Origin of the sequence: Corynebacterium canis (genome assembly GCF_030408595.1) — a bacterium.
Lineage (GTDB): Bacteria > Actinomycetota > Actinomycetes > Mycobacteriales > Mycobacteriaceae > Corynebacterium > Corynebacterium canis.
In genome coordinates this window covers 1,900,393-1,958,063 of record NZ_CP047080.1, presented here as the reverse complement: position 1 = coordinate 1,958,063, position 57,671 = coordinate 1,900,393, and the positions used below count along the sequence as shown (strand labels likewise).

Sequence of the window (57,671 nt, the reverse complement as noted above, 5' to 3'; positions counted from 1 at the left end):
GCGTTACTATCGGCGGCGTGGATGTGCGCGATATGCAAAGCGCGGAGCTTATGAAGCAAATCTCGATGGTCATGCAAGACGTATACCTGTTCGACTCCACGATTGAGGATAACGTGCGGCTGGGCAAGCCCGACGCCACCGATGAAGAGGTTGCTCAAGCGATCCGCAAGGCGCGGCTCACGGAGGTGGTGGAGCGGCTGCCGCAGGGCCTGCTCACCACGGTCGGCGAGGGCGGGCGTAACCTTTCCGGCGGCGAGCGGCAACGCGTGGCAATCGCACGTGCATTCCTCAAGGATGCCCCGATCTTGCTGCTTGATGAGGTGACATCTTCCCTGGATGGTGCCAATGAAGCGGCCGTCACCCGCGCTATCGCCGAGCTGGCCCAGGGCAGGACGGTGGTGATGATCGCGCACCGGCTTTCCACGGTCACCCGCGCGGATCAGATTGTGGTGCTGGGCAGCGACGGGCGCGTGGAGGACCGCGGTTCCCACGAGGAGTTGCGTCAGCGCAGCGGCACCTATGCGGAATTCTTGGAGGCGCAAGCCGCCGGGGCTGCTTGGAGGGTCACGGAATCTTAGGCGTTGGTGTGCGGATGACTTAGAGTGAAAGCCGAACATATTTCTCACCCAAGGAGTCATCCGCATGCCCCAGGGCAAAGTCGATCCGGCCAATATTCCCGACGATGGCCTTACCACTCGCCAACGCCGCCTGCTGCCCATTACCGCCGTGCACACCGGCCCCGGAAAGGGGAAATCGACGGCGGCGTTTGGGATGGCCATGCGCGCCTGGAATCAGGGCATGAACGTTGGTGTGTTCCAATTTGTAAAGTCCGCAAAGTGGAAGGTGGGGGAGGAATCCGTATTCCGCCGCCTCGGCGAATTGCACGAACAAACGGGCGAAGGCGGCCCGGTGCAATGGCACAAGATGGGGGAGGGCTGGTCCTGGACCAAAAAGCAGGGCAGCGACGAAGACCACGCCCGCGACGCTGCCGACGGCTGGGCGGAGGTGAAGCGCCGCCTGCTGGCTGAGGAACACGATTTCTATGTGCTGGACGAGTTCACATACCCCATAAAGTGGGGCTGGGTGGATATCGACGATGTGGTCGAAAGCCTGCGCACCCGCCCGGGCCGCCAGCACGTGGTGATCACTGGCCGGGACGCCGACCCGAAGCTTATCGAGGTCGCCGACCTTGTCACGGAAATGACCAAGATCAAGCACCCCATGGACGTTGGGCGCAAAGGCCAGAAGGGCATCGAGTGGTAGCCCCCGGGGTGTGCATCGCCGCGACGGGTTCGGGCATGGGGAAGACGACCATCGCCACTGGGCTGATCGCCGCGCTTGCTCGCCGGATGCGGGTGGCGCCGTTTAAGGTCGGCCCGGACTATATTGATCCCGGCTATCACACGCTGGCGGCGCGCAGGCAGGGCCGTAACCTGGATGCGGTGATGTGCGGCACCGCGGCGATCGGCCCGCTGTATGCGCACGGTTGTTCGGGCGCGGAAATCGGCGTCGTGGAGGGCGTCATGGGGCTTTTCGACGGCCGCATCAACGACGGGGCCGGGTCAACCGCCGACGTGGCGGCAGCGCTAGGCATGCCGGTGATTCTGATTGTGGATGTTCGCGGCATGAGCCAATCGGTGGGCGCACTGGTCCGTGGGTTTGCCACCAACCGATCTGACGTGCGGATTTCCGGGGTGATCCTGAACCAGGCGGGCAGTGAGCGCCACGCGCAGGTGTGCAAAGATGCCGTGGAGGCGGCCGGGATCCCCGTGGTGGGGATCGTGCCGCGCATGGAAAAGGTGGAGGTTCCGTCCCGGCACCTTGGTTTGGTTACTGCCGCGGAGCACGGTGGCGCGGCCGTTGAGGCGGTAGAACGTATGGCCGATCTCGTGGCAGAGCATTGCGATTTAGATGCGATCATCGCGCTGGCGGATTGCAGCTACCAAGGCCCGGCGTGGGACCCGCAGCGCGCGGTCGCCTGGGTGGGTTCGGCGCGCGTGGCCATCGCCGCCGGACCGGTGTTTACGTTCTTGTATGCGGAACACGAAGAGCTGCTGCGGGCCTGCGGCGCACAGGTGCTGCGTTTCGATCCTTTGCACGATCCCTTCCCGGAATGCGACGCCCTGCTGATCCCCGGCGGCTTCCCCGAGGAGCATGTGGAGGCGCTTTCGGCCCGCACGGATTTGCAAGCCGCGGTGCGGGAGCACATCGCGCAAGGCAAACCGGTGTACGGCGAATGCGCGGGTTTATTGTGGCTGCTCGATAGCTTGGATGCGCACCCGATGCTGGGTGTGATTGGCACCCATGCGGCGATGGGCAGGCGGCTGTCCTTGGGCTACCGGGACGCGGTGGCGGTATCGGATTCCGTGCTGTTTCGCGCGGGCGAGCGCATCACCGGACATGAGTTCCATCACACGGCGTTGACCAGCCAGAGCGTTCCCGGGTGGGAATCCGCCTGGGGGTGGCGCGGTTGGGATGGCAAGGCCCGCATCGAGGGTTTTGTTTCGGGCACTGTGTTTGCCTCCTATTTGCATATCCACCCGGCCTCGGCCCCGCAGGCGGTGCAGCGTTTTGTGCAGTGCGCCGTCGACCACGCGAATGGGCGGTAACGGCAGCTCAGCGCCGGATTGTGGCACCCCTTTTTCAGGGGTCTACACTATACGGCTATGAACGTAACTCTTGTCGGGGGAGGTCCCGGCGCCTGGGACCTTATCACCGTCCGTGGCATGCGCGCCCTGCAGGACGCCGACGTCATTCTGGCGGACCATCTCGGCCCCACCAGCGAACTCGATCGTCTGTGCGACCTCGAAGGCAAGGAAGTTATCGACGCCTCCAAGCTGCCCTACGGCCGCCAAATGGCCCAAGAAAAAATCAACGAGCTGATGATCGAACATGCGCGCGCCGGTAAGCGCGTCGTTCGGCTCAAGGGCGGCGATTGCTATGTATTCGGACGTGGATTCGAAGAGTTCCAAGCCTGCGCCGAGGCCGGTATCCCCTGCGCGGTAATCCCCGGCGTGAGCAGCGCCATCGCCGTCCCAGGTGCGGTTGGCATCCCGGTCACCCAACGCGGCCTTGTGCATTCGTTCACTGTCATCTCCGGCCACGTCCCGCCCGGACATCCCGCCTCCCTCAACAATTGGGAGGCACTCGCACATACTGGCGGAACGCTAGTGGTTATCATGGGTGTGAAAAACGCGCCCGCCATCATCAACACGCTTATCGACGCCGGCCGCAGCCCCGATACCCCCGCCGCCGTGATTCAGGAAGGCACCACGGAAACCCAACGCGCGTTCCGCTGCACGCTGGGCACCCTCGCCAACACCATGGCGATTAACGACGTCGCGCCCCCCGCCGTATATATCATCGGCGACGTAGCTGCACTCGAGGCAATCCCATAGGCCATAATTGGTGGTTGTGCTGAATCTTTCCGAAAACCTTGACTACCAAGCCCGCTCCGCGCAAACCCGCGTGGCGGGCATGAAACATTTTGGCGGATTCCTTGCCTCCTCTGCCATCGCAGGTGCGTTCGTAGGATTGGGGGTGCTCTTCATGCTGACCGCCGGTGGGCCACTGAAGGCGGCGGGCCATCCCGCGGCGTCGTTAATCGCGGGCAGCGTGTTCGGGGTGGGTTTGGTCCTCGTGGTATTCAGCGGGGTGCAGCTGCTCACCTCCGCAATGATGGTGTTCCCCATCGGGCTGTGGCGGCGCACAATCACCTGGTCAGCGGCCCTGCGCGGGATTGCGTTTATGTACCTGGGCAATCTCCTCGGCAGCGTCGTGCTGGCGGGAGTCATCGTCGGTTCGGGCATGGTGCGGCCCGGCACGCCCGTCGGCGACTATCTCGCGGTGGCCGCGCACCACAAGGTTCATCACACCGCAATCGAACTGTTGTTGCTGGGTGTGCTCTGCAATATTTTCGTATGCTTGGCCGTATGGGGAGCCGCCGCCACTGACAATGCCGCCGCCAAAGTGCTCGTGATCGGCTGGTGCGTGGCCGCCTTCGTCGCCTCCGGAACCGAACACGTGGTGGCAAATATGACCCTGCTTTCCGCCGCGCTCATGCAAGGCGCGGAAGGCGTGACCCTAGGCAATGCGCTGTGGAATCAACTCTGGGTATTCCTAGGCAATGGTATCGGCGGGGCGCTGTTCATTGCCGTGCCGCTGCTGCTTGCCGCACCTACCGCGCAACTACAAGCGTCAGCGAAGTCGGCGACGTAATTCGAACGTCCATTCCGGAAGCCTCGGCGACTTCCTCGATGGTGGTCGGTTGCCGGTCCGCCTGGGCAAGCACGCGGGCTAGCTCCCCCTTATAGTGCTTGTTCCAGTGGCTGACCACCTTGCCCTCCTTGGTTTCCACCCGCACGGTGATGGCCTCCTTGCAGGGGCCCAGCTGCTGGTAGGCGCCACTGCGCAAATCCACAACGAGCTGTTCTTGTGCCGCTAACACTTTCGTGATGGCGTCGCCCCAATACGACTTCATCGTGCCGCTTAGCCTGCTGGATCCGGACAGCCGATAGCGGGGGATCAAATCATCGGCCATCACAAGTCCAAACAACGCCGAACCCACGGCCAGCCTTCCCCACGCAGCCTCCGGTAAAGTCGGTGCGTCCAGCGCATCAAACAGCACGCCCGTGTATCGCAATAACGCCGGGCACGTGGGGGCGGACCGCAATTCAAGATTCGCCTCCGCCTCCGAACGCAATTTCGGTCCGAGCTTTAACGTGGCCATGGCGGTATCGATGTCCAGCGACTCCAGCTCCGAGATCAAAGACTCCCGGACCGGATTCAATTCTGGGAAGCTCAACTCGCTCAAATCAAGCGCGGGGTGCGTGCCGCCAGCGGCCTTCGTTTCGGACGGCGGAAGAACAATCAACATGGTAGTACACCATAGTCCCTATATTGGCCCGTGCCGGGGATGGGTTCCGTCTTGTAGATGTAGCGCGCACGTGTTTGTTGGTGCTGGGCGGGGAAGGGACGGGCAGGTAGGACGGCGTGGGGAAGAAGAAACCACAAGCAATTGTGATGACGATTGCTGGCGCTGGGGGTTTATTCGCGGGCCTTATTTGGGTGGACAAGAATCCCGCCGGTGTTGTGGTGTGCCGCCAAACATAATGGAGCTTTTGGTGGTGGATGGCATCGTCGCCGGGCTGCACACGCTTGAAAAAGGCCGCCGTCAGCCGTTTGATCAACTCACCCGGCGAGAAAACGCTTCCCAATTACCCACCCGCTGCACATTTGCTGTCAGTCGTGTGCAGATGTGCCTGAGGCAGATCCTGCGTGGCCGCGTTTCCCCAGGATAATCCGGCCCGAAAGCAAGGCAGATCCCGCGCGGCAAGGCAGATCCTGCGCGGCAGGGCAGATCGTACAGGGGTTGTTTGGTGCGGACTCCGGCGGTGTACAACCGATGTCGTTTCCAGTGTTTTCCAAGAGCCCGTTACCGATGGCCCGCACCAACCACTCGCCCGGCGCAGTTTTTGGGGCGTGCTTGTTCGCCCAAATAAGTACCGTGAATAAACTCCCGATACCGTTAACAATGGAGTGATTAATAGGTCACGCCTTTTTGTTTTATTTGTTTTATATCCGTGATAACAATTAAGAGTTCAAATTGTCATCGAACCGCACGTCCGGTGGAGCGAGGGAGCTGCCGGGAAACCCGGCACCCTATTCGATTTGAAATTAGTTTAGCGTCCTTCACTCCGTCGATTCAACAGCAAAACTGCCACTACCGACTACGATAACTTGACGGCGTCGCTAATAATATCTACGTGGTACATTTGAGTTTGCATCGGCGAGTGCTTTGCGGCTCGTGCGGCCCCGTACGGTCATATAGGCCAAAACATTATTGTCATGAATCGCAAATCGACAAATCGACGTAGACAAATCGACATCGATGCTGCTTTTAGTCGACGTCAGTAATGGTCAACCATGCGATTATGCTATGGCTAACATCCGGCTTTAGGTCCTCAAGGTAGTCCCTGGCAGTATTTGTTGCAGCTTGAGAGAGTTTAGCCGATGGGAAATTGAACGTGACTTGGCGCGAGACTTCGTTCGAGATTGCTTTAAATTGGTTTTCACATTTCCATTGTTCTCTGAGGTCGTCTGTGATATAGCGTTCCGATTCAGCAATCACCCATGGTTCTTGATAGTTCAAAATGGAAGCAATTTCCTCACTTAATTTTGCTATCTTATCTTCGTTAGCGAAAAAATGGATGCTCAGAGAGAAAGCCGGTGAGCCGTCCTGCTTCATGTGACCTCCAAGGCTGAATAGGAATTATTTCCGATTGCTAGATCATGTCCCATTAGGGATTGCCGCTACCAACTTTAGTAGGCGGTCCTCGCTAGATTTTAACATCGAAAAAACCTCCGTCAATTAAGGTTGGCAAGTTGTGGGGTTTATCACTTGATTTGTTGCTGCAAATATGATTTACGCTGACTCAGGTTCTACGTTTTTTGGAGGCAAGGTTTTGCTAAACGTCGGCAAATACAGCAAAAGCTATACATCGTTGAAGTATAATGAATCTATGCTAAAGCGAAACGAGAAGTTCTTGTGCCGCTTAGGCCAATACGAGTAAGTGTTCCGCCGGTGGGGTCATCACCTTGGCCAACGGCAGCTGGTTAGCGGCACTCCAACGTGATGGATAATTCGTTTTGTTCCCGAGCTGTTTGTGGTGTTGGTGTTGGCACTATTGTGCACCCTGGCTGTTGTTATGTGAACGAGCCGTGTAAGTAAGCCCCCAGTACAGCGCTGTTTTTTCGGGCCTTTTTCTGCGGTTGCGGTGGCATCATACCCTTTTGGCGTGCTGTCCGCCACCTTGTGGCCGCTGGAACCCTGTGTGCCTGTGGATTGTTTCAAGTTATCCACAGGTTGGTGGGGTGTGTTTGGGAAACCCCTAGGATTTGTGCTGTTTTAGGGTTATCACTGGTGCTATGGGTTTGTTTCAGCGTCGCACTAAACTGCTTGACACTTCTTTCGTGAACATCACTCGCCGGCTTGCCATGCCGCGTGGGTATTGCCGTGCTTCCCGGGAGGTGGAGTGGGGTTCGCGGTATCATCCGCAGCGCCTGGGGTTTGCCGCCCCGATTATGCTGCGGGCTCGGGCGCATTTCACCCAAACCCCGAATGTCATTATCGGCGGCTGGGCCGCCGCAGCCTACGCCGGCCTGAAGTACTGGGTGGATGACGCCCACATCACCCTGCACGTGGCCAGTAATTTCCAACGCAGCCACAGCGTGTTCGACGCCACCCGCCGCAGGCTGCGGCCGGGCACCAGGGTGTGGACACCGGATCAGGAACTGCCCGGCATGCAGGTCGTTGCCCCCGAATACGCCCTGGTGGATTGCTTGATTGATCTGCAGCGCGACCGCCACTCCTGGTGGGTCTACCAAGTACCCAACCTTGCTAACTGGGAGGTCCGCGCCATCCAGTTGATTGACGCGCTGCGCGCATGCACCACCTTGAACTTTCAGCTGGTGCGTGACATCGCGCGGAATATTTTCAGCGCCCGCCAGTTGAAAAAACTGTTGAAGCTGTCCCGCACGGGTGCGCAGTCGCCTCCGGAGACTGTGTTGCGGTTGATTGCCGAGCAGCTTCGCCAACACCTGGAGGTGCAAATCCCGATCTATGATTCCGGTGCGCTGGCAGACGATGGCACACCCCTGCTGACCGTGCTTGATTCCGGCTGGCCCGATATCCGCGTTGGTTTGTTCTACGACGGTGCCCACCACCTTCAACGCAGCCAACGTGACTACGATGCCAAAGTGTTGATCCGGCTACGCGAACTCGGCTGGGAACCACTACGTATCACCCACGGGCTACTGCAAAAACCCCGCGAACTGATCACCACCCTGCGCCGCGCCATCCACCGCGCCGAAACCAACACCACACAAAAACCAAAACCCGACGCGAATCCGAACGGCTGAATCCTGACGCCGAACCCTAACAGCCGAAACCGACGGGCCGAATCCTCACGGCCGAATACTCGCGGCACCACCCCAGTACTGCGGCTCGCGCGCCGACCTGTTTCGTTGCTGCGCGCCGCACACCCCACAACCGGCACGGTGAGACCAAACACTGTTCAGTGAGCCCGAAACTCGGCACACCCCGGCCGTTTTTGTGCCCCGCTCCCGCCCCGCCACTTCCGTCTGCCCGCCACACCCCGCAACTGCCCGTAGTTGAAGCGCCTTCGTTTCCCTGGCCACGTTAAATCTGCCTGTTCGCGCTCCGGCTATGTCACATTTGCCTGGCCGCGCGGGATCTGCCTGGTTTTTTGGGCCGAGTTTTCCTGGGGAAATGCAGCCGTGACGAATCTGCCTCAGGCACATCTGTCGCGGGCGGAAATGCAGGCAGATCCTCCACACCACGCCAAGTGATGTGGCGAGTTGGGGGCCGGAATTTTCCGCGCTGAGGGCCGCCGATTTTCCGCGCTCAGGCAGATTCGACACACGGGTCGTCGCGTGGTGGTGTTTCCGCAGGAACGCGAAACCGCCGTGTTACATCTGCCTCAGGCACATCTGCCACGGCAGAAAACCAGGCAGATCCTCCACACCACCCCAACAAAAGGCCGCTGGAGGCTAACGCACTGTTACGCGCAATAGGTCACAGCCGCTGCACCCACGTTGGAACCACATCGATTGTCAACCACCGAACCCGCACTCACCAGCCACGTCAAATCTGCCTGACAGCTGTCCTGCCCCGTCACATCTGCCTGGCCGCGCGGGATCTGCCTGATTTTTGGGCCGAGTTTTCCTGGGGAAATGCGGCCGCGACGAATTTGCCTCAGGCAGATCTGCCACGGCAAGAAACGCAGGCAGATTCTGCGGGTGGGGAATACGGGCGGAGTGTGCGAGTGGGCTTCGAGGGATCGTATGCGGCGTCGACTTCTTTAATGGCGAAGCCGGGGTGTTCGTTGCGGCCGTGGTGGCAAGGATTCTCTAGCGCTTCAAATGTGCGACGTTTTGCTCGACTATATATTCGGCTTCCCCGTGTTGCTTGTTGCACTGGTGTTTGTGCTTGCTCAGGGGTACGTCTTTGCGTCCGCTACCTTGGTAGCCTGTGTCTGCGGTGATGCGTCGTGGGTTGACCGCATTCAGCTGCCCGATGTGTTCCAGTGCAGTGTGATCGCGCATGCTGACAGTTTGTGGTGGCGAAAGCTGCAGAACGGCACCGATGCTGCGGAGGGGCACCCCGCTGCCGCCGAAAGCACGCATGCAACCCACCCCCTCGCCGCGCCCCTAAAGCCGGAGCTCATACCCCCGTTTGGTGGAGGTATGAGTAAACTAACCAACCATGATTACTCGTATGTCTACGCTCTTTTTGCGTACCTTGCGCGAGGACCCGGCTGATGCTGAGGTCCCCAGCCACAAGCTCCTTGTCCGCGCTGGCTATATTCGCCGCGTCGCCCCGGGTGTGTATTCGTGGTTGCCGTTGGGGCTGAAGGTGTTGCGCAATATTGAGCGTGTGGTTCGTGAGGAAATGGATGCTATTGGTGCGCAAGAGATTGCGTTCCCGGCGTTGCTGCCTCGTGAACCCTACGAGGCTACGAATCGGTGGACGGAGTACGGCGCCGGTTTGTTCCGTTTGAAGGATCGCAAGGATGCGGATTATCTCCTCGGCCCCACGCACGAAGAGATGTTCACATTGGCGGTGAAGGATCTGTATTCGTCGTATAAGGATTTCCCCGTCACGCTGTATCAGGTGCAGACGAAGTATCGCGACGAGGAGCGCCCTCGCGCGGGCATTTTGCGGGGCCGGGAGTTCGTGATGAAGGATTCGTATTCCTTCGATATGTCGGACGCGGGTTTGGATGATTCTTACCAGGCGCATCGCCGCGCGTACGAGCGTATTTTCGATCGCCTTGGTGTCGAATATGTGATCTGTAAGGCGACTTCCGGCGCGATGGGCGGTTCGGCTTCGGAGGAATTTTTGGCCGTTTCGCCTTCCGGCGAGGATACCTTTGTGCGCGCCACGGAAGGGGATTACGCCGCGAATGTGGAGGCGGTGGTGACCCCGCCCGCCGCCGAACGTGAGATCGAAGGATTGCCGGAGGCGGTGGTGCATGAGACGCCCGATTCCGAGACGATTGAAACGTTGGTCGCGTGGGCGCGTAGCGCGGGCATTACTATCGACGGCCGCGAGGTACAGGCTTCCGACACGCTCAAGTGTTTGATGCTTAAGCTGACCCAGCCGGGTGGGGAGCCGGAGTTGTTGGGTGTGTTGGTGCCCGGCGACCGTGAGGTGGATATGAAGCGGCTTGAGGCGAATGTGGAGCCCGCCACCGTGGAGCTGTGCTCGGATGAGGACTTTGCTAAGAGTTCGTTCCTGGTCAAGGGCTATGTCGGCCCAGTTGGCTTGGGTGCGAATGGGGTGCGTGTCCTGGCCGATCCGCGGGTGGCTAAGGGTACCGCGTGGATCACGGGTGCCGACGCCCGGCAGCGCCACGTTGTTGGGTTAGTCGCCGGCCGCGATTTCCAGATCGACGGTGTGATCGAAGCCGCAGAGGTGCGGGACGGCGATCCCGCGCCCGACGGGCAAGGGGTGCTGACATTGGAACGCGGCATTGAGATTGGGCATATTTTCCAATTGGGCCGCAAGTACACCGAGGCCTTTGACGTGCAGATTCTGGATGAGCAGGGCAAGCGTTCGGTGCCCACGATGGGTTCCTATGGCATCGGCGTGTCCCGGTTGGTGGCGGTGCTGGCGGAGCAGCGCCACGATGAAAAAGGGCTGAACTGGCCGGTCGAGGTTGCGCCGTTCCAAGTGCATGTTGTGGTGGCCAATAAGGATGCCGCCGCCGCGGAGGCTGCGGAGGCGTTGGCCCAGCAACTGTCCGACGCTGGCGTTGAAGTGCTATTCGATGATCGCCCGAAGGTGAGCCCCGGCGTGAAGTTTAAGGATTCCGAGCTGTTGGGCATGCCCTATGTGGTGGTGCTGGGCCGCTCCTTCCAAGATGGCAAGGTGGAATTCCGCGAGCGGGGCGGCGATACAACCGAAATCGATTTCGAAGGCGCTGCGGAGCGCATCGTGGAGATTTTGCGTTAGCCGCGTTGCGCTTGTTGGCGGCGGACACGTTCGGGCACGCACCATGCCTGGATGATGTCCGCCGCTTCTTGCGCTTCTTTGACCTCTTGGACCTGTCGGCCGCGGCCGATGGCCCAGAACCCCAGTTCGTATTCGGCGGTGATTAACGTTCCAGATTCTTTTACGTGAAATTCGAACACGGGTTTGTTGTCGAAGAGGCCCTGGGTGGCCGCCTGCAGCAGGGCAGGAAGCCCGGCGAAGGACACGCCGGGAAGGGTCCATTCCGGGGTGCTTACCTCCACCCGGAGGTCCTCATCGCCGAACAATAACACGAGGTGGCGGAAGAGATCGAGCAGACCCAATTGGTTTTTTGCCGCGAATTCCAAAAGGAAGGGGAACATCTTTGGGGCGCTCGATTGCGCCACGGTGACCTGAATGCAGCGATCGCCGGTGATGTGCGGGGCGTCGAAAAGCGACACGCCGGGGATGGCGGAAACGCTGGTGGTGAGGTTGCGCAGCACCGCGGTTAGGAATTGGGAGGTGGCCGGGCGGGCATAATAGCGGGCGGCGAGCGGGGTTTCCATAAAGTTTACGGAGCCGAGGGGGTGCTCGGGGTCGGGCTGGAACAGGAGGAAATCGTAGCCGACCTTTTTCCACGGTTGGTTTAGGAAGCGGCGGTCACGCGTCATCCAGAGATCCATAAGCCCGGCGACCCACTTTACATTGGGGACGGGCAGCTGATAATGGCGATCGCGGTGGCCGTTTCTATATTCGATTACCCAGGAGCCGTCGCCGTTCGGGCGGCCTTGAACGTATGTTTCATCGGTGCTGAGATTGCGGATCACCAGGAAATCGTGGTGGTGCTCGCTCAGGTGCGCCTCTGCGTAACGGAGCGTTTCCAATAATCCCGCGCGCGGGGCCACGGCGAGGTACCAGGAACCCGTTTCGGAGGAAAAGGCGGCGGATTCATCGCCAAACATGAGTATGCGCTGGCCCTCAATGTGCGCTAGCCCAAGCTGGTGAATCACGGCGAATTCCACGAGCCCGTCGGTATCGCTGCCGCGCACCCGGATGCAGCGATCGCCGATAAGCTCCGGCTGCAGGCGGGGGCTCATGCTGTAAAACGCTTTCGTGATTTTTCTCCCCGTGGATGGCGGGGCCTGCAATCGCGGCGCTAGCAGACTATCGGGCAAATGCAGCGAGCTGACCTGCACGGATCCATTGGGCGCATGATCTGGTTCAAAGAAAACAAAAGAATCGCTCCGCATTTCCTCGAGTGTAGCTTCACGTGTGAAGTCCACGCCTACGCGGCGAGCGAAACTTCGGCGCGGAAACCGACATTAGGGGTGGCATGGGCCCAGGGCCGCGTGGGGTTCGTGCGGCCTCCGGACCGCGAAACGCCAACGGTGGCACACGCGCCTGGTGTGCCACCTTGACCGGGCCGATTAGAGCAGCGAGGGGGTTGCGGCAAGCAGCGTACGGGTGTACTCCTGTTGCGCATTATTGAAAATGTTTTCGGTGGTGTTTTCCTCGATAATTTCGCCGCGTAGCATCACGCAAATGCGGTCGGACACGTAGCGGACGGTATTAATATCGTGCGAGATAAACACCAGACCCAGGCCGAACTCCTTCTTCAAATCCAAGAGCAGGTTGAGCACCTGGGCGCGCACGGAAACGTCGAGCGCCGAGGTCGGCTCGTCGGCAATAATCAGGTCCGGGTCGAGCGCGAGGGCTCGGGCGATGGCCACGCGCTGCCGCTGGCCGCCGGAGATCTGCCGCGGCAAAACCTCCAGCGCGGATTGCGGCAAGCCCACCAGACTCACCAGGTCGCGCACGCGTTTTTCCTGTTCGGTGGGGGTGCCTACGTGGTGCACGCGCAGCGGATCCAGCAATTGATCGCGCACGCTCATGCGCGGGTTCAGCGAGGTGGCGGGGTCTTGAAACACCACGGAAACAGACTTTCCCAGCTCGCGGCGTTGCGGCCCGCGGTGATGCAGCGGCTTGCCTTTAAACAGGATCGTGCCCTTGGTCAGCGGTTGCAGGCCGACCATGACGCGGGCGAGCGTGGACTTGCCGCAGCCGGATTCGCCGACCAGCCCCACCACTTCGTCGCGGTAGGCGCGGAAATTGATCTCCTTGTTGGCGTGCACCGTGTCCGGTCGAAAGAGTTTTCCGGTGCGCGTTTTGTGCACAACGTTGCCGTCGATGACTTCGATGATGGGGGTGCGCTCGCTCATGACGATTCTCCAAGTACTTGCAGCAGCTCATCGGTGGCGGCATAGGAGTGCGTGGTGCCCTCGATGTGCCGCATTTTCGGTTTCTCGTGCAGGCCAACATTCGGGTGGCTAGAACGGGGGGCAAAGCGGTCGCCGTCGACGAACTCACGCGGCGAGGGCACCGTGCCCGGCACCTGGTACAGCCGATCCACGCCCGCCTCGATGGATAGCACCGAGCCGAGCAGGCCGCGGGTGTATTCGTGGCGCGGGTTCGTCAGCAATTCGGAGGTGGCGCCTTGCTCCACGACCTGGCCCGCGTACATCACCGTAATTTTGTGCGCCAAACGGCCCACCAGTGCGAGATCGTGCGAGACGAAAATCATTGCGAATCCAAGCTTTTCGCGCAGCTCGTTCAGCAGCTCCACCACCTGGTGCTGCACCGTCACGTCGAGCGCTGTGGTGGGTTCGTCGGCGATCAGCAGGCGCGGGTTGCGGGTCAACGCCATGGCGATAAGCACGCGTTGCCGCTGCCCGCCGGACAGCTCGTGCGGGTAGGAACGCAGCGTGCGCTCGGGATCCAAGCCCACCAATTCCAGCAATTCTTCCGCGGTGCGTTTGCCGCCGCGCCGCGTGAGTTGCCGCATCTGTGTACGAATCAGCATTGAGGGGTTGAGCGCGCTCAGCGCGTCCTGGTAGATCATTGCGATCTCGTGCCCGCGCAATGCATTGTGCTCTTCCGGGGTGAGTTTTAGCAGGTCACGCCCGTTATACAGCACCTGTCCGCTCATCATGGCGGTCTTGGGCAGTAGCCCCATAATGGCCATCGCGGTGATGGATTTACCGCAGCCGGATTCGCCGACCAGGCCCATGGTTTCGCCAGGGCGTACGTTAAAGCTGACATTGTCCACGATCTTGACATCGCCGTGCGCATTGGGGAAGGCGATAGAGAAGTCTTTCACCTCGATCAGCGGCTCGGCGGTGTCCGAGTACACCAGCCGACGGTTGCTTTCCGCCTCCGCTTCGGCCAGCGCTGCCAGCGAGGCATTGAGCGAGGCGCGCGCTTGCTCTTCGGAAGTTTGTCCGAGTGTGTTTTCTTCGGTCACGGTTTCGTTTTCGGGTTTCGACGCCGCGCTTGGCTTCACCGCAGGGGCGGCCAACGCGTCCGTAAGCCCCTCCGCCAGGATATTGAGCGCGAGCACCGTGAGCAGGATCATCAGGCCGGGGAAGAACGTGGGCCACCACGCGCCCGAAAGCAGCAGCTGCTTGCCGTCCGCCAGAATATTGCCCCACGATGGGTTCGGCGGCTTCACGCCTGCATTGATAAAGCTTAGCGACGCCTCGAACACAATGGCGTCAGCGACCAGTACCGTGGCGAACACCGCGATGGGGGCCAGGCAGTTTCTGGCCACGTGTTTGATCAGGATGTGCGCGGTGGAGGCACCGATCACGCGGGAGGCGGAGACGTAGTCCTCGCCGAAGGCGCTAATCACATTGGCGCGCACCACGCGGGATAGCTGCGGGACGTAGAGGAAGCCGATGGCCAACACTAGCACCGGCAGGGCGTTGCCCCACACGGCCACGAACACAGCTGCGAGCGCGATGCCGGGGAAGGACATAATGATGTCCAGGATGCGCATAAGCACCTCGGAGACGGCCTTGCCGGCGGTGGCCGCGATGGAGCCTAGGACCGCTGCGACCACGAGGGCGGCGGCGGTGGCGCACAGGCCGATCACCAGGGAGGAGCGGGCGCCGTAGGCCACGCGTGCGAACACGTCGCGGCCGATCGCATCGGTGCCGAACCAATGTTCGCCGCTGGGTGGGACTACCGGCGGGCCGGAGGCCAGGGGATCGTATTGGGCGATCAGTGGGGCAAACACCGCCAACAGCACCACCAGCGAAAGGAAGAACAATGCGATCTTGGAGGCGATGGGCAGCTTGCGCAGCTGGGTAAACCGGCCGCCGGCCTTGCTTTCCAGTTCGGTTGTGAGTTTGCGTCGCATCAGATGCTCCTGATTCTAGGATTGACCAGGACATACAGCATGTCCACGGCAATATTGACGACGATAAAAGCCACGGCAACGGTCAGCGTGACACCCTGTACGAGGAAGACATCGTTGCGGGTCACGCCGTCGAGAATCAATTGGCCCATGGCCTGGATATTAAAGATGATCTCGATAATCACGGCGCCGCCCATGAGGTAACCAACGCGCAACCCCAACACCGTAATCGGGGTGATCAACGCGTTCCGCAACACATTGCGGGAAACCACCTCAGCCTTTGGAATACCTGCGCCAATCGCGGTTCGAACATAGTCTTTGTCCAACTCTTCGACCATGGAGGTGCGCACCACGCGGGCCAGCGAACCGGCCACCGGAACGCCCAAGGCGAGGGCGGGCAGGAAAATATTGTTGGTATAGACGGCGGGGTCCTCGCTAAACGACACCCAGCGGGTGACGATCGCGGGGAACACACCCCAGCCGCCGGGGATGGTGCCTAGCCACTGGATCAGCAAAATCGCGAGCCAGAACGACGGCGTGGCCAGCGCGGCGATGGAGAACACACGAATGATTTGGTCCGGCCAGCGGTCCCGATACAACGCCGCGATTACGCCCAATACCAGTGCGAATGCAACGGCGATAAACAGGCCAAGGAACGTGAGCTGCAAGGTGATGGGGAAGGCGGTTTTCACTTGGTCCGTGACGGGGGTGTTACCGGCGGTGGTGCCCAGATCGCCCTGGAGCATGCCAAGCAGGAACTTTCCGTAGCGCACGAGCAGGGGATCGTTGAGACCGTTTGCTTCCCGGTACGCCGCGAGGGCCTCGGGGGATGCGGATTCGCCAAGAGCCAAGCGCGCGGGGTCGGCGGGGCTGTACGACATCACGAAAAACACTAGAAATGTGACGCCCAAAATCATGATTGGCAGGGCGACAAGCCGCCTACCAATGAGACGAAGAAGGTTAGACATGACGACTTTTCTTGCAAGTTGGAAACAATGACAACACCCGGCGCGAACATGGAATGGCTCAGAAAACTGCAGCGCCATTCGCGGTCGCGCCGGGTGTGGATAGCGGTGCGAACCGCTCGGTGCTACTTAGTAGATCCCACGTCCAGGAAGCTCAACCCGGTCACATCAATCGGCTTGAAATCGCTGAGGGTGGCGGAGTCCCACGCGGTGGGGGTCTTGCGGTGGAACAGCGGGTACAGCGGCACGGTTTCGGAAATGAGATCGAAGAGCTCGTTCCACTTCTTTTGCGCATCCGACTCGTCGCTGGCCATCAGGCCCTCGTCCAGCAGCTTCTGCACCTTGGTGTAGGACTCGGAGCCCTTCCAGTGCATGCGGGTTTCGGTCCAGGTGTCGCCCGCGTACCACCAGCGCATCAACAGGTCGGGGTCCTTGCCGAACACGGACGGGTCGCCGGGGGCAATCACGACGTCGTAAGCCTCGGGCTTGCCGTCGATGGTGTTGTACACGTCGGCGGACTTGCGTTCGGTGAAGTCCACCTCAATGCCTACGCCCTTCAGGGATTCCTGGATCAGCGGGGTGCACTGACGCACCCAGTCATGGTCCGTGCACAGCATGCGCAGCTTCTTCAGGCCGGTCTCCTCGAACAGCTTCTTGGCCTTGTCCTCGTCGTGGGTGTACACGACCTTGGCCTTGTTGTAGTTCGGGTGATTTTCCTGCAGGAAGGAGGTGGTGGCGGAGGCCTGGCCCTTCATGCCGGTTTCCAGCACGCGGTCAATATCGATGGCGTATAGGAACGCCTGCCGGTTCTTTACCTCGGCGAAGGGGTTGGAGGCGTCGTTATTAAACATGGCGAACAGCACGCTGAAGCCTTGCTTGGACTCCACGGCGTGGGTGGCCGCCAGTTGGTCGATATTGAGGTACGGCACGGAGTCGATCGCCTGTGCGCTCTTGGACTGCAGGGAGTTGATGCGGGTGGAGGAGTCCGGGATGATGTTCCACACCATCTTCGCGGCCTTCGCAGGGCGGCTGCCGTTATAGTCCGCGAAGCGCTCGAACTTCACAACCTTGTTCGCGCCGTTTTCCGTCATCTTGTAGGGGCCGGTGCCCACCGGGTTTGCGTCGAACGCCTTGGCATCAGCGGTGACAACCTTCTTGGGCACGATCTTGACCACGGCGAGACGATCCGCCAGCACGCCGGTCGGGTACTCGGTGTTGATGGTGACCGTCATATCGTCCTTCTTGGTCACGCTCTTGATGAACGGGATGAAGGAGGCGTACAGGGACTTGTTCTCCTTATCGAGCACGCGTTCGAAGGAGAAGACGACGTCATCGGCGGTGACTTTATCGCCGTTGTGGAACATCGCACCATCGCGCAGCTTCACATCGACGCTGGTGCTGTCGCCGCTCTTGGGCAGTTCCTGTGCCAGCGCGGCGTAGATTTCACCCGTGGCGGGATCCATCTCGGTCAAACCTTCGAAAGTGTGCCAGTTTACCGCGACGGTGAGTGCGGAAGTGGTGGTCATTGGGTCGTAACCATTGGTGCCAAGCTCGTACGAGATGGCCGCCTCGATCGTGCCGTCGTCTTTGACGGGGCCTTCCGGGGCGCTGCTCTGCATGCCGGAATCGTTGCTGGCGGGAGCGCAGGCGCTAATGGTGGCGGTAAGACCGGCTGCAGCACCCAAGGCTCCGGTGATCCGAAGGAAGCTGCGACGGGTAAAGGTCTTGCTCATCGTGGTCCTTTCCCTAAGGGATATAAAGTTGGGTTCAACGGCGACCGCTGGTTATGACAGCTCGTACAAGAGTTCATATTAGGCGGCTCCTACTGAGACATGTCCCCAATGGTGACAAGCTTGTGTCACAGTGTTCATAGTGAGGTTATCCTGTAAAGTCCGTCTCACTTAAAACATCCTGTGATTAGAATGTACATCAGACGTCTGATGTGAACTACAATGTTGGTAAGAATTTTTCCCCGAATGGCTTTAGGGCGGACAATCAGTGCAGGATGAAAGCACGGTTCTAGGTCAACCCGATGAGTGAGGAGAATGGCACGTGGTACCTCGAGCTCGAAATACTGCGCAGTCTGCGGTGGAAGGTATAGAAGACTATATCCGTCGCCATAACCTGCATGTTGGCGATTTATTGCCATCTGAAAAGGAGTTATGCGAGGAGCTGGGTTGCTCCCGTTCGTCGTTGCGAGAGGCGATGCGCACACTGGTGTCTCTCGATATCGTCCAGGTGTGCCAAGGGCAGGGAACCTATATTTCCAAAATGTCTCTAGCTCCCCTCGTTCGGGGGATGGTGCTGCGGGTGACATTGGATGTGGATCAGTCTTTCGATCACTTGCTTCAGGTGATTGACACTCGAGAGGCGCTCGAACAATCCCTCGCGGACGAGCTGGTTGCCGTGCATGATGAAGACTCCGTCGGATCGTTGGACAGCATCGTGGAAGAGATGCGCGCCCACGTTCGGAAGGGGGAGTCTTTCGGAAAGGTGGATCAGCAATTCCATGTGGTTTTATTGGCACGCACCAAGAACAAGCTCATTCGGGAGCTTTCCGACGCGTTATGGCAGATCCACGCCGAGGTGATTCCGCTGCTGGATCTTCCGATTACTGAAGACGTCCAACGCACCATCGAATCGCACGAGGAGATGGTGGAGGCGTTGCGCACTAAAGACGCGGCAGCTTTCCGCACGGCTGTGCAAGCGCATTACGGTCCGGTGCGCCATGCGATTTCACTGCATCGCCAACATCGCAACATCGAGCCTGTCGGGTAGCTGACCCAGGCACAGCCGATGCGCAGAATCGTTGGTCGAAGATAGGGACGTATATGAGCGCAATCCTCGGATCGCATGCACCGCCAGCGGCGCTGCTTCGGTGCCACCCCGCGTGACACCAAGTTCCGAACACATTTTCTTTTTCGTGAAAGGCCTAAGCTTTCAATGTCTGCAGTTGAAGCATTCGCCGGTGTGATTCCACCGGTGGTATGCCCCCTCAATGATGACTACTCAGTTGACCATGAATCCCTCGCACGTCACGTTGAGCGCCTCATAGCCAATGGGGTGGATGGACTGTTTGCGCTCGGATCCTCATCCGAAGTGGTGTTCCTCACCCGCGATAATCGCCGCGAGTTCCTCAAGACCGTTGTGGCGACGGCGGCGGGCCGCGTCCCGATCATCGCGGGTGTCATCGATACCACGACGTTGCGGGTGGCGGAGCACGTTGCGGACGCCCTCGAGATCGGCGTGCAGGGGCTTGTTGCTACCGCCCCGTTCTACACGCGGACCCATCCGAACGAAATTGCGGAACATTTCCGACGCATCCACGCGCTCGCGCCGGAGCTGCCGCTGTACGCGTACCAGATTCCGATCTGCGTCAATGTCACCCTCGGCGATGAGCTGATGCTTCAGCTTGCGGAGGAGGGCGTGCTGCACGGGATGAAGGATTCCTCCGGCCTCGACGGCGCAACTCGCTCGCTTATTCGAAAGCGCAATGCGCGAGGGTTGCAGCGTTTCAAGGTGCTCACCGGTTCCGAAACCACCGTGGACCTCAACTACTTTTTCGGCGCGGACGGCGTGGTCCCAGGCTTGGGCAATGTCGATCCGGCGGGCTATGTGCGCCTGCAGCGGGCCGCCTTGGCCGGCGATTGGGATGCCGCCCGCGAGGAGCAAGAGCGGCTCATCGAACTGTTCGATATTGTGTTCCAGGGTGATCCCCAACGCATCGGCGGCAATTCCTCCGGCGTGGGCGGGTTCAAGGCGGCATTAGAATACTTGGGCGTGTTCCGTTCTCGCCTTATGGCGCCCCCTGCGCTGCCGTTTGCGCAGGAAGAGCTCGCCCGCATCTACGCGATCGTCGACGCTTCCGGCCTCAAGGATTAGAACACATGCGCACCTGTGTCGTTGCCGTTGACATTGGTGGCACGAAGATCGCTACCGCCTTTATCGACCCCGCGGATCCGACGCGTGTGCATGCGCGCGCGACGCGGCCGACGAAGGCGGTGGAAGGTAGCCGCGCAGTGGTCGCCGAAGTCCTCGCCGCAATCGAAGAGACTATCGACGCCGCGACGGACGCCGACTACGAGCCCCGCGCCGTGGGCATCGGCGCACCGGGGGTCGTGGATCCCGCCACGGGCGTGATCGTCGCCGCTGGAAACACCATGCCCGGGTGGGCGGGAACCGCCCTCGGTCAGGCCGTCGCGGAGGCCACGAACCTGCCCGTCGCCGTTCACAACGATGTTCGCGTCATGGGCCTCGGCGAGGCCATATTCGGTGCCGGGCAAGGCTTTTCCGAGGTTTTGTTTGTGTCCATTGGAACCGGCATTGGTGGCGCTATTATCAGCGGCGGTTCCTTAGAAGATTCCCCTCATTTTAGTAGGGGTGAAATCGCATATCTGTACGGCCCGACGCCCGATGGGGGATGCGATACGATCGAAAATATCGGCGCTGGGCCTTCGCTGACCCGCGCGTATCTGGCCCAAAGCGGCGAATTGGTATCCAAGGTTGACCTCCGCGAAATCATGCGCCGCTACCATTCCGGTGATGAACTCGCCAGGCAGGTTATTACCGGTGGTATGACGGGTGTGGGACGAGGTCTCGCCGCATTCGTCAACGCGTTCGACGTTGAAGCGGTGGTGCTCGGTGGCGGCGTCGGCACGATCGGGCCGGAAATCACGGAGCCGTTTACGGAGGCGCTGCGCGGCGGGTTGCTGACAGCCCTCTCCGATCTAGCCGTATTGCCCGCGGCCTTGGGTACGGATGCGCCGCTGGTCGGGGCCGCATATTTGGGTTCATCAAAGGTATAAGGAAGAGCATGAATCTCGCTGAATTTCGCAACCGTGTCACCGGCACGTTGATCGTTTCCGCGCAGGCGCCGGACGGTCATCCGCTGCGTGATACCACCACCATCGCGCACCTCGCCGCCGCCGCCGTTCAGGGCGGGGCGACCGCGATCCGCTGCGGTGGTTACGGCGGCCTTGAAGATATTCGAGCTGTCGTAGATATGGTCGATGTTCCGGTCATAGGTTTGACCAAGGAGGGCACCACCGGCGTGTATATCACACCGACGGTGGCTTCCGCACGCGCTGTCGCACGGGCCGGGGCGACCGTGGTGGCGGTGGATGCGACGCTGCGCCCGTGCGCCGATGGTTCCAGTTTCGCGGACAAGGTCGCCGCGGTCCATGAGGAAGGCGCGCTGATCATGGCCGATATTGCCACGCTTGAAGAGGCGATCGCCGCGCATCGCGATGGTGCCGATATCATCTCCACCACGCTCGCCGGCTACACCGAACATCGCCCCAAAACCCCCGGCCCCGACCTCGAACTGGTTTCCGAAATCCGCGCCGCGCTTGGGCCGGACGTGTTCCTGACCGCCGAGGGCCGCTACCACACCCCGGAGCTTGCTGCCGAAGGTTTGGCGCGCGGCGCCGACGCGGTCATCATTGGCACCGCGATTACCGACGTCGCGTTCGTCACCGCCCAATTCGCCCACAAGGTTGAAGAGGCCGCACGATGATCAGTTTGCGCGGAGCAGCGGTCACCCCCACGGGTGTCGTGCCCGACGCCATAGTCACGGTGTCGGGGGACCGCATTGCAAGCGTCCGCCCGGCCACCGACGCCGACGCTGCTGCGGGGGAGCGTTTCGCCTGGATTCTGCCTGGTTTCGTGGATATTCACAACCATGGCGGCGCCGGCGGGAGCTTTCCGGATTCGGATCTTGCGGGTTGCCGCACGGCGGCGCGTCACCATCGCGCCCACGGCACCACAACCTTGCTGGCATCGTTGGTGTCCGCGCCCGGCGCCCACCTCGTGCGGCAAACCGCCGTGTTGGCGGATTTGGCGGACGAAGGCGAGATCGATGGCGTGCATCTAGAAGGCCCGTTCGTAAACAAGTGCCGCTGCGGCGCCCAAGACCCGGCCGCGATCATTCCCGGTGATCCCGACCTGCTTGCCCGCGTGGCGGAGGCTGGGCGCGGCTGGTTGCGTTCCGTGACTTTCGCCCCGGAAACCGCACACGCATTGGAACTAGTGAACGTGTGTTCGCACTACGGGATGGTGGCCTCCCTCGGCCATACCGACGCTGATTTTGATACCACCCTTGCCGTCCTCGAGCATGCGGAGCGACTTGGTGTGACTGTCACAGCAACGCATCTGTTTAATGCGATGCCGCCGATCCATCACCGCGTCCCGGGAGCTGCCGCCGCCATGCTCGACGCCGCCGCGCTCGGCCGCATGGTGGTCGAACTGGTGGCCGATGGCGTACACTTGCACGACCGTACCGTGGACCTCGTGTGGGACACGGTAACCCCCACCAATGCGGTGTTTGTTACCGATGCAATGTCCGCCGCGGGCATGGCTGATGGTGCCTACGAGCTGGGCGATCTCCACGTCACCGTTACCGGCGGGATTGCCCGCCTGACCACTACGGATGGCACCCAAGGGTCCATCGCCGGTGGCACTTCGCGGTTGTTGGAGCAGGTGCAGCGCCATATCCGGCGCGGTCGCGATATTGCGCAGGCTGCGGCGATGGCGGCTACCACCGGCGCAAAGGTCCTGGGTTTGGCCGATCGCGGTAGCATCGTCGCGGGCAACCGCGCGGACCTTGTGTGTTTGGATGCCGACCTCAAGTTGGCAAAAGTGTTGTGGCGCGGCGCTGAACCGCCGTCGGCCCAGTAACCCGAAACGCCTGGAAGGAGGCCCTCCCACCATGGAGATCATTATCAAGCCCACCGAGGCTGATGTAGCTAGCCTTGCCGCTGATATTTTTGTTCAATACCTGAATCGGGAGAGCGTGACCCTTGGTTTGGCCACGGGTTCCACGCCGCTGGCGTTGTATCGGGAGCTGATCCGCCGCCACCGCGAGGAGGGGTTGAGCTTTGCCCATGCCCGCGCCTTTTTGCTCGACGAGTATGTGGGGCTGGCGCCGCAGCATCCGCAGAGTTACTACCGCACCATCCGCGACGAGTTTACCGCGCATATTGATATCGACGACGCGGAGGTCAAGAGCCCAGACGGCCTCGCCGCCCACCCCGGGGAGGCCGCCATCGCCTATGACCAAGCGATCGCAGCGGCCGGAGGCATTGATATTCAGCTGTTGGGAATTGGTACCGATGGCCACATCGGTTTCAACGAGCCGGGTTCTTCCCTGGTGTCCCGCACCCGCCTGAAAACCCTGCACCCGCAGACCATTCGCGATAACGCTAGGTTTTTCGAATCCGCCGCTGATGTTCCCATCCATGTGCTGACCCAAGGGCTGGGAACCATCACGGAGGCGGGTCGGCTTGTCCTACTCGCCACCGGCGAAGGGAAGGCCGCCGCGATCGCCGCTATGGTCGAAGGTCCCGTCACCGCTTTTTGCCCCGCTTCGGTATTGCAATTGCACCCGCACGCGACCGTGGTAATCGACGAAGCCGCCGCCAGTAAGCTGCAATTCGCCGAATACTATCACTACGCCTACGACCATAAACCCGCCTGGCAACGCCCTTAACCGCAGTTCCCGATCACGGCACCGGCTCCTCCGGATAGGCTGCACGCAACCCATCGATCTAGGTGGTTGTGTGCAACCTATTGCTGCTGGGGTGACTTGGGGACCGAAATCGGCCAATGGTTTGCTGCGCTCAGACAGATTCGACATGTCGGCCGTCGGTTGGTGGTGTTTCCGCAAGACGCCGAACCCGCCCTGTCAGATCTGCCTGAGGCAGATGTGGCGGGGCCAATGGTTCGGGAACATTTGACCTTCATCGTCTGGGAATCTTCGCCGGCCCCTTTCTGCCGGATAGGTTGTGTGCAGCCGTTGACCTGCGATGGTCCGGAATTTCTTCATTGGGGCGCGCAACGAAGAATAAAAAGACGATTTGCAGCGTTTTTGGCCAAGATTCGTCCGGAATTTCTTCGCTAGACCCCCGAATGAAGAATAGAAAGACCAGCCCAGGTCGACGGTTGTGCACAACCCATCGGCGGCGTGATGTGGAGGGGTTGAAGCGGCTGCCGAGCTCCGCGCTGAGTCCCGCGCTCAGGCAGATTCGACACGTTGGGGTGCGCGGGCCGGTGTTTCCGCAGGAGCGCACAACGGCGGTGTCAGATCTGCCTGAGGCAGATTGGCGGGGCCGATGGTTCGGGAACATTTGACGCTACTCGTCTGGGAATCTCCGCCGGCCCCTGCCTGCCGGATAGGTTGTGTGCAGCCGTTGACCTGCGATCGTCCTGAATTTCTTCATTAGGGAGGTTAACGAAGAATAAAAAGACGATTTGCAGCGTTTTTGGGCAGCGTTTTTGGGCGAGATTCGTCCGGAATTTCTTCGCTAGACCCCCGAATGAAGAATAGAAAGACCAGCCCCAGGTCGGCAGTTGCACACAACCCATCGGAGGTGTGATGTGGAGGGGTTGAAGCGGCTGCCGAGCTCCGCGCTGAGTCCGCGCTCAGGCAGATTCGACACGTTGGGGTGCTCGGGACGGTGTTTCCGCAGGACGCCGAACCCGCCTTGTCAGATCTGCCTGAGGCAGATTGGCGGGGCCGATGGTTCGGGAACATTTGACCCTCATCGTGCGGAAAGGCCTCGTTAGGTCCAGCCGTGCCCATAACCATCAGCCGGCAGCGGAGGTTGCCCATAACCCACAACCCATCAGCCGGCAGCGGAGGTTGCGCATAACCCACAACCCATCAGCCGGCAGCGGAGGTTGCGCATAACCCACAACCCAACGGCACCTCAGGATTTCGGCGGTGCGGTCAGGAGTTGTGCAGGTATTCGGTGTTTGGGTTGAACATGGTGGCGCGCAGGGCGGCGGCGGCAGCCGCGCGCAGGCAGATCAGCCGCCAAGCGTCGGTTTCCGCGGCGGAGGTTTCTGCCAGCCAGAACGCCACGCTGTCTTGTTCGAGCGCGGCGGCGAAGCCCGTCGGGTCTGCGATGGGATCGTCGATTACGTATCCGGGCGCTGGCGCCGGCACTCCGTCCTGCACGAGTTTGCTCAGGTCCTGGGCGTTTTTTCGGTGCTGCTCGACGGTTTCTTCCAGCTTCGCCTCGGTGCCGGCGTTGTCCCGGGCCGCGGCCACTTCTAGCGCGTAGGCGTTGGCGTATTCGTGGTCGATGCCTGCGCGGAGGCGTTCCACATCGTGGGGGGTGGTGAGTTCCGCTTCTTTGGGCAGCTCCGGGCTGGTCAGGGCGAGTGTGGCCAATTCGGCGTAGTGTCGAGCAAGTATGATGACGGATTCGTGCGGGACGTTGTTGATGTCGGCTTCGATGGTGTGCATGGCGTCGGCAAGCACCTTGGCGGAGTCGCGTTCGTCGTTGGCCGCGGCGTCGATAGTCGGGAGCGTGCAATTCGGCGGCGTGGAGCCGTCCTGCAAGGTGCCGCACAGGCGGTAAATTTCCGTCTCCAAGTCTGCCTTGTGGCGCTTGCGGACGTCCGTCACGTTGTCCAAATGGGTGGCTTCGGCGTCATGCGCGGCGGAGCGGTACACGTTGGAGAGCGGCTCGTTAGCGGTGACATTGGCGCCAAAGGAGCAGGCGGTGAGCAGTGCGACGATCAGCGTGATAAAAGCGGGACGTTTCACATCGCCAGAGTCTACCTCGCGCTAAGCTCGTCGCTATGGCTTTTCCTACCCCTGAAACTCTGCGCCCACTCGTCGAACCGATCGTGTCCTCCCGCAATATGGATGTGGAGCGCGTGCGTGTCAATCGGGCCGGTTCCAAGTCCGTTGTCGCCATCGCCGTGGATTCGGACGCGCACCCGGACTTGGACGCGCTGGAGGGCTTGTCGCAGGAAATTGGGGAGGCGTTTGATCGTGCGGAGGAGGCGGGTGTGGTATCGTTCGGCGCTGGGTACACCTTGGAGGTTTCCACTCCTGGCGTTGATCACCCCCTGACCCTGCCGCGTCATTGGCGCCGCAACGTTGGGCGTATGGTAGCGCTTACCGACGCCGCGGGGGCCGTCACCCGAGGCCGCATCGGCGCGCTCAACGCGGACGGGGATCACGTAATCTTGATCACGAGGAATGGGAAGCAGCTTCAGGTTGCCCCGATCGAATTAGCTGCCGTTGCTAAGGCAGTGGTAGAAGTAGAGTTCGCAGAAATCCCAGCGGCTGAACGTCAGCTCGCTGCAGCCACATACGAAGACAGCCTTGCAAGGCGAGAGGACTACAAGTGAACATTGATGTCAATGCACTCCGGGCGATTGAAGAGGAAAAGGGCATCAGTGTCCGAGACCTTTTGACTACGATTGCCAGCGCATTGCTTCACGCGTACCACACGCATCGTGGGAGTGACCCGCACACGCGCGCTCGTGTAGACATCAACCCTGAGGACGGTGCGGTCCGTGTGATCGTGACCGAACTCGACGCCGACGGCAATATCGAATCCGAGTTCGATGACACGCCTCGTAGTTTCGGCAGGATCGGCGCCGCCGCCGTCCGCGATGCAATTGTGAAACGCCTGCGGGAGGCGGAAACCACCAAAGCCTTCGACTCCTATGTCGGCTACGAAGGCAACGTGGTGTCCGGGGTGGTGCAGGCGGATGCCCGCGCCTGGGAGCGCGGCATCGTGGTGGTGCAATTGGGCACCGAATTGGAGGGGCAGGACGGCGTGCTGCTGCCCGCCGAACAGATCCCGGGGGAAAAGTTCAAGCACGGCGATCGCGTGAAAAGCTTCGTCGTTGGGGTGAACAGGGGCCCCCGCAGCCTGCAAATCAACCTGTCCCGCACGCACCCGGAGCTTGTGCGCAAATTGTTCGAGCTGGAGGTGCCGGAGGTTGCCGATGGCTCTGTGGAAATCATGAGCATCGCCCGGGAGGCCGGGCACCGCAGCAAGATCGCCGTGCGGGGAACCGTCAAGGGTTTGAACGCTAAGGGTGCCTGCATCGGTCCGCGCGGACAGCGCGTATCAAATGTTATGCGGGAGCTGAACGGGGAAAAGATCGATATCATCGATTATTCGGACGATCCAGCCACATATGTGGGTAATTCCTTGGCGCCGTCTAAGGTAGTGCGCGTTGAGATTGTGGACGCGGACCAGCAGATTGCCCGGGTGACCGTGCCGGATTACCAATTGTCCCTGGCCATTGGGAAAGAGGGGCAGAATGCGCGCCTCGCGGCACGCCTTACTGGTTGGAAGATCGATATTCACTCGGACGCCGAATAGGTTCCTATTAGCCGTTCGAAGGAATCTGGCGTAGACTCTTATAAGGCCCGAGCTTGGGTTCATTCAGTAATGGTGACGGAGGAGCAGTAACACACGTATGGCATTCAGCCCAGAACATCAGGTAGCTTCTGGCGCGGCCACTCGTATCCGTACATGCATTGCTACTCGGCGGCGTTGTCCTGATAGTGACATGCTGCGCGTGGTCCTTGATCCCGAACAGCCCGGTGTGGTGGTGCCCGATCCGGGGCGTCGCTTGCCGGGGAGGGGTGCTTGGATCACACCAACAATACAAGCTCTGGACTTGGCTGAGGCACGTCGTGCCTTTGGCCGCGCGTTACGGGCAACCACAGCCGTGGATGCCGGACCCGTGCGGGAATTTCTCATGGGTCACACCGAACTAGAAACAAGAAAGACCGAACACTGATGAGCCCACGATGAAGCATCAGCGATGAACGTCAACGCAAACCCGTAGAAGATGAAGGGCCTTCACTTCTGCGGATAAACCCCAAGGAGTAAAGTGCCCGGAAAGCTACGTGTACATGAGCTTGCAAAGAAGCTCGGTGTAACCAGCAAAGAACTCCTCGCCACGCTGAAGGAGCAAGGCGAGTTCGTAAAAACAGCATCTTCCACCATCGAACCTCCCGTGGTGAAGAAGATGGAACATCATTACGCTGCGCAGCAAGGCAGCGTTGTAACTGAAGCAAAGCCGAAAGCCGCCCCGAAGCCTGGCGCCCCGAAGCCGGCGGCACCCAAGCCCGCGGCGCCAAAGCCGGGGCCGAAACCGGCCGCCCCGAAACCGGCAGCGCCGAAGCCCGCGCCGAAGCCTGCGGCTCCTAAGCCTGCCCCGAAACCGGCAGCGCCCAAGCCAGCGGCACCCAAGCCTGCTCCGAAGCCCGCAGCCCCGAAACCGGCGGCCGCGGAGGCTCCCAAGCCGGCCCCGATGCCGCGTCCGATGGCAAAGCCCGGCCCCAAGCCGGGTGGTCGCGTGCCGCGCGTGGCCAATAATCCTTTCTCCACATCCAGCTCTCCCACCCCCGCACCCCGCCCCGGTGGCGGCAGCGGCGGCGGTCCGCGCCCCGGTGGCGGTCCCCGTCCTGGTGGTGGCCCGCGCCCGCAAGGCGGTCAGCGCCCCGGTGGCGGCGGACGCCAACAGGGTGGTTCGAAGACCGGTTCGAGCGGTGGCGGCGGTCGCCGTCCCACCCCGTCCATGATGCCGAACCATCCGAGCCCCGGGCAGATGCCCGCAAAGGCATCCGCATCCGGTGGCGGCGGCGGACGCGGCCGCGGTGGTAACGGCGGCGGTGGCTTCAACCGCGGTAGCGGCCCAGGTGGCGGCACCGGTGGAGCCGGTGGCGGTTCGCGCGGCGGGCGTCGCGGCGGTACCGCAGGTGCATTCGGTCGTCCCGGTGGCGCTCCGCGTAAGGGGCGCAAATCGAAGCGGCAGAAGCGTAACGAGTACGAGGCAATGCAGGCTCCCAATGTTATCGGTGGCGTGCGCTTGCCCGACGGCGGTGGCGCTACCTTGCGCCTGGCGCGCGGGGCGTCGTTATCCGACTTCGCCGAGAAAATCGGCACGGAGGCCGCGGCGCTGGTGCAGGCCCTGTTCAACCTTGGCGAAATGGTCACCGCAACGGCTTCTGTATCCGACGAAACGCTGATGCTGCTCGGCGAGGAAATGAACTACAAGGTAGAGGTCGTTTCCCCCGAGGACGAAGACCGCGAGCTCTTGGAAAGCTTCGACCTGCAATTCGGTGAGGACGAAGGCGACGAAGACGCGCTGGTCAAGCGGCCGCCGGTGGTTACCGTTATGGGTCACGTCGACCACGGTAAAACCCGCCTGCTGGACACCATCCGCAAGACCAATGTCGGCTCCGGCGAGGCCGGCGGCATCACGCAGGGCATCGGCGCCTACCAAGTGCCGGTGACCATCGACGACGAACGCCGCCTGGTGACCTTCCTGGACACCCCCGGCCACGAGGCGTTTACCGCCATGCGTGCCCGCGGCGCCAAGTCCACCGACATCGCCATCCTCGTGGTGGCCGCCGACGACGGTGTCATGCCGCAGACGGTGGAAGCCATCAACCACGCCAAGGCCGCCGAAGTGCCGATCGTGGTGGCGGTAAACAAGATTGATAAGGAAGGTGCCGCGCCGGATAAGATCCGTGGCCAGCTCACCGAATATGGTCTCGTGCCGGAAGAATACGGCGGCGACACCATGTTCGTGGATATCTCCGCCAAGCAGGGCATCAATATTGAGAAGCTGCTCGAAGCCGTGCTGCTGACCGCGGACGCCTCGCTGGAATTGCTGGCCAACCCGGATATGGACGCCCAAGGCGTGGCCATCGAGGCGCACCTGGACCGCGGCCGCGGCCCGGTAGCCACGGTGATCGTGCAGCGCGGTACCCTCCGCGTCGGCGACTCCATCGTGGCCGGTGACGCCCACGGTCGCGTGCGCCGCATGGTGGACGAATACGGCAACGACGTGGAAGAAGCCGGGCCGTCCCGCCCGGTGCAGGTCCAAGGCCTCAACAGCGTGCCCGGTGCAGGCGACAACCTGCTCGTGGTGGAAGACGACCGCGTGGCACGCCAAATCGCCGACAAGCGCAACGCTCGGAAACGCAATGCGCTCGCCGCGAAGAGCCGCAAGCGCGTGTCTCTGGAAGATCTGGATGCGGTGCTGAAGGAAACCAGCACGCTGAACCTGATCCTGAAGGGCGACAACGCCGGTTCCGTGGAAGCCCTGGAAGAGGCATTGCTGAAGATCCAGGTGGACGACGAAGTGGCACTGAACATCATCGACCGTGGCGTCGGTGCCGTCACGCAGACCAACGTGTCGCTGGCAGCCGCCTCCGACGCGGTGATCATCGGCTTCAACGTCCGCTCCGAAGGCAAGGCCACGGAAGAGGCCAACGCCGAGGGCGTGGAAATCCGCTACTATTCTGTGATCTACCGTGCCATCGAGGAAATCGAGTCCGCGCTGCGCGGCATGCTGAAGCCGATCTACGAAGAGCGCGAAGTTGGCCGTGCGGAAATCCGTGCGATCTTCAAGGCGTCCGCAGTGGGCCTTATCGCGGGTTGCTTGGTGGAATCCGGCAAGGTGCGCCGCAACGCCAGCGTCCGCTTGGTGCGCGACGGCAATGTGGTCGTGGAAAAGGCGAACATCGATTCGTTACGCCGCGAAAAGGACGATGTCACCGAGGTGGCGGCCGGTTACGAATGCGGTATGGTGCTGTCCTACCCGGACATCCAAATCGGCGACATCATCGAGGCTTACGAATTGGTTGAGGTGCCGCGCACCTAGGCTGTGTGCTGGGTCTGGGCGGCTGGCTGCGCAGACTGGGGAACCTCGGTTTCGGGCTGCAATTTGGCAGTCCGAGCCGGGGTTTCTTCGGTTTTTCGTTCCAATTGCGTGGTTTTCTCTGCATGCTCCGTCGGCCGCCGCCTGCCTTGATAGGTTGTGTGCAGCCGTTGACCTGCGATCGTCCTGAATTTCTTCTTTAGGGTGGTTAACGAAGAATGGAAAGACGAGCTGCGGCGTTTTTGGCCAAGATTCGTCCGGAATTTCTTCGTAAGGTCCCCGAATGAAGAATAGAAAGACCAGCCCCAGGTCGGCGGTTGTGCACTACCTATCGGAGGCGTGATGTGGAGGGGTTGAAGTGGCTGCCGAGCTTCGCGCTGAGTCTCGCGTTCAGGCAGATTTGACACGCCGGGGTGCTCGGGACGGTATTTCCGCAGGAGCGCACAACGGCGGTGTTAGATGTGCCTGAGGCAGATGTGGCGGGGCCAATGGTTCGGGAACATTCGACCCTCATCGTCTGGAAAGCTCCGCCGGCCCCTGCCTGCCGGTAGGTTGTGTGCAGCCGTTGACCTGCGATCGTCCTGAATTTCTTCATTGGGGTGCTTAACGAAGAATAAAAAGACGATTTGCAGCGTTTTTGGGCGAGATTCGTCCGGAATTTCTTCGTAAGACCCCCGAATGAAGAATAGAAAGACGAGCCCAGGTCAGCGGTAGTGCACTACTAATCGGTTGGGGCGATTTGCGGCCACTGGAGCCGCGTCACTGGAACCGCGCCACTGGAGCTCAGCCGCGGGGCCCAGCCAACAAGCCCAACCAACAACCCCAACCAACAACCCCAACCAACAACCCCAACCAACAAGCAACATTCACTAAGCTTTGCGGTATCACGTAGCCTGTATGAATGATCACTGAGAGGTTGTCTGATGCGACGCGCGCGATTATTGGCGCCGTCGCCGTTCTGATTGCTGTGTTGGTGGGGTGGTTGGTCCGGTGGGATTTGGTGGTCCACGGCGACAATAAGGTCCTGGAGGAATTCATCGAATCGCGCGACCCGGTAACCACGGTGTTTATGCGTTCGATCACGCTGTTATTAAACCCGCTGTATGCCACCGTGTTGGCCGTGTTCCTAGGCGCTCTTGTGTGGTGGCTTACGCGGAGTCGCTGGCTGGGAGGCTATGTGGTGGCGTGTGTGGCCGGGGCGTCGGCAATCACGCATTCGTTGAAGTTGTTGGTGCGCAGGGAACGTCCGCCGTTGATCACGCAGCTGACCACGGAGCAGGATTATAGTTTCCCTTCTGGGCATACGACGGCGGCCGCGGCGTTTGGGGTGTCGTTGATTATTGTGGTGGGGGCGGTGGTGCGTAGTAAACGCCTGTGCGCGCTCACGTGGCTGCTGGGCGCGGCGTTTGTGGCGGCGATTGCGGCTTCGCGCTTGTACCTGGGTGTGCATTGGTTTACGGATGTGGCCAGCGGTTTCCTTATTGGCTCGGGGAGTTCGTTGGCGTTGAGTTGGATGGTTACGCGGGCGGGCGTGGGCGCGGGGGGTTTGCCGCAGGAGGCGCTGGCGCGGCGGGGTGCGCTGGCGCGAACTACCAGCATGTAAGATGGTCGGGGACATCGAGGAAGTATTCTAAGCTGGAGGTTCGTCATGGTTGATCATGCACGTGCGGCGCGTATGGCTAAGCGCATTTTAACGATCGTTGCCAATGCTATCGAGCTGGAGATCAAGGACCGCCGCTTGGAATATGTGACCATTACTGATTGCAAGGTTACCGGCGATCTGCATGACGCTACTGTGTTCTATACCGTGCGTGGGAAGACGGTGGATGCGGAGCCGGATATGCAGGCTGCGGCGGAGGCGTTGAAGCGTGCGCGCGGCCAGTTGCGCAAGATTGTTGGGGATCAATTGGGTGTTCGGTTTACGCCCACGCTTGCGTTTGAGGTTGATACTGTGCCGGAGGCTAGCGCGCATATGGAGGCGTTGTTGGCTAAGGCCCGTGCGCGGGACGAGGAGCTGCGGAAACTTGCCGAACATGCGCAGCCGGCGGGGGAGGCTGATCCGTATAAGCATCCCGAAGAAGAGCTCTGAGTGGCGATGCAGTGGGCTGCGGCGGCCGAACTGATTAGCGATGCGCGGCGGATTGCGGTGGTGGGGCATATCCGCCCCGACGCCGATGCGATTGGCAGTGTGTGCGCGGTGGTGCTGGCGTTGGAGCAGCTGGGCAAACACGCCGTTGGCTTGATCGGTGAACCGAAAAGATTTTCGGAAAATTTATTAACGATTCCAGGGGCGGAGCGCATTGCGCAGGTCACCGAATTGCCGCTTGTCGACGCCGTGATTACCGTCGATTGCGCAACCGTCGACCGCGCCGGTGCTTGCGCGCCCGCCATCGCGACACACGAACGGGTGTTGGTGGTGGATCATCACGCCTCCAATCCGCATTTTGGCAGCGTGAACTTAATTGACTCGGCGGCGGAGTCGACCACGGTGATCCTGGCGGAGTGGTTTTCGTACTTAGGTGTGGAAATCACCCGGGAGATCGCACATGCGTTGTATGCCGGGTTGGCCACCGATACGGGCAGTTTCCGGTGGGGCAGGCCGCAGATGCACGAATTGGCGGCGGAGCTCATGCGCAAGGGGGTGGATGTGCGCCAGGTGGCCATCGACCTGCTGGATGTGCGGCGGGTTCCGGACGTGATCCTGTTGGGCACCGTGCTGTCCCAATTGCAGGTGGAGCCCGCCGGCGATTTTTCCCTGGGCGTGGTGTACGCGGATTACGAAACTATTTGCGATTACCCGGTGAACTCCGTGGAGGGCATCGTCGAGTTTGTGCGCGCCTTGGCCGGGGTGGATATCGGCGTGGTGTTTAAGGAATACACACCCGGCGAATGGGCCGTCTCGTTGCGTTCCATCGCGGTGAATGTTTCCGATATCGCCATCGGCCTGGGCGGCGGCGGCCACGTGCTGGCCGCGGGATACACGGCTTATGGCACCGAGGCTGAGGTGTTTGCCCAGCTGAAACGGTATCTTGAGGCCCTGTAGTACCGTGAATTTTCGTACCGTTTTGGGCCTTGCCTTGCCCGCGCTTGGTGTGCTTGCCGCCACCCCCTTGTACCTGCTATTGGATACCGCCGTGGTGGGTCGCCTTGGTGCGGAGCAGTTGGCGGCGCTGGGCGCGGCGACGACCATCCAGGCCCAAGTGACCACCCAATTGACCTTTTTGTCCTATGGCACCACCGCGCGATCCGCACGCGCATTCGGTGCTGGCGATGCGCCGGGGGCGGTCGCCGAAGGGGTGCAGGCCACGTGGGTGGCGGTGGTGGTCGGCGTGACGCTCGCCGCCGCGATCATGGTGGCGGCCCCGCGATTGTGCTTCTGGCTTTCGGGGGATCCGACGGTGGCCGCCGCGGCCACGCAATGGTTGCGCGTCGCCGCCCTTGGAATCCCGCTGGTGCTCTTGATCATGGCGGGCAATGGGTGGCTTCGCGGCCTGCAAAACACCAGGTTGCCCCTATTATTCACGCTGGCCGGGGTGATCCCCAGCGCGGTGCTGGTGCCTTTCGCCGTGGCGCGCTTTGGTTTGGTCGGCTCCGCATGGGCAAATCTGTGCGGAGAGTGCATTACTTCCGCACTGTTTTTCGGGGCGTTGGTGCGCGCCCATTCCGGTTCGTGGCGGCCGCAGTGGCCGATGATCAAGGCGCAGCTGGCGCTGGGTAGGGACCTGATCGCCAGGTCATTGTCGTTCCAGGTGACCCTGATTTCCGCCGCTGCGGTGGCCGCGCGTTTTGGTGCGGCTTCGCTGGCCGCGCACCAGGTGTTGTTGCAAGTGTGGAACCTGCTCACCATGGTGTTGGATTCCTTGGCCATCGCGGCGCAGACCTTGGTGGGTTCCGCCTTGGGCGGCGCCGTGGGTGCGGCTGGGGTGCGCAGGGTGGCCTCCCGCGTGACCCTGTATTCGGTCATATTGTCGGTTATCCTCGCGGCGATCATGGCCGCCGGCGCCTGGTGGTTACCGAACATATTTACTAATTCAGCGGAGGTTCAGGAAGCGATGTCAGGCCCATGGTGGATCATGGTTGCCATGGTTATTGTGGGCGGCGTGGTGTTCGCGCTGGATGGGGTATTGCTCGGCGCGGCGGACGCCGCATTCTTACGCAAAACCACGATGGCGGCCGTATTGTGCGGCTTTTTGCCAGCCGTGTGGCTTGCGCTGCTTTTCGACGCCGGGGTGTTTGGCGTATGGTGTGGGATTGCGGTTTTCCTGTGCATACGCTTAATTGCGGTGACGTGGAGGTACCGTTCGGACGCCTGGATGGGCATAATGGTTGAGAATGAAAGGGGATCGAGGTGACGCACTCACTGTGGGCCGTGGCCGATTTGCACGCCGCGGTGAAGGCAAATGCGGAAGCCATCGATCGCATTCAACCCGAACGTCCTGGCGATTGGTTGATTGTCGCCGGGGATGTGGCGGAGCGCACCGAACTGGTGCTGGAGGTGCTTACCAAGCTGCGGCGTCGCTTCGCACGGGTGATCTGGGTGCCCGGCAACCACGAGCTGTTTTGCCGCAGCAGCGACCGCTATCAGGGGCGGGATAAGTACGAGGAGCTGGTCACGGGGTGTCGTCGCATCGATGTGCTCACCCCGGAGGATCCGTACCCGGTGTTCGCGGGGTGCACCATCGTGCCGCTGTTTACGTTGTATGACTATTCGTTCCGTGCGCCTGGGTATTCGGTTGAGCAGGCGGTGCAGGCCGCGCACGACCGACAGGTCATGATGACCGACGAGTTTGCCATTGCCCCTTTTGTGGACATTCGGGCGTGGTGTTGGGACCGGTTAGCTTATTCTGTAAAGCGGTTAAGCAAAGTCACCGGGCCCACAATCCTGGTGAATCACTGGCCGCTGGTGGTGGAACCGGTGGAGTCCTTATATGTGCGGGAATTGGCCCCGTGGTGCGGGACTCGACACACCAGAAGCTGGGCGAGCCGATACGAAGCAAAAGCCGTTGTATTTGGGCACCTGCACATGCCCGGAACCTACGTTGTAGAGGGGATTCCGCACCATGAAGTCAGCTTGGGCTATCCACGGGAATGGCAGCGATACCCTGCGGATCGACAATGGCCAGTTCGCATCCTCCAGGCGGGTGATTGACATGTGCGATCCCAACCTGTTCCCGGATTCGGCACGCTTTAGCGTTATCCGCCGCGCCGTGGACGAGGTGAATTTGGACAATTATCACGCCCTCCACCCGTTGGAGAAAGCGCTGGTAGCCCACGCCGTGGACATCAGAAAGGCGGAATTCGGGGACGCCCGCTGGTGCGCGCATCAAGCGCTGCGGGAATTACATAGGGACACCGGGGACCCAATCTTGCGGGGGGAGCGTGGGATGCCGTTGTGGCCGGCGTCGGTAAGCGGCTCCTTGACGCACACGGCGGGTTTTCGGGCCGCCGTCGCCGCGCCCCGGCTGCTGGTGCGCGCCATGGGGCTGGATGTTGAGCCCGCCGAACCGCTGCCCGATGGGGTGCTGCGATCTATCGCACGTAGGGCCGAACTCACGCGCATTGAAACGCTCGGCATCGACTGCGCCGATCGGCTGCTATTTTGCGCCAAGGAAGCCACCTATAAAGCGTGGTTCCCGATGACGCACCGCTGGCTCGGCTTTGAGCAGGCAGAAATAGATATCCGCACCGATGGCACCTTCGTGTCCTACCTGTTGGTGCGGCCTGCGCCCGTGCCGTTTATTAGCGGCCGGTGGGAAATCCGCGACGGTTATATCATCGCCGTTACGGCCGTAACCCAATAGCGTTCGAAAGTTTTGGCGAGGCCGCACGGGGAGTTAAAGGGTGGCGGGCCGGGCGACAAACACGGTAGCCAGCCGATTTCCCGATTCCTTGACCAGCGCGATCGCCCGCCCGGAGGGGGTGACGGCCGCATGCGTGCCACGCAGGCCACGGGGGCTCAACCATTTGCCTAACGCCAGCGCGCGACCCTCTTCTTCCGAGACCGGCAGGGTGGGGTAGGCGGCCGTGAGCGCCTGGTCGAGCGTGAGCGAAAGTTGGGGATTTTCCGCAAGCTCCTCCAATGTATGGGCTTGGTCTAGGGTAAATGGGCCGACGGCGGTGCGGCGCAGCGCGATCAGGTGCCCGCCCACGCCCAAGGCGGCGCCCAAATCCCGGGCCAGCGATCGAATGTAAGTTCCGGAGGAACAGTGGACCTCCACGTCAAGGTCATAGAACATACCTTCGATTCGTTGGTCGAGCAGGTCAAAGCGATGCACCGTTACGGGGCGCTCCGGCAGCTCCACATGCTCACCCGCGCGAACCCGCTCGTGCGCCCGCGTGCCCCCGACCTTAATGGCGCTTACCGAACTGGGGCGCTGCATAATGGGGCCGGTGAGGTGGGCGATGGCGTCGCGGATGGCGGCGTCGATAAGCGAACTGGCGTCGGCGGTGGTTAAGGTTTCGCCCTCGGCGTCGTCGGTGGAGGTGCTCATGCCCAGTCGAATGGTTGCGCGATAAGTCTTCGTCTCTGCGACCATATGTGCGAGGAAGCGCGTGCCCCGCTCAATGCCCACGACCAACACCCCGGTGGCCATCGGGTCAAGCGTGCCGGCGTGCCCCACTCGCCGTGTGCCAAAGATGCGGCGGAGGCGGCCGACCACGTCGTGGGAAGTCATGCCCGCGGGCTTGTCCACAATGACCAAGCCGGAAGTGGAGAGGGGATCGTTCATGCGATTCAGTGTATGACGTAGTGTGTAGCGCGTGGATATCTGGCACGGATTAGAGGAAGTGCCGGCCGACCTTGGCCGGAGTGTGGTGACCATCGGCGTGTTCGACGGCGTGCATCGCGGGCATCGCGCGCTTATTACGGAAGCCCGCGCGGCGGCGAACAAACATTCGGCACCATGCGTGGTGATGACCTTCGACCCTCATCCGCTAGCCGTACTCCGACCCGATCGAATGCCCCCCATGTTGGGGAGCCTGGCCAGCCGCGCGGACCTTGCGGAAGACCTCGGAGTTGACCACATGCTGGCCGTGCGCTTTACCCACGAACTCGCAGCTCAGACGCCGGAGGAGTTCTTTACCCAGGTGCTTATGGAGCGCCTCAAAGCGGCGACCGTGATCGTCGGCGATAATTTTACGTTCGGGCACCGCGCTTCCGGAACCACCGAAACACTTTTGGAATTGGGGGAGCGCTACGGGGTGGAGGTTCGCGTCCTACCGCTCGTTGCTGAAGACGGAACGACAATCAGTTCGACCGTGATTCGGGGTTTGCTCACCGCCGGAAACGTGCGCCGCGCCAATTGGGCCCTCGGCCGCAACTTCTCAGTGGCCGGCGAAGTCTGCCGGGGCGCCGGGCGGGGCGGCCGCGAGCTCGGCTACCCAACCGCAAACCTGTACTTCCCCGACACCGTGGCCTTGCCCGCCGATGGCGTGTATTGCGGCTGGTTCACCATACTTGACGACGCCCCGGTGGCAGGCGATATGCGCCCCCACCAGCGCTACATGACCGCCGTCTCTGTGGGTACCAATCCCACCTTCGGCGACGAACGCCGCAGTGTAGAGGCCTTTGTATTGGACCAGGAGGCCGACCTTTACGGCCGTTTCTGCGCCGTGGAATTTGTCGAACGTCTGCGCGGAATGGTCAAGTTCGATAGTGTGGATGAGCTACTCGATGCCATGGGCCGTGACGTCGCCCGCGCCCGCGAAATCCTCGCAGCTGAGACGCTTTGAGCTTTGCCTTGGTTGTGTGGTAGGGTAGCCGAGGCTTGAAGCGACTGCGGTCCACAGCAGTTGCTCCCGCAGAACTTTCATGTGGACTGAAACTATGTACGAGGAGAATACTCCATGGCTCTGACCACCGAGCAGAAGAAATCCATCCTGGCTGAGTACGGCTTGCACGAGACCGACACCGGCTCCCCGGAGGCCCAAATCGCCTTGTTGACCGCGCGTATCCGCCAGCTGACCGAGCACCTGAAGTTCCACAAGCACGACCACCACTCCCGCCGTGGCCTGCTGCTTCTGGTTGGTCGCCGCAAGGGCCTGCTCAAGTACTTGGCCGAAAACAATGTCGATCGTTACCGTGACCTGATCGGCCGCCTCGGGCTGCGCCGCTAGGCTTTTGCCTGCTGGGCGCTGTCGTGCGCTTGGCTTGTTGGGCGCCACCGCTGCCTGCTGGTTAGGTGCTACCGTTGCCTGCTGGTTAGGTGCTACCGTTGCCTGCTGGTTAGGTGCTACCGTTGCCTGCTTGCGCTGGGTTGGAGACTCCTTCCCAGCGCTTTTTGTTTGCGCGTGATGCAATTTGCCGTTTTAAGGGCTTAATGATGGCGCGCGCATAGTTTAATACCCCCTAAACGGCCATAGCCGCTTAATCGGTTGCGGCCCACCAATCGGGTTGAACGGTGTATACCGATATTTTTTACATCAAAATCCCGGAATCTGTGTAAAAAATATCGCGCCGGCGCCCCTGGGCGGCCTGACGCGATGAAAATTACACAGAAATCGCCTTTCGTGTGTAAAAAACTTCATCTGAAGCACGCAACCTATTTGTTGGGGCCTGTTGGCGGCCCAATTTCGCGGTGGGCGGCCGAAAGAGTGCCCAAATGGTGGCAAAAGGGTGCCCAAAGGGTGGGTCTCCTGTGAGGATGAAGGTCGCCTGCGGGATCATTGCTGCCTCACGGTCGACAGCCGGCCTTTACCAATATGTATACATAACTGGATTAATGGGGAGGGGATGCTTGATTCGGAGTCGGATTTCATTCTTAGAAACAGCGCTTACAATTGTATTGCGCCATATCAATTCTGGGATGCTAGGGCTTCCAATATGCCGGCCCTATATAAAGCGTGGTCGAATTACGTCACAGTGACGAAAAGCCGGAAACATTCGTTGTGGGCAACTTATTGCTATGGCTGGAGTTGAACGGTGTATACCGATATTTTTTACATCAAAATCCCGAAATCTGTGTAAAGAATATCGCGCCGACAGCCCTGGGCGGCCCATGACGATGAAAATTACACAGAATCGTCGATTTGTGTGTAAAAAATTTCATGCGGAGGGCGCAACCTAATTCTTCGGCGCACAAGATGCGCGCAAGGTGACAGCCAAGGCCGCGCCGGTGGCGATGGAATCCGAAGCGCCTGAAGGTTAAGCGGCGAGAGCAGCCGTCGGTTACGCGGTGAGTCCGGCGAGACTGCCCAAGGGTTACGCGGTGAGTCCGGTGAGGTCGGCCGTCATTACTAGTACGTTGAGGATCATGTGTACTAATAGCGGCGCCGTGATTCCCTTGGTGTAGTGGCGCAAGAATCCGAAGGTGATTACCGCTAGGAATTGTGGCGGCAGTAACACCCAGTAGCCTGTGTCGAGGATGGTGAGCAGGGTGGCGGGCAGCATGGAGAGCAGTGCTTGCGCCAGGATCGCGGTGTAGGCGGAGAAGCGTTTGCTAAAGATCCCTTGGATGAATCCGCGGAAGAGTACTTCTTCGCCGGCGCTGCGCAGGATTGTTACTGTGGCTTCGACCGCGATCATGGTGGCTGTGGCGACGATCGCCGGCTTCGATGGGATCGAGTTCGGGGAGAAGTGGATCATCAGCACGGTGACCAGCGCGAGGAGCACAGCGGTAATCACCCCGAGTTTGCAATCTCGAATTTGTGGTCGAATAAAGCCCATCGTCCGCGAGGCCCTTCGCAAGTGTTTGCGATGTTGGTACAGGTAGGCGAGCGAGGGGACTAAATATATCCGGTGCAGTAATAAATAGAACAGGGTAGGCACGGTAAAAAACAGCAGGTCATTGGGGTCATTGAGTGCCATGTTCACGAGTGTAATGTGTATCTCTGAATTCGGTATGAGTTACGAATAGCTATTTATGTTTTGTGCTGGTAAAATGCGCACGAGACTCTTTGACGAGAACATCCGATTCAAGGGCGGCACCGATGACCGCCCGCATATCCTATCGAGGAGAAACGTACCTGTATGAGTGACGTTACTATAGCCAAGGACCCTGAATACGGCATTGTAGAAGCCACAGCAATTATTGATAATGGTGATTTTGGCACTCGTACCATCCGCTTGGAAACCGGCCAGCTGGCCCGCCAAGCGGATGGTTCCGTTACGGCCTACTTGGACGAAGGCACCATGTTGCTGGCCACCACCACCGCGTCGAATCAACCCCGCGAGGGTTTCGATTTCTTCCCGCTGACCGTCGATGTGGAAGAGCGCATGTACGCTGCCGGCCGCATTCCCGGCTCGTTTTTCCGCCGCGAAGGCCGCCCTTCCACGGAGGCGATTTTGGCGTGTCGGTTGATTGACCGCCCGCTGCGCCCCACGTTTGTGAAGGGTCTGCGCAATGAGGTGCAGGTGATTGTCACCGTCATGTCCATGGATCCGAAGGACATGTATGACGTGGTGGCTATCAATGCCGCTTCCGCCGCCACCCAGCTTTCCGGGCTTCCGGTTTCGGGCCCGGTCGGCGGTGTGCGCATGGCGTTGCTGGCGGATGAGAAGCATCCGGAGGGCCAGTGGGTGGCGTTCCCCACGCATGAGCAGCAAGATCAGGCGTTGTTTGAGATTGTGGTTGCTGGCCGCATTGTGTCGAAGAAGAAGGGCCGTCGTACCGTACATGATGTCGCAATCATGATGGTGGAAGCCGGCGCAACCGAAAACGTGGTCGAGCGCATCAAGGATGGCGCGCCTGCCCCCACGGAGCAGGTTGTGGCTCAGGGCTTGGAGGCGGCGAAGCCGTTTATTGAGGTGTTGTGCCGCGCCCAGCTTGGCCTTGCCCAGGAGGCGGCGAAGGAGACTCAGGAGTTTCCGCTGTTCCCGCCGTATTCGGACGAGATTTACGCTGCGGTGGAGAAGAAGGCGGCGGGCAAGCTGGAGAAGCTGCTCACCATCAAGAACAAGCAGGAGCGCGAGGAGGCGACCAACGAGCATATGGAGGCTGTGGAGGAGAGCCTGCTGCAGCGTTTTGAGGAGTCCGAGAAGGAGATTCGCGCCGCGTATAACGCCCTGATGAAGGCGATTGTGCGCCGCCGTATCCTGGTTGACCATTTTCGTATCGACGGCCGCGGCATCACCGATATCCGTGACCTCGGCGTGGAGGTTGACCTCATCCCCCGTGCGCATGGTTCCTCGCTTTTTGAGCGGGGCGAGACCCAGATCCTTGGTGTGACCACCCTGGACATGCTCAAGATGGAACAGCAGATCGATTCCCTGACCCCGGTGAATCATAAGCGCTATATCCACCATTACAATTTCCCGCCGTATTCCACCGGCGAGACCGGCCGCGTGGGTTCGCCGAAGCGCCGCGAGGTTGGCCATGGTGCGCTGGCCGAACGTGCGCTCGTGCCGGTGATTCCTTCCCGGGAGGATTTCCCGTACACCATCCGCCAGGTGTCGGAGGCCTTGGGTTCCAATGGTTCTACCTCCATGGGTTCCGTGTGTGCTTCCACATTGTCGCTGTACAATGCGGGTGTTCCGCTGAAGGCCCCGGTCGCGGGCATTGCGATGGGTTTGGTCTCCGACGAGGTGAAGGGCGAGACCCGTTACGTGGCGCTGACCGATATTCTGGGCGCCGAAGATGCGTTCGGGGATATGGACTTTAAGGTCGCCGGCACCGCCGATTTCATTACGGCGCTGCAGCTGGATACGAAGCTTGATGGCATCCCGTCCTCCGTGCTTGCGGACGCCCTTTCCCAGGCCCGCGACGCCCGCTTGGCCATCCTCGAAACTATGGCCGAAGTGATCGATAGCCCGGACGAGATGAGCCCGCTGGCCCCGCGCATCACCACGGTGAACGTCCCGGTCAGCAAGATCGGCGAGGTCATCGGCCCGAAGGGCAAGACCATTAATTCGATCACCGAGGAGACCGGCGCCAATATCACGATCGAGGAAGACGGGACGGTCTACGTCGCAGCCACGAACGGCGAGGCGGCGGACGCGGCCGTCGAAAAGATCAACGCTATTGCGAATCCGCAATTGCCTAAGGTGGGCGAGCGTTTCCTTGGTACCGTGGTAAAGACCACCGCGTTTGGCGCGTTTGTGTCGCTGCTGCCGGGCCGCGATGGATTGGTACATATTTCCAAACTCGGCAATGGCAAGCGCATTAATAAGGTGGAAGATGTGGTGAATGTCGGCGAGAAGATCCAGGTAGAGATCGCTGACATCGATAATCGCGGCAAGATTTCGTTGGTGCCTGTGGAGGACTAACGCATCTTTGTTCGATAAGGCTTGCCGGTGTACCCTCGGCGCATCGGTAAGCCTGGCTAGTGGCCGAGCTCACCGCGAAGGTCCCCGATGGCAAACGGCAATTTGTTCGATTCGAACGCTGGCCCGCAGCAGTCCCCCAAGGGGCGCGGTGCGGTGTGGTTTCTGGTGATTTTCGGCGCGATCGTCGGGATGGTCGCGGTGGCCGTGGCGGGCGCTGTGGTGTATCGCAATCTCGGGCGCGAGCGCGTGACCACGGATTATTCTCAGCTGCATGTGCCGCCGCAACGTACGGACGTGTTTATCGACGACGCGGTTGCCGAGGGCTTCGAAAGTTTAAGCGTTTCCGCGGTGGACGTTACCTTGCTTGGGGTGGATCGGGACCGCGGCGCGGCGGTGTTTGAAACCGTCCACGATTCCGATCACTTTATCGAATCTTGGAGCCTTGCGACGCGGCAGCGGGAATACCGGCAGCCCGTCCGCAGATGCGCAAATATGTCTGATCAGCGCGCGGTGTGCAGCGTCGATTCGCGCGGGCCGCTGCAGCTGATGGATACCCGCGAGGGCGGCGTGATTCGCGAGATTCCGGGCGAGTTTACCGGCGCGCCGGAATTGCTGGGGCCGTCTGACGCCTCGCTGATCGTGTCCGCATCGGTGACGGGCGGGGAGGACGGGATGCATAAGGAGCTGCTGAGGGTCTCGCCGACCGGGGAGGTGGAGTGGCAGCAGGCAGTCCCAGAAAGCGCCCAATGCACCCTGGTTTCCACCGCTGATGTGGTGTTTTGCCAATGGGATGAGGATTCGCAGAGCTCGGTTGGCGTGCGGGTAAGGGTGCTGTCCGCGGGCGACGGCGCGGTGCAGGCGGAGCACTCGGTGTACGAAATTTCGGGGCTGTTTACGGATGGTTGGACGGCCTATGTCACCGATGAGTTGTCGCACGGTGATCATGTGCTTTTTGATTATCAGAATAATTGGATTGGTGAACAGCGGCCTATGATCTACGGCTGGACCGTTCCGCGAAATGACATTATGCAGTCGAATACGTGGGGTTCCGTGATGTTTCCCGCCGCCTTGGCGCGGGAGACCCAGTCGGGGGATTCGGTGATTATCAATGCCGCGGGAGACGTGGTTTTTCATAACAAGTATCGGTGGGATTGGAATGTGGGGTACGTAAAACCGGGGTCTAGCGACGTCGCGTTTTCGGTGGATTACCCAGACCATATTGTCGGGGTTTCGCATTCCGGGCGGCTGGTGTTGATGTTGCGTCCGCCAACGAAGAATGCGTCGCGGGAGTTGTTGCTGAAAGATACGCTGACCGGTGAGTATCTGCTGCGGGAGTCGGGTGATTTTGGGGAGTGTTGCAATGTGTATATTGCCGATGGCGTGATTGTTTCCAAGCCGCGGCGCGGCGTCGATTCGGCCGAGGTTGTGTTGTACTATCCGCGGTCGTTGGCTGGTTAGTTTTGCCGCAGTGGGCTTTATTTTGTCCCGGAATGTGATTGGCATAGCGAATGAATTGTCGAGTTTGTGGCGGGGGCGTCAGGGGGCGTCCGTTACACCCAACGCATTAATTGATGGTGCACAACTAGTTTTGCTGTACATTGAGACGTGTACCGGCGGGTGAAAGGAAGACGACGTGGTAGCTGGCGGTCGATGTTTGGTGTGGGGTGCCGGGCGCGCGAGCGTCGGCGTTTTCCGGGCGCGTGTGAAAGACTAGGCCGTATGTCCATCGAGAGGCGAAAGCGTGCGACGATTATCGACGTCGCGCATGCAGCGGGGGTTTCCAAGTCCACCGTGTCCCGTGTGCTGTCGGGGAAGGGCCACTACGCTGAGGAAACGCGGCGTCGTATAGAAGAGGCGGTGCATGATGTTGGCTATACGGTCAATCCGGCGGCGCGGTCGTTGCGGGCGGATAATACGCACCTGATCGGCCTGCTGGTGCGCAACGCACATAACCCCGTGTATGGGCGGATGCATCGTGAGCTGCAGCAAGCCGCCTATGAACGCGAGCTGCAATTGCTTTCCATGACGGTGGTCTCCCCGGAGGCGACTCGGCGGGAATTGCAGGCCGTGCGGGACCTCGTGGGGCTGCGGGTGGGGGCCTTGATCGTGGCGTCCGGAACCATCCCCAGCGATGACCTCGCGGAGATCGTTGGCGAGGTGCCCACCTTGGTGTTGGGGCGGCCGGAGGCGCACCCGCGGCTGCATAACGTGTCTTTCGATGAGTATCGGCACGGCATGATGCTCGCCGATCAGGTGGTGAGCGTGGGGTACCGGCGGGCGGTGGTGTTGACGCTGGACGCGAAGTATTCCCAGGGCGCGCACGTGCGGACGGCGGCGACGGTGGACCAGCTGCGCAGGCATGGCATCGAGGTGGTGGATTGGCCGGTGGATCGCAATATGCTTTCCGAGGCCGAATTGGATGAGATCTTGGCTCTGCCGGGGCCGCAGGTGCTGATGTGCCCGTTCGATCGGGTGGCGCTGGATGTGATGCGCAAGCTCCGGGCGCGCGGCTTAACGGTGCCGGAAACCTTGGGGCTGACCGGCTGCGATGGCTTGGGGGATGGGATCGACCTGATCGGTCTGACCACCGTGCGGCTGCCCGTGGAGGAGGTTGCGCAGCGCGGCATTGAACTCGTGGCGGAGATGCTTGAACAGGTTCCTACCCGGCCGGTCCGCGAGCTGGTGTGCGGGGAGCTGATGGTGGGGGAGACGCTGCAGAGCTTTCGGTAATTGGCCGCGGGTGCTCGGATCCGAGTAGGCGGCCGGTGGGGGCTTCGCCGCGCCTAAGTGTGCAATCGTTTTTCTTAGGGGGGCCTTAGCCGGCCCCAAAAATCCCGATTCGGGGGCATTAACGACGCGAAAGATACCCCCATTTAGTATGAGGTATGTCACTGGATTTGCGTATCGTGCTTCAAAATACAGCTAAATCGCCAGTACAAACGAAAAATGGGCAGTTTAGCCTTTGTGGGAAGGTTCCCATTTCCGCCTCCAAATGGCGTAGTTTCAGAGTTGCAAAGATTAATTACCCCCCTCCTCGAGGAGTATCGCCGTGATTCTCGCGCAATCGGCATCGCTGCGGCTCGATGCACACTGGGTGGACTACGCTATCGTCGCCATCTACTTCGCCTTCGTTCTTGGGATTGGTTGGGCGGCGCGTTCCCGCGTTTCCAGTTCCATTGACTTCTTCCTGTCTGGCCGGTCGCTCCCCGCATGGGTGACCGGCCTCGCCTTTATCTCCGCCAACCTGGGTGCGGTGGAAATCATTGGTATGTCTGCAAACGGCGTCCAATACGGTTTCCAAACCATGCACTACTTCTGGGTTGGCGCAATCCCCGCCATGGTGTTCCTGGGCATCGTAATGATGCCGTTCTACTATGGCTCCAAAGTGCGCTCCGTGCCGGAATTCATGCTCAAGCGTTTTGGCGCCGGCGCACACCTGGTCAACGCCATTTCCTTCGCGGTGGCCCAGCTGCTGATCGCAGGTGTGAACCTGCTGCTGCTGGCCAAGATCGTGGAGGCCCTGCTCGGCTGGTCGCTGTGGGTGACCCTGCTGGTCGCCGCCATTATCGTGCTCAGCTACATCACCCTGGGTGGTTTGTCCGCCGCCATCTACAACGAGGTGCTGCAATTCTTCGTTATCGTTGCAGCTTTGCTGCCGTTGACCCTCATTGGGTTGCACACGGTTGGCGGTTGGAGCGGCCTGAAGGAAAAAGTGGCGTCGGAAAGCCACTTCCACACGTGGCCGGGCACGGACATCTCGGGCTTTGATAACCCCGTGGTTTCCGCAGTGGGCATCGTCTTCGGCCTCGGCTTTGTGCTCAGCTTCGGGTATTGGACCACCAACTTCGTTGAGGTGCAGCGCGCCATGGCCTCCGAATCGCTCTCGGCGGCGCGCAAAACCCCGATCATCGGCGCCTTCCCGAAGATGTTTATCCCGTTCCTAGTGGTGCTGCCCGGTATGGTCGCCAGCGTTTCCGTAGCCGAACTTATGGGCAATAACCCCACGGCGCGGCCGAACGATGCGATCCTGCTGCTGATGCGTGACCTGCTGCCGAACGGCCTGTTGGGCATCGCAATCGCCGGTCTGCTGGCCTCGTTTATGGCGGGTATGGCCGCCAATATCTCGGCCTTTAACACGGTGATTTCCTACGATATTTGGCAGACCTATGTGGTGAAGAATCGCGACGATGCCTACTACCTGAACTTCGGGCGTATCGCCACGGTCGGCGCCACGCTGATCGCAGTGTTTACCGCGTTGATCGCGCAAAACTTCGGCAACGTGATGGACTACCTGCAAACGCTGTTCGGGTTCTTTAACGCCCCGCTGTTCGCCACGTTCATTCTCGGTATGTTCTGGAAGCGCATGACCGCCCACGCCGGTTGGAGCTCGCTGGTCGCGGGTACCGCCTCCGCGGTGATCTACTGGTACGTTTCCCAGTTCACCGACACCACCGCCGCCGTGTTTAACCTCCCCGGTCAGGGCACCGCCTTCGTGGCAGCTTCCCTGGCGTTTGTGACGGCCGTGATCGTAGCGATCATCGTCTCCATGTTTACCGCACCGAAGCCTTCGGAAGAACTGGTCGGATTCGTCTACTCCGAAACCCCGAAGGATGTTCGCACGGATTCCACCGAGGCAGCCATGCCGTGGTACCGCCAGACCGTGCCGCTTGGCGTGCTTTGCATGGTCCTCGTCATCGCCCTCAATATCATCTTCGCTTAACAGATAAGGACAACTAGCAATGGCTCACACAACTGCCGGTGCCTTCGACGTCCGCAATATCATCGGAGCACTTATCGGCGCGTACGGTGCAATTCTGATCGTCGCTGCATTCGTGATGGATCCCGGTGTGAACCCAGACACGGGACTGCCCAAAAACAGCGACTACAACCTCTATGCCGGGGCGGCCATGCTGACCTTCGGTGTCGGGTTCTTCGTATGGTCCATGCTGCGGCCCATCGCGGTGCCGGAGGCCGAGACGGAGACGGAGTCGAAGTAATCATGGTTCATGTTCGCAAAACCAGCACCACGCTTGCTGACGGTCGCGAACTCATCTACTTCGACGACCGCGAGCCGTGGGTAAGCGGCGCGGAAACCCGAAACCTCGTGGATTCCCGGGAACTTCCACCCAGCAACACGTTTTCGGAGATGCGGCGCGACCCGCTCACCGGCGACTGGGTAGTCATGGCGGCGCACCGCATGAACCGCACGTTTATGCCGCCCGCCAATGAAAACCCCCTGGCGCCGACCAAACCGGGCGAATTGCCCACCGAGATCCCCGCCGACGACTATGACGTGGTGGTCTTTGAAAACCGCTTCCCCTCGCTGACCCTCCATATGGAAGTCGGGGATGACTTCGAAACCAGTGTCGATGGCTTTGTGGAGCGGGCCCCGGCGCTGGCGCGCTGTGAGGTGGTGTGCTTTACCGCGGACCCAGACTCCAATTTCCGGGACCTTTCCCCGGAGCGCGTGCGCACCGTGATCGAGGCCTGGGTGGATCGCACACGCGAACTATCCAAACTGCCGGGAATCCAACTGGTGTTCCCCTTTGAAAACCGCGGCCCCGAGATCGGCGTGACGCTGCAGCACCCGCACGGGCAAATCTACTCCTACCCGTTCCTGCCGCCGCGCAGCCGCGCGATTGTGGACCGGGCGAAGGCGTATCAAGCGGAGACCGGCCGCGACCTCTTCGAAGACGTGATCGCCGCCGAGCAGGGCGGGGAACGCGTGATCATTCAAACCGAACACTGGATCGCCTATGTTCCTGCCGCCGCGAAATGGCCGCTGGAATTGATCCTGACCACCAAGCGCAAGGTCGCGGACTTTACGGAACTCAGCGAGGAGGAAAAGCGGGAGCTGGCAACGGTCTACCTGGACATCCTCCATCGTGTGGATCGCTTTTTCGAAGGCGTGGAAAAGACCCCGTATATCGCGGCGTGGAACCAGGCCCCGGTCGGCGCCGACCGCGAATTTGGGCGCTTCCACCTGCACCTGTTTTCGCTCATGCGCTCGCCCGGTCGGATGAAGTACCTGGCGGGCACGGAATCCGCGATGGGCGCATGGAATAACGACACCACACCGGAACTGATCGCCGCCCGATTCAAGGAGCTTGCACATGACTGATGGAACACAGCGCGCCGCCGCGCTATTCGAAGAAACCTTCGGGGAGAAGCCGGAGGGTGTCTGGGCGGCGCCGGGGCGCGTCAACCTGATCGGCGAGCACGTGGACTACGCCGGCGGGATCTGCCTGCCGTTTGCGCTGAGCCAACGCACCTATGCGGCGCTGCGCCTGCGCAACGATGGCCGCGTGCACGTGGCCTCTATCCTGCCCGAGGCGGAGGACGTATCCCTGTTCGATATCGCCCTCGCTGAGGTGGGCCCCGGCCACCCCTCGAACTGGGCCGGCTATGTGGTGGGCTCGATCTGGGCCGCCATGCAACAAGGCGTGTTGCCGGCGGATTTCCCGGGTTGCGATATCGCCCTCGTTTCCGAGGTGCCGCTCGGCGCGGGGCTGTCCAGTTCCGCCGCGCTCGAATGTTCGGTCGCCCTCGGCGCATACGAACTCTTTGTCGGACCCGCGGATGATGATGTCCGATTGCGCCTCGTTGCGGCGTGTATTACGGCGGAGAATGACGTGGTCGGGGCGTCGACAGGCGGGCTGGATCAGCGGATTTCCTTGCTGGGCACGCCGGGGAACGCGCTTGCGATCGATTACTCGGACGATTCCACGCGTCACATTCCCTGCGACCTTGACGCGGCCGGGCTGGCGATCCTGGTGATCAATACCAACGCGCCGCACACACTTGCGGACGGCCAGTACGCCTCGCGGCGCGGGATTATCGACGCCGTCTCCGCAGGCCTGGGCGTATCGCTCCGCGAGGTGCCAAACGCCGAGGCAGCGGCGGTGGAATGGGCACGCGGCGCCATGCCCGGCGAGGAGGATGTGGTGCGCCGCCGCGTCCGCCACGTGGTCAGCGAAATCGCACGAACCGCACGCGCGATCGAGGAGCTGGAAGCGCGCGATTTCGAGGCGTTCGGGCGCAGCATGGTGGAGTCGCACGCCAGCCTGCGCGATGATTACGAGGTCACTGTGATCGAACTGGATTCCGCAGTGGACGCGGCGCTTAAGGCCGGGGCGCTCGGCGCGCGCATGACCGGCGGTGGGTTCGGCGGTAGCGCCATCGCACTGGTGCGCGATTCCGAGGTAGAGGCGACGAAGCAAGCGGTGTTGCAAGCGGCCGCAGACGCGGGCATTGCCACGCCGTCCTTCCTCGTGGCCGTGCCTTCCGCCGGCGCATTGCGGACGTTCTAGGCGCACTCCGGGTTCGCCTCGCACAAGGTTGCGGGGCGGGCCGCCGGTGCGTGTGTGCGGGCGGGGGCGGGGGAGCGTCGGCGTCATGGTGTGCTGCTTCGCGGTTAGAATCGAGGGGGCTCACGTGAGCGAGAAGCGAAGCATAAAGGAGAACAACTGTGGCTGATGCGAAGATCAAGGTCGGTGTCCTCGGCGCGCGCGGGCGCGTGGGCCAGGCGGTGTGCGAGGGGGTCGCGGCGGCGCCGGATCTGGAGCTCGTGGTGGAGGTCGATCGCGACGATGCGCTGCAAACCCTCGTGGATCAGGGCGCGGAAGTGGTGGTGGATTTCACCCAGCCCGGCGTGGTCATGGACAACCTAGAGTTTTGCATTGCCCACGGTATTTCCTGCGTGGTGGGGACCACGGGTTTTACGCCGCAACGCCTCGAACAGGTGGAGAACTGGTGTGCACAAAACCCGGGGGTGGGCGTGTTGATCGCCCCGAACTTTGCCATTTCCGCCGTGCTGACTATGCAATTCGCGCGCCAGGCCGCTCGCTTTTTCGAGTCTGCGGAGGTCATTGAGCTGCATCATCCGAACAAGCTTGATGCGCCTTCGGGTACGGCGATTCATACGGCGGAGGGGATTGCGCAGGCGCGCCGGGCGGCGGGCATGGGCGCGGCTCCGGACGCAACCGAACAGACGTTGGAGGGTGCCCGCGGCGCGCTTGTCGACGGCGTGCCGGTCCACGCCGTACGCATGTCCGGCATGGTGGCGCACGAGGAGGTTATCTTTGGCACTCAGGGGCAGACGTTGATAATCCGCCAGGATTCCTACGATCGCACGTCTTTTGTGCCGGGCGTGTTGTTGGGTGTGCGCCAGGTGCGGCGGCATCCGGGTTTGACGGTTGGTTTGGAGCATTATTTGGATATTGAGGGCGCATGATGGTGCGTCACGTGGACCTCGATGTGCAGCTTATCGCCGCCAGCGAGTTTTTCCCGCCGACGGATGTCGCTTGGGAAAACGATGCCGCCTCGGGCGGCGAGGCGCTGGCGGAGTTCGCGGGGCGCGCCTGCTACGAGAGCTTTGATAAGCCGAATCCGCGGACGGCCAGCAATCAGGCGTATCTGCGGCACATCATCGAGGTGGGGCATTTGGCGGTGTTGGAGCACGCCACGGCCACGCTGTATATCCGGGGGATTTCCCGCTCCGCCACCCACGAATTGGTGCGGCACCGGCATTTTTCCTTTTCGCAATTGTCGCAACGCTTTGTGCACGATGGCCAGGCCGCGGTGGTCTTGCCGTCCCTGATCGCGCAGGACCCAGAGCTCGCAGCTTTGTTCGATCGCTGCGTGGAGGAGGCGCGCTTTACCTTTACGGAGTTATTGGACGCGCTGGAGGAACGGTTGTCCGGCGAACCGAACGCATTGTTGCGCCGCAAGCAGGCCCGGCAGGCGGCGCGGGCGGTGTTGCCGAATGCCACGGAGTCCCGGATCGTGGTCACGGGGAATTATCGGGCCTGGCGGCATTTTATTGCCATGCGGGCCACGGAGCACGCGGATGTGGAGATCCGCCGGGTGGCGGTGGAATGCTTGAAGGTGCTGCAGCAACAGGCCCCCGTGGTGTTTAGTGATTTCGGGGTGAGCACCCTTCCGGACGGTTCGGAAATGGCGGTGAGCCCTTATGTTACGGACTTCTAGCTGGTCCAATGAGCAAGTCTTAGTTACCATTAGTAAAACTTCACCGATGATAGCGCGTCAGCGGCCAGCCCGCCGACCAGGACAGAATAGGTAGCGTACAACCATATGAGTACTGGGAATGCTGTACACACTGGTGCCGAAACTTTTGGCACCGTCGCCGTAGCCATGGTGACCCCGTTTACCAGCGAAGGTGAACTCGACATTGCGGCCGGCGTGCGGCTGGCCCAACACTTGGTGGACAAGGGTTGCGACGCCCTGATCCTCGCCGGCACCACCGGCGAATCGCCCACCACGACCACCGCCGAAAAGCTCGCCTTATTGCGCGCGGTGCGCGCGGAGCTGCCGGATCGGATCCGGCTGATCGCCGGCGTGAGCACCTACAATACCCACGCCTCGCTGGAATTGGCCCGCGTGTCCGCAGCGGCCGGGGCGAGCGCGCTGCTGGCGGTCACCCCGTATTATTCCAAGCCTTCCCAGGAGGGCCTGTACCAGCACTTTACGGCGATTGCGGATGCCACCGATCTGCCGGTGTGTTTGTACGATATTCCGAGCCGTTCTGTAATTTCCATTGCGTCTGATACCATCAAGCGTCTGGCAGAGCATCGCAATATTCAGGCGATGAAGGATGCAAAGGGTGATATCGCCGCCGCGATCCCGCTGATCGCGGAAACCGGCTTGGCTTGGTACTCCGGCGATGACCCACTGAATCTCCCGTGGTTGTCGGTTGGCGCCACCGGGTTTATCTCAGTGATTGGTCACATTGTTCCGCACTTGTTGCGTGAGCTGTACACCTGCTTTGAGGAAGGCGACCTCGCCCGTGCTCGGGAAATCAACGCCACAGTGTCCCCGCTGTTCGCCGCCCAGGCACGCTTGGGCGGGGTCAGCCTCGCAAAGGCTGCCCTGGGCCTCCAGGGCATTGACGTCGGTGTGCCTCGATTGCCGCAGGTCCCAGCGGACCCGCAGCAACTTGAGGAACTCCGCAGAGATTTAGAAAAAGTTGGAGTCCTTGAAATATGACTGAACCCCGTAACCGTCCGCGGAAGGTTGTGCGCAAAGCAGGCCCGCCGGAGGCAGTAGAGTTCCAAGCCCCGGCCGGCGATGCTGAGGCCAAAACCACCGTGCAGGATATCCCTTCCGGTGACGAAAATCGGGCAAATGGAAGAAACCAGACGGGCCGCAACCGCCGGGGCGGGCGCGGTCGGCGCGATAACGGCGGTGGGGGCGGGCGTCGTAACGTGGTGAAATCCATGCAGGGTGCGGACCTGACGCAGCGGTTACCGCAACCCCCGAAATCCCCCAAAGACGGGCTGCGCATTGTTGCGCTTGGCGGCATTTCCGAAATCGGCCGCAACATGACTGTGTTCGAATACCACAACCGCCTGCTGATCGTGGACTGCGGTGTGCTATTCCCGTCCTCCGGCGAACCCGGCGTGGACCTGATCCTGCCGGACTTCTCCTATTTGGAGGACAAACTTAATCGCATCGAGGCGCTGGTGGTCACGCACGGCCACGAGGACCATATCGGCGCGATCCCGTGGCTGCTGAAGCTGCGCCCGGATATCCCGATTATTGCTTCGAAGTTCACGCTGGCGCTGATTTCCGCGAAATGCGGCGAGCATCGGCAGCGCCCCAAGCTCGTGCCCGTGGACGAAAATTCGAACGAAAAGCGCGGGCCGTTTGATATCCGCTTCTTCGCGGTGAACCACTCCATCCCGGATTGCCTGGGCGTGGCCATTTCCACGGGCGCCGGGCTGGTCGTACATACCGGCGATATCAAGCTGGATCAGACGCCCACGGATAAGCGCCCCACGGACCTGCCCGCATTGTCGCGGCTGGGCGATGAGGGCGTGGCGCTGTTCCTGTGCGATTCCACGAACGCCACCACCCCCGGCGTGTCCGGTTCGGAGGCGGAGATCGGGCCCACGCTCAAACGTTTGGTTGCGGATGCGAAGCAGCGCGTGATCGTGGCCTCCTTCGCCTCGAACGTATATCGGGTTCAGGCGGCTGTCGACGCCGCGGTGGCCGCCGGCCGCAGGGTCGCGTTCAACGGCCGTTCCATGCTCCGCAATATGGAGATCGCGGAGAAGATGGGGTATCTGAAGGCCCCGCGCGGCACGATCATCACCATGGATGAGGCGGCGAAACTCGCCCCGCATAAGGTGATGCTGGTGACCACGGGTACGCAGGGCGAGCCGATGGCCGCGTTGTCCCGCATGGCCCGCCGCGAGCACCGGCAGATCAATGTGCGCGACGGCGATTTGATCATTTTGAGCTCGTCGCTGGTGCCGGGCAATGAGGAGGCCGTGTTCGGTGTGATCAATATGCTGGCGCAGATCGGCGCCACGGTGGTCACGGGCCGCGACGCCAAGGTGCACACCTCCGGCCACGGCTATGCCGGCGAACTGTTGTTCCTGTATAACGCCGTCCGCCCGAAGAACGTGATGCCGGTGCACGGCGAGTGGCGTCACCTGCGCGCGAACAAGGAATTGGCCATTTCCACCGGCGTTGACCGGGACCAGGTGGTGCTCGCACAAAACGGCGTTGTGGTTGACCTTATCGACGGCCGCGCGCGCGTCGTTGGGCAGGTCCCTGTAGGTAACCTGTACGTCGACGGCGTCACCATGGGTGATATCGACGAAGAGGTGTTGGCGGACCGCACCTCCATGGGCGAGGGCGGCCTGATCACCGTGACCGTGGTGATTGATAACCGCACTGGCCGCCCGCTGGAGCGCCCGACGGTGCAGGCGAAGGGCTTCAGCGAGGACGCCGCGGCGATGATGCCGGAGGTGACCGAACTGGTGGCCAATCTGATGCTGGATCTGGCGGGCGAGGGCGAAAACGACCCGTACCGCATGGTGCAGCAATTGCGCCGCAAGGTGTCCCGCTATGTGGAGCAAAAGTGGCGCCGCAAGCCCATGATTATCCCCACCGTGGTGCCCATGCATGCGGAGGCTACGCACATCGATGATGAGGATATTCGGGGATCCCGCGAGAGCCTATAACCGCACTAGGCTAGGCTAGGGCGCATGAGTTTTGTCGCCTCAGAACGTGCCGCCCTAGCCGCGCTTGTAACCCAATTGGGTCCGGATCACCCTACGGTGCTGCCCGGTTGGACCAACCGGGATTTGATTGTGCATTTGGTGCTTCGGGAAAACCGCCCCGACGCTGCGTTGGGGATGTTCCTTTCCCCGCTGGCCGGGCGGCTGCAGGCGGTGACCGAGGAATACGAGCAGCGCGACTTTCACGAACTGGTGTCCGAGTGGGCTTCCGGCCCGCGGCGCGCGAACCCATTGCGCTACACCAAACAGGTTTTCAATGTCCTTGAGCACTTTGTGCACCACGAGGATGTGCGGCGTTCGCTGCCCGGCTGGCGGCCCCGCGAGCTGAGCGAGGCGGACCAGCGCACCCTGCATGGGCCGTTCCGCTTGGCGGCGAAGATGCTGCTGAAGAATTCCACCTGCCCGGTGGCCTTGGAGCCTGCGGGGCTGCCGCGCATCGTGGTGGCGGATAAGCGCGGCGTGTCCGCGGCGGGGGATCAGGTGGTGCACGTGTCCGGCCCGATCGGGGAGCTCGTGTTGTGGGCGTACTTTAGGGAAGCTGTGGATATTCAGATTCAGGGCGATATCGACCGGATTGTGCGCACTTCGCTCTAAGCTTCGGTGTGGCGGGTGGGGCTCGTGTGACAATTCGGGCTATCCTGTTCACTATGACCACCAAGAGCCAACGCGCGAAACCTACGGGCCCCAAGGCAAGACCGTCCCGCACCGCAGAACGCGCTGCCGCAACCTCAAGCGAGAGGACCGGCAGCGCTTTTAACGCTGTCACAGGTGGTTTCAATGCGATCGTCAGCGCCACCAGCCGGGTGGCCGCGAAACGGCGCGCCGCCCCGAAAAAGCCCGCTAAAACTGCGGAAACTAAGGCGCTGCCCACGAAGGACGATGGCGGAAAAGCGAAGGCTCAAGACAAGTCCGCGCCCGCCAAGGATGCCGCCCCGGCGGCAAAGGCTCCCGCGCCGAAGATTGTTCCCGGCCCGATCAATGCCACGATTGAGCGCCATGCGGACGGCATCGGTTTGACCCTAATCGGCCTGTCCCTCATTTTGGGGGGTACCGTCTGGTTCGGCGTCGGCGACCCCGTCGGCGGCATGATCGCCAGCGTGGTCCAATTGATTATCGGCGCCGGGGCGTACCTGCTGCCCATTATCTTGTTTGGCCTGGCCATGGTGCTGATGTTGGGCTATCTGCCGCCGCCGGAGCAGCGCGGCCGCATCGGCATGGGCGTGTCCTTGATCGGCTTTCCAATGCTCGGCACGATCCACCTGTTTGCCGGCGACCCGGTGAATTGGGAGCTGCGTAAAACCGCAGGTGGCGCGATCGGTGCCTGGGTGGGCGGCCCCCTGGCCGCGGGGTTTTCGGTGTTTCTCGCCGTGCCGATTTTGTTTTTGGTGATCTTCTACGGCGCCTTAAAAACCACTGGGATTTCCGTACGAGATTTCGCAGCGTTTATCGGCAGCCTGATCAATACCGGCGGCGATCTCTACGAAGACGAGGACGAGGACGAGGACGAGCCGGAGGAAGAGCCGGAGGAGGATCGCCGCCCCTATACCCGCCGCCGGGTCGCATTGAATTCGCGCGGCGAGCAGAGCACGCTCTTTGATATGCCCAAGGTCACGCCCGAACAGGCGGCCGAAGCGGAGGAGGAGTCTGCGGAGGCGGAGGAATCCGAATCCAGCGCCGATACCGAGGAGTTCCCCGCGATAGTCGTTGGCACCACGCGCCGCCGCAAAAAGGCGAAGCGTCAGCCGGAGCCCGAGGACACCGAGGGTGACGACGCCGTGGCTTCCGGAGTGGAGGGCGTACGGCAAGCGATCCTCGCACGCAGCGGTGTGGATCCCGCGGCGGTGCCTGCGTCGCCGCCGAAGAGCGAGGAGCAGCGCGATATCCCGCTGCCCGAGCCCCGGGAGCCGCGCGGCGATTACAAATTGCCGGATACCTCGTTGCTGATCCCCGGCGAGGTGCCCAAGACCCGTTCCGCCGCCAACGATCGCATGATCGAGGCGATCACGGAGGTGTTCCGCGAATTCAATGTGGACGCGGTGGTAACCGGCTTTTCCCGCGGCCCGACGGTGACCCGCTACGAGGTGGAGCTGGGCCCCGGCGTAAAGGTCTCCAAGATCACCAACCTGCAATCCAATCTGGCGTACGCGGTGGCCACCGATAACGTGCGGTTGCTTACGCCCATTCCGGGGAAATCCGCCGTGGGCATCGAGGTGCCCAATACCGACCGGGAAATGGTCCGCCTCGGCGACGTGCTCACCGCCCCGAACGTGGTGGCGAACCACGACCCGATGCTGATCGGCCTGGGCAAGGACATCGAAGGTGACTTTGTGAGCCACTCGGTGCAGAAAATGCCGCACCTGCTGGTGGCCGGTTCCACCGGTTCCGGTAAGTCCGCGTTCGTGAACTCCATGCTGGTGTCCCTGCTTACCCGGGCCACCCCCGACGAGGTCCGGCTGATCTTGGTGGACCCCAAGATGGTGGAGCTCACCCCGTACGAGGGCATCCCGCACCTGATCACCCCGATTATCACCCAGCCGAAAAAGGCGGCGGCTGCCCTGCAATGGCTGGTTGAGGAAATGGAGCAGCGCTACCTCGATATGAAGTCCGCGCGGGTGCGCCACATCAAGGACTTTAACCGCAAGGTGCTCGCCGGTGAGATCCAAGTGCCGTTGGGTTCGGAGCGAGAGTACCGCCCCTACCCATACATCATTTGCGTGGTGGACGAGCTGGCCGACCTGATGATGACCGCCCCGAAAGAAATCGAAGATTCAATCGTGCGCATCACCCAAAAGGCGCG

The 57,671-nt window shown here is 61.3% G+C and carries 50 protein-coding genes (2 of these 50 only partly in view); 39 read left to right on the top strand and 11 right to left on the bottom strand.

From position 1 onward, the window contains the following. The 5 genes from CCANI_RS08640 to CCANI_RS08620 all read left to right on the top strand — a co-directional run. Positions 1 to 578, top strand: the 3' portion of a protein-coding gene (locus tag CCANI_RS08640; RefSeq protein ID WP_146323783.1) for an ABC transporter ATP-binding protein. The gene continues 1,159 nt to the left of window position 1, outside the view; only the last 578 of its 1,737 coding nucleotides appear in the window; the start codon falls outside the window, past its left edge; the stop codon is at positions 576 to 578. A gap of 64 nt (positions 579 to 642) precedes the next feature. Next, positions 643 to 1,263 carry a cob(I)yrinic acid a,c-diamide adenosyltransferase gene (gene cobO / locus CCANI_RS08635; protein WP_146323782.1) on the top strand — a complete coding sequence of 207 codons (621 nt, stop codon included), beginning with the start codon at positions 643 to 645 and terminating at the stop codon, positions 1,261 to 1,263. Further along, positions 1,257 to 2,609 (top strand): cobyrinic acid a,c-diamide synthase CobB, encoded by a 1,353-nt coding sequence (locus tag CCANI_RS08630; protein ID WP_146323781.1) that lies wholly within the window; start codon positions 1,257 to 1,259, stop codon positions 2,607 to 2,609. The genes cobO and CCANI_RS08630 overlap by 7 nt, the downstream gene beginning before the upstream one ends. Positions 2,610 to 2,666: 57 nt before the next feature. Continuing rightward, positions 2,667 to 3,398, top strand: coding sequence for a uroporphyrinogen-III C-methyltransferase (gene cobA, locus CCANI_RS08625; RefSeq protein WP_146323780.1), 732 nt, complete (start codon positions 2,667 to 2,669; stop codon positions 3,396 to 3,398). A 16-nt stretch (positions 3,399 to 3,414) separates the two neighbouring features. Beyond that, positions 3,415 to 4,218, top strand: coding sequence for a formate/nitrite transporter family protein (locus CCANI_RS08620; protein ID WP_146323779.1), 804 nt, complete (start codon positions 3,415 to 3,417; stop codon positions 4,216 to 4,218). On the opposite strand, the gene CCANI_RS08615 is transcribed toward CCANI_RS08620, so the two are convergent. Further along, entirely contained in the window at positions 4,178 to 4,876 is a 699-nt protein-coding gene (locus CCANI_RS08615) for a YaaA family protein (RefSeq protein WP_146323778.1), read from the bottom strand. The genes CCANI_RS08620 and CCANI_RS08615 overlap by 41 nt on opposite strands. Before the next feature lie 247 nt (positions 4,877 to 5,123). Between CCANI_RS08615 and CCANI_RS08610 the strand changes: the two genes are divergently transcribed. Beyond that, positions 5,124 to 5,300: a hypothetical protein gene (locus tag CCANI_RS08610; RefSeq protein ID WP_290210920.1), complete on the top strand. Its 177-nt coding sequence runs from the start codon at positions 5,124 to 5,126 to the stop codon at positions 5,298 to 5,300. Positions 5,301 to 5,899: 599 nt separating this feature from the next. Here CCANI_RS08610 and CCANI_RS08605 read toward each other — a convergent pair. Next, on the bottom strand, positions 5,900 to 6,247 hold the full coding sequence (locus CCANI_RS08605) for a hypothetical protein (RefSeq protein WP_146323776.1): 348 nt from the start codon (positions 6,245 to 6,247) through the stop codon (positions 5,900 to 5,902). Between the two features lie 725 nt (positions 6,248 to 6,972). Here CCANI_RS08605 and CCANI_RS08600 point away from each other — a divergent pair. Beyond that, the gene (locus CCANI_RS08600; RefSeq protein WP_146323775.1) at positions 6,973 to 7,920 is read left to right on the top strand and encodes a putative endonuclease domain-containing protein; all 948 of its coding nucleotides are present in this window, start codon (positions 6,973 to 6,975) and stop codon (positions 7,918 to 7,920) included. A 1,011-nt stretch (positions 7,921 to 8,931) separates the two neighbouring features. Here CCANI_RS08600 and CCANI_RS08595 read toward each other — a convergent pair. After that, complete coding sequence (locus CCANI_RS08595; protein ID WP_146323774.1) at positions 8,932 to 9,126, bottom strand: hypothetical protein; 195 nt, start codon at positions 9,124 to 9,126, stop codon at positions 8,932 to 8,934. A gap of 160 nt (positions 9,127 to 9,286) precedes the next feature. Here CCANI_RS08595 and CCANI_RS08590 point away from each other — a divergent pair, with 160 nt between their 5' ends. Next, positions 9,287 to 11,038 (top strand): proline--tRNA ligase, encoded by a 1,752-nt coding sequence (locus CCANI_RS08590; RefSeq protein WP_146323773.1) that lies wholly within the window; start codon positions 9,287 to 9,289, stop codon positions 11,036 to 11,038. On the opposite strand, the gene CCANI_RS08585 is transcribed toward CCANI_RS08590, so the two are convergent. The 5 genes from CCANI_RS08585 to CCANI_RS08565 form a co-directional block, all read right to left on the bottom strand. Continuing rightward, positions 11,035 to 12,132, bottom strand: coding sequence for a hypothetical protein (locus CCANI_RS08585; RefSeq protein ID WP_146323772.1), 1,098 nt, complete (start codon positions 12,130 to 12,132; stop codon positions 11,035 to 11,037). The genes CCANI_RS08590 and CCANI_RS08585 overlap by 4 nt on opposite strands. A gap of 330 nt (positions 12,133 to 12,462) precedes the next feature. Then, the gene (locus tag CCANI_RS08580; RefSeq protein WP_146323771.1) at positions 12,463 to 13,254 is read right to left on the bottom strand and encodes an ABC transporter ATP-binding protein; all 792 of its coding nucleotides are present in this window, start codon (positions 13,252 to 13,254) and stop codon (positions 12,463 to 12,465) included. Beyond that, complete coding sequence (locus tag CCANI_RS08575) at positions 13,251 to 15,233, bottom strand: dipeptide/oligopeptide/nickel ABC transporter permease/ATP-binding protein (RefSeq protein WP_146323770.1); 1,983 nt, start codon at positions 15,231 to 15,233, stop codon at positions 13,251 to 13,253. The genes CCANI_RS08580 and CCANI_RS08575 overlap by 4 nt, the downstream gene beginning before the upstream one ends. Then, positions 15,233 to 16,198, bottom strand: coding sequence for an ABC transporter permease (locus CCANI_RS08570; protein ID WP_146323769.1), 966 nt, complete (start codon positions 16,196 to 16,198; stop codon positions 15,233 to 15,235). Before CCANI_RS08570 ends, CCANI_RS08575 begins: the two co-directional genes overlap by 1 nt. 122 nt (positions 16,199 to 16,320) lie before the next feature. Further along, positions 16,321 to 17,928: an ABC transporter substrate-binding protein gene (locus CCANI_RS08565; protein ID WP_146323768.1), complete on the bottom strand. Its 1,608-nt coding sequence runs from the start codon at positions 17,926 to 17,928 to the stop codon at positions 16,321 to 16,323. Between the two features lie 319 nt (positions 17,929 to 18,247). Here CCANI_RS08565 and CCANI_RS08560 point away from each other — a divergent pair, with 319 nt between their 5' ends. From CCANI_RS08560 to nagB, 6 genes are all read left to right on the top strand, one after another. After that, positions 18,248 to 18,973 carry a FadR/GntR family transcriptional regulator gene (locus CCANI_RS08560; protein WP_146323767.1) on the top strand — a complete coding sequence of 242 codons (726 nt, stop codon included), beginning with the start codon at positions 18,248 to 18,250 and terminating at the stop codon, positions 18,971 to 18,973. 165 nt (positions 18,974 to 19,138) lie between these two features. After that, positions 19,139 to 20,077: a dihydrodipicolinate synthase family protein gene (locus CCANI_RS08555; protein ID WP_146323766.1), complete on the top strand. Its 939-nt coding sequence runs from the start codon at positions 19,139 to 19,141 to the stop codon at positions 20,075 to 20,077. Between the two features lie 5 nt (positions 20,078 to 20,082). Next, a complete protein-coding gene (locus CCANI_RS08550; RefSeq protein ID WP_146323765.1) occupies positions 20,083 to 21,000 on the top strand; it encodes an ROK family protein in 918 nt (305 codons plus the stop codon). Between the two features lie 8 nt (positions 21,001 to 21,008). Beyond that, positions 21,009 to 21,710 carry an N-acetylmannosamine-6-phosphate 2-epimerase gene (locus CCANI_RS08545; protein ID WP_146323764.1) on the top strand — a complete coding sequence of 234 codons (702 nt, stop codon included), beginning with the start codon at positions 21,009 to 21,011 and terminating at the stop codon, positions 21,708 to 21,710. Continuing rightward, positions 21,707 to 22,870, top strand: coding sequence for an N-acetylglucosamine-6-phosphate deacetylase (locus CCANI_RS08540; RefSeq protein WP_146323763.1), 1,164 nt, complete (start codon positions 21,707 to 21,709; stop codon positions 22,868 to 22,870). The genes CCANI_RS08545 and CCANI_RS08540 overlap by 4 nt, the downstream gene beginning before the upstream one ends. Before the next feature lie 31 nt (positions 22,871 to 22,901). After that, positions 22,902 to 23,681, top strand: a complete 780-nt coding sequence (gene nagB / locus CCANI_RS08535) for a glucosamine-6-phosphate deaminase (protein ID WP_146323762.1) — start codon at positions 22,902 to 22,904, stop codon at positions 23,679 to 23,681. Positions 23,682 to 24,920: 1,239 nt separating this feature from the next. On the opposite strand, the gene CCANI_RS08530 is transcribed toward nagB, so the two are convergent. Beyond that, on the bottom strand, positions 24,921 to 25,745 hold the full coding sequence (locus CCANI_RS08530) for a DUF4439 domain-containing protein (RefSeq protein ID WP_146323761.1): 825 nt from the start codon (positions 25,743 to 25,745) through the stop codon (positions 24,921 to 24,923). Between the two features lie 35 nt (positions 25,746 to 25,780). Between CCANI_RS08530 and rimP the strand changes: the two genes are divergently transcribed. The 10 genes from rimP (at position 25,781) to CCANI_RS08480 (ending at position 36,426) form a co-directional block, all read left to right on the top strand. After that, positions 25,781 to 26,338 (top strand): ribosome maturation factor RimP, encoded by a 558-nt coding sequence (rimP, locus tag CCANI_RS08525; RefSeq protein ID WP_146323760.1) that lies wholly within the window; start codon positions 25,781 to 25,783, stop codon positions 26,336 to 26,338. After that, positions 26,335 to 27,327, top strand: coding sequence for a transcription termination factor NusA (nusA, locus tag CCANI_RS08520; RefSeq protein ID WP_146323759.1), 993 nt, complete (start codon positions 26,335 to 26,337; stop codon positions 27,325 to 27,327). Before rimP ends, nusA begins: the two co-directional genes overlap by 4 nt. A gap of 97 nt (positions 27,328 to 27,424) precedes the next feature. Further along, on the top strand, positions 27,425 to 27,751 hold the full coding sequence (locus CCANI_RS08515; protein WP_146323758.1) for a YlxR family protein: 327 nt from the start codon (positions 27,425 to 27,427) through the stop codon (positions 27,749 to 27,751). Positions 27,752 to 27,844: 93 nt separating this feature from the next. After that, on the top strand, positions 27,845 to 30,628 hold the full coding sequence (infB, locus tag CCANI_RS08510; protein WP_146323757.1) for a translation initiation factor IF-2: 2,784 nt from the start codon (positions 27,845 to 27,847) through the stop codon (positions 30,626 to 30,628). A gap of 898 nt (positions 30,629 to 31,526) precedes the next feature. Next, positions 31,527 to 32,228: a phosphatase PAP2 family protein gene (locus tag CCANI_RS08505; protein ID WP_146323756.1), complete on the top strand. Its 702-nt coding sequence runs from the start codon at positions 31,527 to 31,529 to the stop codon at positions 32,226 to 32,228. A 45-nt stretch (positions 32,229 to 32,273) separates the two neighbouring features. Continuing rightward, positions 32,274 to 32,714, top strand: a complete 441-nt coding sequence (rbfA, locus tag CCANI_RS08500) for a 30S ribosome-binding factor RbfA (RefSeq protein WP_146323755.1) — start codon at positions 32,274 to 32,276, stop codon at positions 32,712 to 32,714. A 6-nt stretch (positions 32,715 to 32,720) separates the two neighbouring features. Beyond that, positions 32,721 to 33,668, top strand: coding sequence for a DHH family phosphoesterase (locus tag CCANI_RS08495; protein ID WP_186750131.1), 948 nt, complete (start codon positions 32,721 to 32,723; stop codon positions 33,666 to 33,668). A gap of 4 nt (positions 33,669 to 33,672) precedes the next feature. Further along, positions 33,673 to 34,977, top strand: a complete 1,305-nt coding sequence (locus CCANI_RS08490; protein ID WP_246118172.1) for an MATE family efflux transporter — start codon at positions 33,673 to 33,675, stop codon at positions 34,975 to 34,977. Then, a complete protein-coding gene (locus CCANI_RS08485; protein WP_146323752.1) occupies positions 34,974 to 35,774 on the top strand; it encodes a metallophosphoesterase family protein in 801 nt (266 codons plus the stop codon). Before CCANI_RS08490 ends, CCANI_RS08485 begins: the two co-directional genes overlap by 4 nt. A gap of 1 nt (position 35,775) precedes the next feature. Further along, positions 35,776 to 36,426, top strand: coding sequence for a 4'-phosphopantetheinyl transferase family protein (locus CCANI_RS08480; protein ID WP_146323751.1), 651 nt, complete (start codon positions 35,776 to 35,778; stop codon positions 36,424 to 36,426). Positions 36,427 to 36,459: 33 nt separating this feature from the next. Here the strand turns inward: CCANI_RS08480 and truB are convergent, their stop codons facing one another. Then, positions 36,460 to 37,353: a tRNA pseudouridine(55) synthase TruB gene (gene truB, locus CCANI_RS08475; RefSeq protein WP_146323750.1), complete on the bottom strand. Its 894-nt coding sequence runs from the start codon at positions 37,351 to 37,353 to the stop codon at positions 36,460 to 36,462. Between the two features lie 31 nt (positions 37,354 to 37,384). Between truB and CCANI_RS08470 the strand changes: the two genes are divergently transcribed. Next, positions 37,385 to 38,356, top strand: a complete 972-nt coding sequence (locus CCANI_RS08470) for a bifunctional riboflavin kinase/FAD synthetase (protein WP_146323749.1) — start codon at positions 37,385 to 37,387, stop codon at positions 38,354 to 38,356. Between the two features lie 114 nt (positions 38,357 to 38,470). Continuing rightward, positions 38,471 to 38,740 (top strand): 30S ribosomal protein S15, encoded by a 270-nt coding sequence (rpsO, locus tag CCANI_RS08465; protein WP_146323748.1) that lies wholly within the window; start codon positions 38,471 to 38,473, stop codon positions 38,738 to 38,740. A gap of 1,084 nt (positions 38,741 to 39,824) precedes the next feature. Here rpsO and CCANI_RS08460 read toward each other — a convergent pair. Next, entirely contained in the window at positions 39,825 to 40,430 is a 606-nt protein-coding gene (locus CCANI_RS08460) for a CPBP family intramembrane glutamic endopeptidase (RefSeq protein ID WP_146323747.1), read from the bottom strand. 162 nt (positions 40,431 to 40,592) lie between these two features. On the opposite strand from CCANI_RS08460, the gene CCANI_RS08455 reads away from it, so the two are divergent. The 13 genes from CCANI_RS08455 to CCANI_RS08395 all read left to right on the top strand — a co-directional run. Next, positions 40,593 to 42,827, top strand: coding sequence for a polyribonucleotide nucleotidyltransferase (locus CCANI_RS08455; RefSeq protein ID WP_146323746.1), 2,235 nt, complete (start codon positions 40,593 to 40,595; stop codon positions 42,825 to 42,827). A gap of 87 nt (positions 42,828 to 42,914) precedes the next feature. After that, the gene (locus CCANI_RS08450) at positions 42,915 to 44,285 is read left to right on the top strand and encodes a hypothetical protein (protein WP_146323745.1); all 1,371 of its coding nucleotides are present in this window, start codon (positions 42,915 to 42,917) and stop codon (positions 44,283 to 44,285) included. 261 nt (positions 44,286 to 44,546) lie between these two features. Further along, positions 44,547 to 45,557 carry a LacI family DNA-binding transcriptional regulator gene (locus tag CCANI_RS08445; RefSeq protein ID WP_186750129.1) on the top strand — a complete coding sequence of 337 codons (1,011 nt, stop codon included), beginning with the start codon at positions 44,547 to 44,549 and terminating at the stop codon, positions 45,555 to 45,557. Between the two features lie 319 nt (positions 45,558 to 45,876). Next, on the top strand, positions 45,877 to 47,547 hold the full coding sequence (locus tag CCANI_RS08440; RefSeq protein ID WP_146323743.1) for a sodium:solute symporter family protein: 1,671 nt from the start codon (positions 45,877 to 45,879) through the stop codon (positions 47,545 to 47,547). A gap of 19 nt (positions 47,548 to 47,566) precedes the next feature. Next, positions 47,567 to 47,824, top strand: a complete 258-nt coding sequence (locus tag CCANI_RS08435) for a hypothetical protein (protein ID WP_146323742.1) — start codon at positions 47,567 to 47,569, stop codon at positions 47,822 to 47,824. A 2-nt stretch (positions 47,825 to 47,826) separates the two neighbouring features. Continuing rightward, positions 47,827 to 48,948 (top strand): galactose-1-phosphate uridylyltransferase, encoded by a 1,122-nt coding sequence (gene galT, locus CCANI_RS08430; RefSeq protein WP_146323741.1) that lies wholly within the window; start codon positions 47,827 to 47,829, stop codon positions 48,946 to 48,948. Beyond that, entirely contained in the window at positions 48,941 to 50,137 is a 1,197-nt protein-coding gene (galK, locus tag CCANI_RS08425) for a galactokinase (RefSeq protein ID WP_146323740.1), read from the top strand. Before galT ends, galK begins: the two co-directional genes overlap by 8 nt. 173 nt (positions 50,138 to 50,310) lie before the next feature. After that, on the top strand, positions 50,311 to 51,060 hold the full coding sequence (dapB, locus tag CCANI_RS08420) for a 4-hydroxy-tetrahydrodipicolinate reductase (protein ID WP_146323807.1): 750 nt from the start codon (positions 50,311 to 50,313) through the stop codon (positions 51,058 to 51,060). Next, positions 51,060 to 51,815, top strand: a complete 756-nt coding sequence (gene thyX / locus CCANI_RS08415) for an FAD-dependent thymidylate synthase (RefSeq protein WP_146323806.1) — start codon at positions 51,060 to 51,062, stop codon at positions 51,813 to 51,815. Before dapB ends, thyX begins: the two co-directional genes overlap by 1 nt. A 105-nt stretch (positions 51,816 to 51,920) precedes the next feature. After that, the gene (gene dapA, locus CCANI_RS08410) at positions 51,921 to 52,832 is read left to right on the top strand and encodes a 4-hydroxy-tetrahydrodipicolinate synthase (RefSeq protein ID WP_146323739.1); all 912 of its coding nucleotides are present in this window, start codon (positions 51,921 to 51,923) and stop codon (positions 52,830 to 52,832) included. Next, positions 52,829 to 54,817: a ribonuclease J gene (locus CCANI_RS08405; protein ID WP_146323738.1), complete on the top strand. Its 1,989-nt coding sequence runs from the start codon at positions 52,829 to 52,831 to the stop codon at positions 54,815 to 54,817. Before dapA ends, CCANI_RS08405 begins: the two co-directional genes overlap by 4 nt. A 24-nt stretch (positions 54,818 to 54,841) precedes the next feature. Continuing rightward, positions 54,842 to 55,468: a TIGR03085 family metal-binding protein gene (locus CCANI_RS08400; RefSeq protein ID WP_146323737.1), complete on the top strand. Its 627-nt coding sequence runs from the start codon at positions 54,842 to 54,844 to the stop codon at positions 55,466 to 55,468. Positions 55,469 to 55,521: 53 nt separating this feature from the next. Then, a protein-coding gene (locus tag CCANI_RS08395) for an FtsK/SpoIIIE family DNA translocase (RefSeq protein ID WP_146323736.1) crosses the window boundary here: on the top strand, positions 55,522 to 57,671 show its 5' portion. Its footprint extends 652 nt past the window's final position; 2,150 of the gene's 2,802 nt are visible here — the first part of the coding sequence; it begins with the start codon at positions 55,522 to 55,524; its stop codon lies off the right edge, out of view.

Excerpts from the sequence above, each read along its gene's own strand:
- CCANI_RS08450 (WP_146323745.1), top strand. The coding sequence starts at position 42,915 with ATGGCAAACGGCAATTTGTTCGATTCGAACGCTGGCCCGCAGCAGTCC.
- thyX (WP_146323806.1), top strand. The coding sequence starts at position 51,060 with ATGGTGCGTCACGTGGACCTCGATGTGCAGCTTATCGCCGCCAGCGAG.
- truB (WP_146323750.1), bottom strand. The coding sequence starts at position 37,353 with ATGAACGATCCCCTCTCCACTTCCGGCTTGGTCATTGTGGACAAGCCC.
- dapA (WP_146323739.1), top strand. The coding sequence starts at position 51,921 with ATGAGTACTGGGAATGCTGTACACACTGGTGCCGAAACTTTTGGCACC.
- CCANI_RS08565 (WP_146323768.1), bottom strand. The coding sequence starts at position 17,928 with ATGAGCAAGACCTTTACCCGTCGCAGCTTCCTTCGGATCACCGGAGCC.
- CCANI_RS08400 (WP_146323737.1), top strand. The coding sequence starts at position 54,842 with ATGAGTTTTGTCGCCTCAGAACGTGCCGCCCTAGCCGCGCTTGTAACC.
- CCANI_RS08615 (WP_146323778.1), bottom strand. The coding sequence starts at position 4,876 with ATGTTGATTGTTCTTCCGCCGTCCGAAACGAAGGCCGCTGGCGGCACG.
- CCANI_RS08435 (WP_146323742.1), top strand. The coding sequence starts at position 47,567 with ATGGCTCACACAACTGCCGGTGCCTTCGACGTCCGCAATATCATCGGA.
- CCANI_RS08575 (WP_146323770.1), bottom strand. The coding sequence starts at position 15,233 with ATGCGACGCAAACTCACAACCGAACTGGAAAGCAAGGCCGGCGGCCGG.
- galT (WP_146323741.1), top strand. The coding sequence starts at position 47,827 with ATGGTTCATGTTCGCAAAACCAGCACCACGCTTGCTGACGGTCGCGAA.
- CCANI_RS08590 (WP_146323773.1), top strand. The coding sequence starts at position 9,287 with ATGATTACTCGTATGTCTACGCTCTTTTTGCGTACCTTGCGCGAGGAC.
- CCANI_RS08480 (WP_146323751.1), top strand. The coding sequence starts at position 35,776 with ATGTGCGATCCCAACCTGTTCCCGGATTCGGCACGCTTTAGCGTTATC.
- CCANI_RS08460 (WP_146323747.1), bottom strand. The coding sequence starts at position 40,430 with ATGGCACTCAATGACCCCAATGACCTGCTGTTTTTTACCGTGCCTACC.
- CCANI_RS08455 (WP_146323746.1), top strand. The coding sequence starts at position 40,593 with ATGAGTGACGTTACTATAGCCAAGGACCCTGAATACGGCATTGTAGAA.
- galK (WP_146323740.1), top strand. The coding sequence starts at position 48,941 with ATGACTGATGGAACACAGCGCGCCGCCGCGCTATTCGAAGAAACCTTC.
- CCANI_RS08495 (WP_186750131.1), top strand. The coding sequence starts at position 32,721 with ATGCAGTGGGCTGCGGCGGCCGAACTGATTAGCGATGCGCGGCGGATT.
- CCANI_RS08570 (WP_146323769.1), bottom strand. The coding sequence starts at position 16,198 with ATGTCTAACCTTCTTCGTCTCATTGGTAGGCGGCTTGTCGCCCTGCCA.
- cobO (WP_146323782.1), top strand. The coding sequence starts at position 643 with ATGCCCCAGGGCAAAGTCGATCCGGCCAATATTCCCGACGATGGCCTT.
- CCANI_RS08545 (WP_146323764.1), top strand. The coding sequence starts at position 21,009 with ATGAATCTCGCTGAATTTCGCAACCGTGTCACCGGCACGTTGATCGTT.
- nagB (WP_146323762.1), top strand. The coding sequence starts at position 22,902 with ATGGAGATCATTATCAAGCCCACCGAGGCTGATGTAGCTAGCCTTGCC.
- rimP (WP_146323760.1), top strand. The coding sequence starts at position 25,781 with ATGGCTTTTCCTACCCCTGAAACTCTGCGCCCACTCGTCGAACCGATC.
- CCANI_RS08605 (WP_146323776.1), bottom strand. The coding sequence starts at position 6,247 with ATGAAGCAGGACGGCTCACCGGCTTTCTCTCTGAGCATCCATTTTTTC.
- cobA (WP_146323780.1), top strand. The coding sequence starts at position 2,667 with ATGAACGTAACTCTTGTCGGGGGAGGTCCCGGCGCCTGGGACCTTATC.
- CCANI_RS08405 (WP_146323738.1), top strand. The coding sequence starts at position 52,829 with ATGACTGAACCCCGTAACCGTCCGCGGAAGGTTGTGCGCAAAGCAGGC.
- CCANI_RS08540 (WP_146323763.1), top strand. The coding sequence starts at position 21,707 with ATGATCAGTTTGCGCGGAGCAGCGGTCACCCCCACGGGTGTCGTGCCC.
- CCANI_RS08555 (WP_146323766.1), top strand. The coding sequence starts at position 19,139 with ATGTCTGCAGTTGAAGCATTCGCCGGTGTGATTCCACCGGTGGTATGC.
- rbfA (WP_146323755.1), top strand. The coding sequence starts at position 32,274 with ATGGTTGATCATGCACGTGCGGCGCGTATGGCTAAGCGCATTTTAACG.
- CCANI_RS08595 (WP_146323774.1), bottom strand. The coding sequence starts at position 9,126 with ATGCGCGATCACACTGCACTGGAACACATCGGGCAGCTGAATGCGGTC.
- CCANI_RS08550 (WP_146323765.1), top strand. The coding sequence starts at position 20,083 with ATGCGCACCTGTGTCGTTGCCGTTGACATTGGTGGCACGAAGATCGCT.
- CCANI_RS08580 (WP_146323771.1), bottom strand. The coding sequence starts at position 13,254 with ATGAGCGAGCGCACCCCCATCATCGAAGTCATCGACGGCAACGTTGTG.
- CCANI_RS08585 (WP_146323772.1), bottom strand. The coding sequence starts at position 12,132 with ATGAGCCCCCGCCTGCAGCCGGAGCTTATCGGCGATCGCTGCATCCGG.
- rpsO (WP_146323748.1), top strand. The coding sequence starts at position 38,471 with ATGGCTCTGACCACCGAGCAGAAGAAATCCATCCTGGCTGAGTACGGC.
- CCANI_RS08445 (WP_186750129.1), top strand. The coding sequence starts at position 44,547 with ATGTCCATCGAGAGGCGAAAGCGTGCGACGATTATCGACGTCGCGCAT.
- CCANI_RS08505 (WP_146323756.1), top strand. The coding sequence starts at position 31,527 with ATGATCACTGAGAGGTTGTCTGATGCGACGCGCGCGATTATTGGCGCC.
- CCANI_RS08515 (WP_146323758.1), top strand. The coding sequence starts at position 27,425 with ATGGCATTCAGCCCAGAACATCAGGTAGCTTCTGGCGCGGCCACTCGT.